This is a genomic window from Bacillus sp. 2CMS4F (assembly GCF_023161785.1).
GTDB lineage: Bacteria > Bacillota > Bacilli > Bacillales > Bacillaceae > Bacillus > Bacillus halotolerans.
This window is the reverse complement of sequence record NZ_JALNTO010000005.1, coordinates 171,971-221,772: the sequence shown is the minus strand read 5'-3', so window position 1 is coordinate 221,772 and position 49,802 is coordinate 171,971. Positions and strand designations below refer to the sequence as shown.

General features: G+C 43.7%; 46 protein-coding genes, 1 tRNA gene, 1 rRNA gene, 2 pseudogenes and 2 riboswitches (1 of these 52 cut by a window edge). Of the genes and pseudogenes, 12 read left to right on the top strand and 38 right to left on the bottom strand.

The window, feature by feature from the left end:
• Positions 1 to 347 (bottom strand): 16S ribosomal RNA (locus tag MTN95_RS10460); the annotation flags it as partial.
• A gap of 472 nt (positions 348 to 819) precedes the next feature.
• A riboswitch (TPP riboswitch) is annotated at positions 820 to 921 on the top strand.
• A 99-nt stretch (positions 922 to 1,020) separates the two neighbouring features.
• On the opposite strand from MTN95_RS10460, the gene thiT reads away from it, so the two are divergent.
• Entirely contained in the window at positions 1,021 to 1,599 is a 579-nt protein-coding gene (gene thiT / locus MTN95_RS10455; protein ID WP_202853316.1) for an energy-coupled thiamine transporter ThiT, read from the top strand.
• A gap of 40 nt (positions 1,600 to 1,639) precedes the next feature.
• Here thiT and MTN95_RS10450 read toward each other — a convergent pair.
• From MTN95_RS10450 to MTN95_RS10440, 3 genes and pseudogenes are all read right to left on the bottom strand, one after another.
• Positions 1,640 to 2,154 (bottom strand): annotated as a pseudogene (locus MTN95_RS10450) (N-acetyltransferase family protein).
• A gap of 26 nt (positions 2,155 to 2,180) precedes the next feature.
• Positions 2,181 to 3,710: a flotillin lipid rafts scaffold protein FloT gene (floT, locus tag MTN95_RS10445; protein WP_105955439.1), complete on the bottom strand. Its 1,530-nt coding sequence runs from the start codon at positions 3,708 to 3,710 to the stop codon at positions 2,181 to 2,183.
• Positions 3,711 to 3,728: 18 nt separating this feature from the next.
• Positions 3,729 to 4,253 carry an NfeD family membrane protein gene (locus MTN95_RS10440; protein ID WP_105955440.1) on the bottom strand — a complete coding sequence of 175 codons (525 nt, stop codon included), beginning with the start codon at positions 4,251 to 4,253 and terminating at the stop codon, positions 3,729 to 3,731.
• A gap of 167 nt (positions 4,254 to 4,420) precedes the next feature.
• Between MTN95_RS10440 and MTN95_RS10435 the strand changes: the two genes are divergently transcribed.
• On the top strand, positions 4,421 to 4,909 hold the full coding sequence (locus tag MTN95_RS10435; protein WP_227598645.1) for a DinB family protein: 489 nt from the start codon (positions 4,421 to 4,423) through the stop codon (positions 4,907 to 4,909).
• Between the two features lie 5 nt (positions 4,910 to 4,914).
• Here the strand turns inward: MTN95_RS10435 and MTN95_RS10430 are convergent, their stop codons facing one another.
• The 3 genes from MTN95_RS10430 to betB all read right to left on the bottom strand — a co-directional run bounded on the left by MTN95_RS10430 (position 4,915) and on the right by betB (position 8,280).
• Positions 4,915 to 5,493 carry an MOSC domain-containing protein gene (locus MTN95_RS10430; RefSeq protein WP_010331619.1) on the bottom strand — a complete coding sequence of 193 codons (579 nt, stop codon included), beginning with the start codon at positions 5,491 to 5,493 and terminating at the stop codon, positions 4,915 to 4,917.
• An 89-nt stretch (positions 5,494 to 5,582) separates the two neighbouring features.
• Positions 5,583 to 6,791, bottom strand: coding sequence for a choline dehydrogenase (gene gbsB, locus MTN95_RS10425; protein ID WP_248338068.1), 1,209 nt, complete (start codon positions 6,789 to 6,791; stop codon positions 5,583 to 5,585).
• Between the two features lie 16 nt (positions 6,792 to 6,807).
• Positions 6,808 to 8,280, bottom strand: a complete 1,473-nt coding sequence (gene betB, locus MTN95_RS10420; RefSeq protein WP_095713946.1) for a betaine-aldehyde dehydrogenase — start codon at positions 8,278 to 8,280, stop codon at positions 6,808 to 6,810.
• A gap of 200 nt (positions 8,281 to 8,480) precedes the next feature.
• Here betB and cudC point away from each other — a divergent pair, with 200 nt between their 5' ends.
• The 4 genes from cudC to ktrB all read left to right on the top strand — a co-directional run bounded on the left by cudC (position 8,481) and on the right by ktrB (position 12,169).
• Positions 8,481 to 9,023: a transcriptional regulator GbsR gene (gene cudC, locus MTN95_RS10415; RefSeq protein WP_101864220.1), complete on the top strand. Its 543-nt coding sequence runs from the start codon at positions 8,481 to 8,483 to the stop codon at positions 9,021 to 9,023.
• 208 nt (positions 9,024 to 9,231) lie between these two features.
• A complete protein-coding gene (gene bslA, locus MTN95_RS10410; RefSeq protein WP_101864219.1) occupies positions 9,232 to 9,777 on the top strand; it encodes a biofilm surface layer hydrophobin BslA in 546 nt (181 codons plus the stop codon).
• 158 nt (positions 9,778 to 9,935) lie between these two features.
• Positions 9,936 to 10,085, top strand: a riboswitch (cyclic di-AMP (ydaO/yuaA leader).
• A 71-nt stretch (positions 10,086 to 10,156) separates the two neighbouring features.
• A complete protein-coding gene (gene ktrA / locus MTN95_RS10405) occupies positions 10,157 to 10,825 on the top strand; it encodes a potassium uptake protein KtrA (RefSeq protein ID WP_105991676.1) in 669 nt (222 codons plus the stop codon).
• A gap of 6 nt (positions 10,826 to 10,831) precedes the next feature.
• Complete coding sequence (gene ktrB / locus MTN95_RS10400) at positions 10,832 to 12,169, top strand: Ktr system potassium transporter KtrB (protein ID WP_105955444.1); 1,338 nt, start codon at positions 10,832 to 10,834, stop codon at positions 12,167 to 12,169.
• A 35-nt stretch (positions 12,170 to 12,204) separates the two neighbouring features.
• On the opposite strand, the gene MTN95_RS10395 is transcribed toward ktrB, so the two are convergent.
• The 3 genes from MTN95_RS10395 to MTN95_RS10385 form a co-directional block, all read right to left on the bottom strand.
• Complete coding sequence (locus tag MTN95_RS10395) at positions 12,205 to 12,468, bottom strand: YiaA/YiaB family inner membrane protein (protein WP_010331626.1); 264 nt, start codon at positions 12,466 to 12,468, stop codon at positions 12,205 to 12,207.
• Positions 12,469 to 12,575: 107 nt separating this feature from the next.
• Positions 12,576 to 13,424, bottom strand: a complete 849-nt coding sequence (locus tag MTN95_RS10390) for a glucosaminidase domain-containing protein (protein ID WP_202853321.1) — start codon at positions 13,422 to 13,424, stop codon at positions 12,576 to 12,578.
• A gap of 149 nt (positions 13,425 to 13,573) precedes the next feature.
• Positions 13,574 to 15,136: an MFS transporter gene (locus MTN95_RS10385; RefSeq protein ID WP_202853322.1), complete on the bottom strand. Its 1,563-nt coding sequence runs from the start codon at positions 15,134 to 15,136 to the stop codon at positions 13,574 to 13,576.
• A 534-nt stretch (positions 15,137 to 15,670) separates the two neighbouring features.
• Here MTN95_RS10385 and MTN95_RS10380 point away from each other — a divergent pair.
• Positions 15,671 to 16,156 carry a cysteine dioxygenase gene (locus tag MTN95_RS10380; protein ID WP_202853323.1) on the top strand — a complete coding sequence of 162 codons (486 nt, stop codon included), beginning with the start codon at positions 15,671 to 15,673 and terminating at the stop codon, positions 16,154 to 16,156.
• Positions 16,157 to 16,359: 203 nt separating this feature from the next.
• Here MTN95_RS10380 and MTN95_RS10375 read toward each other — a convergent pair.
• From MTN95_RS10375 to MTN95_RS10365, 3 genes are all read right to left on the bottom strand, one after another.
• Positions 16,360 to 16,432, bottom strand: a tRNA-Ala gene (locus tag MTN95_RS10375).
• A 107-nt stretch (positions 16,433 to 16,539) separates the two neighbouring features.
• The gene (locus tag MTN95_RS10370; protein WP_010331630.1) at positions 16,540 to 17,370 is read right to left on the bottom strand and encodes an undecaprenyl-diphosphate phosphatase; all 831 of its coding nucleotides are present in this window, start codon (positions 17,368 to 17,370) and stop codon (positions 16,540 to 16,542) included.
• Between the two features lie 91 nt (positions 17,371 to 17,461).
• Complete coding sequence (locus MTN95_RS10365) at positions 17,462 to 18,628, bottom strand: AI-2E family transporter (protein WP_024122625.1); 1,167 nt, start codon at positions 18,626 to 18,628, stop codon at positions 17,462 to 17,464.
• A 180-nt stretch (positions 18,629 to 18,808) separates the two neighbouring features.
• Here MTN95_RS10365 and MTN95_RS10360 point away from each other — a divergent pair, with 180 nt between their 5' ends.
• Positions 18,809 to 19,795: a Gfo/Idh/MocA family protein gene (locus tag MTN95_RS10360; RefSeq protein ID WP_127696546.1), complete on the top strand. Its 987-nt coding sequence runs from the start codon at positions 18,809 to 18,811 to the stop codon at positions 19,793 to 19,795.
• Positions 19,796 to 19,835: 40 nt separating this feature from the next.
• Here the strand turns inward: MTN95_RS10360 and rhaA are convergent, their stop codons facing one another.
• From rhaA to MTN95_RS10315, 10 genes and pseudogenes are all read right to left on the bottom strand, one after another.
• Positions 19,836 to 21,110, bottom strand: a complete 1,275-nt coding sequence (gene rhaA / locus MTN95_RS10355) for an L-rhamnose isomerase (RefSeq protein WP_095713953.1) — start codon at positions 21,108 to 21,110, stop codon at positions 19,836 to 19,838.
• Positions 21,111 to 21,125: 15 nt separating this feature from the next.
• On the bottom strand, positions 21,126 to 21,440 hold the full coding sequence (gene rhaM, locus MTN95_RS10350) for an L-rhamnose mutarotase (RefSeq protein WP_059292671.1): 315 nt from the start codon (positions 21,438 to 21,440) through the stop codon (positions 21,126 to 21,128).
• A gap of 15 nt (positions 21,441 to 21,455) precedes the next feature.
• Positions 21,456 to 22,913, bottom strand: coding sequence for a rhamnulokinase (rhaB, locus tag MTN95_RS10345; RefSeq protein WP_248338066.1), 1,458 nt, complete (start codon positions 22,911 to 22,913; stop codon positions 21,456 to 21,458).
• Positions 22,910 to 23,695: a DeoR/GlpR family DNA-binding transcription regulator gene (locus tag MTN95_RS10340; RefSeq protein WP_248338064.1), complete on the bottom strand. Its 786-nt coding sequence runs from the start codon at positions 23,693 to 23,695 to the stop codon at positions 22,910 to 22,912. The genes rhaB and MTN95_RS10340 overlap by 4 nt, the downstream gene beginning before the upstream one ends.
• A gap of 57 nt (positions 23,696 to 23,752) precedes the next feature.
• On the bottom strand, positions 23,753 to 25,822 hold the full coding sequence (locus MTN95_RS10335; RefSeq protein WP_248338062.1) for a bifunctional aldolase/short-chain dehydrogenase: 2,070 nt from the start codon (positions 25,820 to 25,822) through the stop codon (positions 23,753 to 23,755).
• Positions 25,823 to 25,965: 143 nt separating this feature from the next.
• The gene (locus MTN95_RS10330; protein WP_105991667.1) at positions 25,966 to 27,954 is read right to left on the bottom strand and encodes a methyl-accepting chemotaxis protein; all 1,989 of its coding nucleotides are present in this window, start codon (positions 27,952 to 27,954) and stop codon (positions 25,966 to 25,968) included.
• 111 nt (positions 27,955 to 28,065) lie between these two features.
• The gene (locus tag MTN95_RS21655; protein WP_369810968.1) at positions 28,066 to 29,016 is read right to left on the bottom strand and encodes a methyl-accepting chemotaxis protein; all 951 of its coding nucleotides are present in this window, start codon (positions 29,014 to 29,016) and stop codon (positions 28,066 to 28,068) included.
• Positions 29,011 to 29,907 (bottom strand): annotated as a pseudogene (locus MTN95_RS21650) (cache domain-containing protein); the annotation flags it as partial. The pseudogene MTN95_RS21650 and the gene MTN95_RS21655, both read right to left, overlap by 6 nt.
• 270 nt (positions 29,908 to 30,177) lie before the next feature.
• Positions 30,178 to 32,166 carry a methyl-accepting chemotaxis protein gene (locus MTN95_RS10320; protein WP_248338060.1) on the bottom strand — a complete coding sequence of 663 codons (1,989 nt, stop codon included), beginning with the start codon at positions 32,164 to 32,166 and terminating at the stop codon, positions 30,178 to 30,180.
• Positions 32,167 to 32,339: 173 nt separating this feature from the next.
• A complete protein-coding gene (locus MTN95_RS10315; RefSeq protein WP_248338058.1) occupies positions 32,340 to 34,328 on the bottom strand; it encodes a HAMP domain-containing methyl-accepting chemotaxis protein in 1,989 nt (662 codons plus the stop codon).
• 154 nt (positions 34,329 to 34,482) lie between these two features.
• Here MTN95_RS10315 and MTN95_RS10310 point away from each other — a divergent pair, with 154 nt between their 5' ends.
• Positions 34,483 to 35,220, top strand: coding sequence for a protein-glutamine gamma-glutamyltransferase (locus tag MTN95_RS10310; RefSeq protein ID WP_044158904.1), 738 nt, complete (start codon positions 34,483 to 34,485; stop codon positions 35,218 to 35,220).
• Between the two features lie 12 nt (positions 35,221 to 35,232).
• Here MTN95_RS10310 and MTN95_RS10305 read toward each other — a convergent pair whose 3' ends face one another.
• From MTN95_RS10305 to MTN95_RS10275, 7 genes are all read right to left on the bottom strand, one after another.
• The gene (locus MTN95_RS10305) at positions 35,233 to 35,487 is read right to left on the bottom strand and encodes a hypothetical protein (RefSeq protein ID WP_248338056.1); all 255 of its coding nucleotides are present in this window, start codon (positions 35,485 to 35,487) and stop codon (positions 35,233 to 35,235) included.
• Between the two features lie 24 nt (positions 35,488 to 35,511).
• Positions 35,512 to 36,543: a nitronate monooxygenase gene (locus tag MTN95_RS10300; protein ID WP_248338054.1), complete on the bottom strand. Its 1,032-nt coding sequence runs from the start codon at positions 36,541 to 36,543 to the stop codon at positions 35,512 to 35,514.
• A gap of 14 nt (positions 36,544 to 36,557) precedes the next feature.
• Complete coding sequence (locus MTN95_RS10295; protein ID WP_095713960.1) at positions 36,558 to 36,956, bottom strand: secondary thiamine-phosphate synthase enzyme YjbQ; 399 nt, start codon at positions 36,954 to 36,956, stop codon at positions 36,558 to 36,560.
• Between the two features lie 116 nt (positions 36,957 to 37,072).
• On the bottom strand, positions 37,073 to 38,737 hold the full coding sequence (locus tag MTN95_RS10290) for a glycoside hydrolase family 13 protein (protein WP_248338052.1): 1,665 nt from the start codon (positions 38,735 to 38,737) through the stop codon (positions 37,073 to 37,075).
• Positions 38,738 to 38,923: 186 nt separating this feature from the next.
• Entirely contained in the window at positions 38,924 to 40,213 is a 1,290-nt protein-coding gene (locus MTN95_RS10285) for a hemolysin family protein (protein WP_024122642.1), read from the bottom strand.
• A 43-nt stretch (positions 40,214 to 40,256) separates the two neighbouring features.
• Positions 40,257 to 40,934, bottom strand: coding sequence for a zinc metallopeptidase (locus MTN95_RS10280; protein ID WP_024122643.1), 678 nt, complete (start codon positions 40,932 to 40,934; stop codon positions 40,257 to 40,259).
• 44 nt (positions 40,935 to 40,978) lie between these two features.
• Entirely contained in the window at positions 40,979 to 41,242 is a 264-nt protein-coding gene (locus MTN95_RS10275) for a YuzI family membrane protein (protein WP_059335356.1), read from the bottom strand.
• A gap of 132 nt (positions 41,243 to 41,374) precedes the next feature.
• Between MTN95_RS10275 and MTN95_RS10270 the strand changes: the two genes are divergently transcribed.
• Positions 41,375 to 41,629 (top strand): protein mistic, encoded by a 255-nt coding sequence (locus MTN95_RS10270; RefSeq protein ID WP_024122645.1) that lies wholly within the window; start codon positions 41,375 to 41,377, stop codon positions 41,627 to 41,629.
• Positions 41,626 to 42,612, top strand: coding sequence for a potassium channel family protein (locus MTN95_RS10265; protein ID WP_248338049.1), 987 nt, complete (start codon positions 41,626 to 41,628; stop codon positions 42,610 to 42,612). The genes MTN95_RS10270 and MTN95_RS10265 overlap by 4 nt, the downstream gene beginning before the upstream one ends.
• Here the strand turns inward: MTN95_RS10265 and MTN95_RS10260 are convergent.
• From MTN95_RS10260 to MTN95_RS10240, 5 genes are all read right to left on the bottom strand, one after another.
• Positions 42,609 to 43,013 (bottom strand): YugN-like family protein, encoded by a 405-nt coding sequence (locus MTN95_RS10260; protein ID WP_024122647.1) that lies wholly within the window; start codon positions 43,011 to 43,013, stop codon positions 42,609 to 42,611. The genes MTN95_RS10265 and MTN95_RS10260 overlap by 4 nt on opposite strands.
• A gap of 60 nt (positions 43,014 to 43,073) precedes the next feature.
• Positions 43,074 to 43,445 carry a hypothetical protein gene (locus MTN95_RS10255; RefSeq protein ID WP_248338070.1) on the bottom strand — a complete coding sequence of 124 codons (372 nt, stop codon included), beginning with the start codon at positions 43,443 to 43,445 and terminating at the stop codon, positions 43,074 to 43,076.
• Between the two features lie 58 nt (positions 43,446 to 43,503).
• Entirely contained in the window at positions 43,504 to 44,856 is a 1,353-nt protein-coding gene (locus MTN95_RS10250; RefSeq protein WP_024122649.1) for a glucose-6-phosphate isomerase, read from the bottom strand.
• 111 nt (positions 44,857 to 44,967) lie between these two features.
• Positions 44,968 to 46,140, bottom strand: coding sequence for an iron-containing alcohol dehydrogenase (locus MTN95_RS10245; RefSeq protein ID WP_248338047.1), 1,173 nt, complete (start codon positions 46,138 to 46,140; stop codon positions 44,968 to 44,970).
• Positions 46,141 to 46,242: 102 nt separating this feature from the next.
• Positions 46,243 to 47,406: an iron-containing alcohol dehydrogenase gene (locus MTN95_RS10240; protein WP_248338044.1), complete on the bottom strand. Its 1,164-nt coding sequence runs from the start codon at positions 47,404 to 47,406 to the stop codon at positions 46,243 to 46,245.
• A 241-nt stretch (positions 47,407 to 47,647) separates the two neighbouring features.
• Between MTN95_RS10240 and MTN95_RS10235 the strand changes: the two genes are divergently transcribed.
• Positions 47,648 to 47,884 (top strand): DUF378 domain-containing protein, encoded by a 237-nt coding sequence (locus MTN95_RS10235; RefSeq protein ID WP_003220771.1) that lies wholly within the window; start codon positions 47,648 to 47,650, stop codon positions 47,882 to 47,884.
• A gap of 45 nt (positions 47,885 to 47,929) precedes the next feature.
• Here the strand turns inward: MTN95_RS10235 and yugI are convergent, their stop codons facing one another.
• The 3 genes from yugI to MTN95_RS10220 all read right to left on the bottom strand — a co-directional run.
• The gene (gene yugI / locus MTN95_RS10230) at positions 47,930 to 48,322 is read right to left on the bottom strand and encodes a S1 domain-containing post-transcriptional regulator GSP13 (RefSeq protein WP_019259312.1); all 393 of its coding nucleotides are present in this window, start codon (positions 48,320 to 48,322) and stop codon (positions 47,930 to 47,932) included.
• A gap of 200 nt (positions 48,323 to 48,522) precedes the next feature.
• Positions 48,523 to 49,683 carry an aminotransferase gene (locus MTN95_RS10225; protein WP_248338042.1) on the bottom strand — a complete coding sequence of 387 codons (1,161 nt, stop codon included), beginning with the start codon at positions 49,681 to 49,683 and terminating at the stop codon, positions 48,523 to 48,525.
• Positions 49,684 to 49,802, bottom strand: partial view of an Lrp/AsnC family transcriptional regulator gene (locus MTN95_RS10220; protein WP_024122653.1) — the final stretch only. It continues 382 nt past the right edge of the window; the window shows 119 of its 501 coding nt (coding positions 383-501); its start codon lies beyond the right edge, outside the window; the stop codon is at positions 49,684 to 49,686. It abuts the gene before it with no gap.

Here is a 49,802-nt window from a genome sequence, read left to right as displayed (position 1 = left end):
GAGTCTGGGCCGTGTCTCAGTCCCAGTGTGGCCGATCACCCTCTCAGGTCGGCTACGCATCGTTGCCTTGGTGAGCCATTACCTCACCAACTAGCTAATGCGCCGCGGGTCCATCTGTAAGTGGTAGCCGAAGCCACCTTTTATGTTTGAACCATGCGGTTCAAACAAGCATCCGGTATTAGCCCCGGTTTCCCGGAGTTATCCCAGTCTTACAGGCAGGTTACCCACGTGTTACTCACCCGTCCGCCGCTAACATCAGGGAGCAAGCTCCCATCTGTCCGCTCGACTTGCATGTATTAGGCACGCCGCCAGCGTTCGTCCTGAGCCAGGATCAAACTCTCCGATAAATGGATCGCAGATTAAGTTCACCACATCCTGTGGTAACATCTGCGTGATCTGCATCGTGCAGACCTCAGTTTGACTGACTACGCACATCGCTGTGCGATTTATAATAAAACTTGAATTAACAGGTACGTTTTGTCTTGTTTAGTTTTCAAAGATCATCACCGCTCCTAATGAAGCAGCTTTACTAATATAACACTCAGCTTCTTGATTGTCAACAACTTTTTTAAAAGTTATTTGAAGCTTCTTGTTTTGTCTGCTGTTCATCAGCGACGTTTAATAATATAACACCTATAATTATTTATTGCAATAGTTTTTTAAAAAAATCTATAAAACAATAAAACTGTAATCTTTCTTTATTCTATTTAACTTGTAATGCTTTATAAAACATTTATCTATTAAAGAACATTTACTACAGGCAATGTCATCTTGTTGTTTTAACCTTTTTCTTGTATAGTAGAAACGAACTAAATATCCGATGACCACAAGGGGAGCATAAAAGCTGAGAGTGAGCGGTTTCGTTCTGACCCTTTGAACCTGTTAGTTAACGCTGGCGTAGGGATGTGGCAAAGTCAAATGAATTGCAGATTGTAAAGCAGTGCGTGGAACTTTCCTCATCCTTCCGCGTGCTGCTTTTTTGTGTCCTTTTGGATTGTCTATCGATGGAAGGGGATTTTTATGGCTCAATCAAGACAACTGGTACGTCTTATTGAAATTGCAATCATGACTGCTGCTGCTGTCATTTTAGACATCGTTTCCGGAATGTTCCTCCGTATGCCTCAAGGAGGGTCGGTATCCATCATGATGATTCCGATTTTTTTGATTTCTTTTCGCTGGGGAGTTAAAGCGGGGCTTACCACCGGTCTATTGACAGGTCTCGTTCAAATTGCGATCGGAAATCTATTTCTTCAGCACCCTGTTCAGCTGTTGCTTGATTACATTGCAGCGTTCGCCGTTGTTGGCATAAGCGGCTTTTTCGCTTCCGCTGTCCGCAAATCCGCCTTATCAAGAGCAAAAGGGAAATTGATCGTATCAATTATTTGCGCAGTTTTTATCGGCAGTTTTCTGCGTTATGCTGCACACGTGATTTCAGGGGCTGTATTTTTCGGCAGCTTTGCACCAAAAGGAACACCGGTATGGATTTACTCGTTAACTTATAATGCTACTTATATGGTTCCGTCATTCATCATCTGTGCGATTGTCCTTTGTTTATTGTTCATGACAGCTCCGCGCTTGCTGAAAACTGAAAAAGCTTAATCTAACAACCCCCAGCGGCCATTCCGCTGGGGGTTGTTTTTTATCTTCCGTTAAGCAGATTTTTTAATGAAGCAAGATCCGGCCAGCCGAATCCTATTTCTTTCATGCTTTCTCCTGCGATTTCAAAACTATCCTCGGCTGCTCTTTCAGGTGAAAACGACTGATAAAATTTAATCGAAGGATTCTCCTCTACGACCCAAACAAACATGCTCGTAAAGCCATGACCAAGCAAAAAATCTGTTCCCTTTGTCAAAAGCGCTCTGCCTGCACCTTGCCGCTGTTTTTCTTCTAAAAGGTAAATGGCATACAACTCTCCGTCATAGCCGCTCTGCTCTGAACAAAAGATGCAAAGCCGAATACTGAACCTTCTTCATCTTCTGCTACAAAGACCCCCTTTAATGAACGGCTTTTCCATTTGGCTTCAAAATCCTTGTAGTTCAAACCACTTAAGTATTCAGCGGAGATAATGCCGCTGTATGTTGTCACCCAGCTGTCAACATGCACTTTTGCGATGACCTTTATATCATCTAGTCGTGCTTCTCTTATAGTCACCATTCATTCTCTAATCCTTTCCGCAATGGTTATTCAGATTTTTGAACAGGTTTTGTTTCTTTTAATTCATGTGTCAGTTCGTTGATGCTCTGTTTGATGTTGCCTTTTCCTGAAAAGTTCTCAATCATTTCTTTTACGTCGATTCCCGAAGACGCTTTTAAGCTTTCTTGCAGACTGGACATTAAATTTGTCGCATAGCTTGTGACTTTGTTGGCGCCGCTTGAATCACCGTTTCCTCCTGTATCAACAACGGTGATCTTATCAATATTTGAAAGCGGTGCTGATACCTGTTTCGCGTATTCCGGAAGCATTTTGACAATCATATCGAAAATTGCAGCCTGACCGTACTGCTCAAAGGCAGCGGCAATTTTTTCTTTCGCTTCCGCTTCCGCAAGACCTTTTAAGCGAATAACCTCAGCCTCTGTCTCACCTTTTGCTTTTTCAGCTTCTGCTTTTGCAAGACCGTCAATTCTGACCCTTTCAGCTTCAGCCTTCGCCATCGCTTCTATGCTGTATTTCTTGGCATCGGCTTGGGCGAGCTGTTTGGCTTTTTCAGCAGCGGCAGATTGCTCAACTGAATAGCGGTCTGCATCGGCTTTTTTCTTCACTTCAGAATCATACTGGCGTTCACGGCGGAGAATTTCTTTTTCTTCTAATTCAATTTGTTTTTGGCGTTCTATAATCTTGACCTGCATTTCCTGCTCAGTCACCTGCTGGCGTGCTTTGGCTGTTTCCAAATCGTATGCCTGGTCAGCGTTGGCTTTTGCTGTATCTTGATCTCGCCGGTATTCAGCCATTTTAAGCTGATTGATTTTTTCAGCTTCGGCAATTTCCGTCGCTCGTTCAAGCTCCGATTTTTTCGCTTCTTTATCGGCTTCCGCCCTCTTAATTCTTGTTTCTTTATCGGCCTCTGCGGTTGCAATGTCAGCATCACGCTTTACCTGCGCAATTCTCGGTTTACCTAGTGATTCAAGATAGCCGTTTTTATCACGGACATCTTTAATGGTAAAGGAGACAATCACAAGACCCATCTTCGCGAGATCCTGTGAAGCGACACGCTGCACTTCTTGAGAGAATTTTTCGCGGTTTTTATAAATTTCTTCTACTGTCATAGACCCGAGAATGGAGCGGAGGTGGCCTTCCAGTACCTCACGGGCCTCCTGCTCACGGTCTTCTTTTGACTTTCCTAAAAATTGTTCGGCTGCTGTGGCGATTTCTCCAATAGAGCCGCCAATTTTAATAATTGCAGTTCCGTCTGCCATTACAGGCACACCTTGCTCGGTATACACTTCAGGTGTCGATACATCGAGTTTGCTTGATAACAGACTTAGCGGCTCAGCCTGCTGAAAAACCGGAAGAACAAAGGTTCCTCCTCCGCGAACAATCTTCAGGCGGTTGCCTCCCTCATCAACGTGAACATTTTTATTTCCAAGATAGCTTCCTGTAACAATTAACGCTTCATCAGGCCCTGCCGTACGATATTTTGTAATAAATACCGCTATAAGTGCGATGAGTAAAAAGAATACAACTGCGATGACGATGATAATCGGCATTGTCATATGACATTCCTCCTTGTTTTATAAAGATTCATGCGGAGTGACTGAAAGAACTCCGTTTTTGACATCCACAACTAAGACGACTGTTCCGTAACTGATCTGTTCATTTTCAAAGCTGATCGCTGATTTTGAAATCGTACCGCCCATCCCTTCAATCAGTACTTCTCCAAATCCATCAACCGGAACAGCGGTTATGACTTTTCCGAGTCTTCCTCTAAGATCATCTTCCCGATAAGTCAATGATTCTTCTGCCGATGATAAAGGGACAAGCACAAATAAATGGAGCAATATCACCAGCAGCACTGAAAGAAGACAGGATAATAGAGCAATAATCAGGCTGGAGAGGGGGAAAACTGTTTCACCTATATATCCAGATGCGGAGAAAAATGTGAAAAATGAGAGCACCAATGTCGGGTGTAAAAACGGAATAGCTTCGGACAGCCCTTCAAACACATCTCCGAAAAATAAAAATAGCAGCGTGAGGCTTCCGGCTATGATAAGGGTGTAAAGGTAAATCGTTTGGACAGGAATACCGTATAACTCCAATTTTCTCATCCTTTCTAAGCTGCTACTTTAACCGACGGCCGTCGTTACCTTTTATACGAGATACAGAGGAAAAGGTTTCAAAATTTTTCGATAAATACTCCCCACGAAGCACTTTATAAATGATAAATGCTCTTATATATGGTAATGTTTTTTCAGGAGGAGATATGATGAGTATCTTTAATGAAGCCAGATTAGAAACATGGAATGAAGTAAAGGGACTTTCCGATGAAAGGCTGAATCAGAAGCCTTCTTCTGATGAATGGAGTATACGGGAAGTTCTTGATCATTTGAAGAAAATTGATATGACCGCCCAAAACATGCTGAAAGAACGAGTAAAGGAAGCGCCTGTTAAGGAGATTGAGGAAAAACCGCTTACGGCCGCACAGGATAGAAGCAATAAACGGAAAGCGCCGGCCCATCTTGAACCGGATCATGATTTTATTTCAGGCAGCCAAATGAAACGGGAGCTTGATGTTGTAAGGGAGCAGCTGACAGCTGTTATTGCCTCTCTTAAAGAAGAAGATTTTGAGAGAGTATTGCCGCATCCCTTGTTTCAAGAGCTGACCATTAGACAATGGATCGAATTTATCGGCCATCATGAAAAACGCCACCTCAGCCAGATCAAAGAAATTAAAGAGAAAATAGAAAGAGTCTGATTTATTCAGACTCTTTCTGCTTTTTGTTTGATGTTCCGCTGGTATGAATGAACGATTATTTCGTCACCTGCATACACGGCACCGGGTCTCTCGACAATACATACAATGCCCCTTATCCCCAACGCATGGCGGACAAAAGCCGGTGCAAGCTTTGGCTTGTCCGGATAATAAGACTGGATGACTTCACCCGGCTGGATGCACGGATCATTTTCTCCCTCACACAGTAAAGCGGCGCCGCTCGGAAATATAAGCCGGCTTCCTTCTTTTAATGTTGTGAAATCAGGTATACCGCTAATTGCAACATTTGCACCGAGCCATTCGGGAAAAATACTCGGGACTCCCATTTTCAAAGCAATTTCGTCACATTCTTCTGTTGAAACAATTGAAATTTGTCTGCGGTTAAAAATTTCTGTTCCCCTTGAAAACATTGGCTCTCGGGCCCCAGCTTTTTTTGTCAGGCCGAAATGTAAGTCGCCGGGAATGCCGCCATAATCAAAATCGAGCTTGTCCATTTGTTTTGTTACAAAGCTTTCTGTATCTGCAACATATAAGCCTTCCGTTTTTGCGGTCATGCGTTTCCACATAAGCTTGCACCGTCCTTCATCTCTAGGATTGTCACTTATGTTCAATTATCCAAAAAAATCCCGCTCTGTAAAGGAGCGGGATCATCGCATTATACCGTTTTTGGCGTAAGATTAAAACAGCGCTTGTAGATCCAGTTATATGCTTTCTCATTTAAATCTCTAGGATTTCCGAAGGTTTGCGGATCTTTCATTGCTTCTTTTGACAAGCGCTCGATCATGTCCGGCGATACCCCTTGTTCTTCTAAAGTCGGTACTTCTAACTCTTTCACAAGATCGTACATCCAGTTGACAGATGCTTTTGCAGCTTCTTCTGTTGTCATATTGCTTGTATCAATGCCGAACGCTTTTGCGATACGGGCAAATTTCTCCGGATAGCCCTTCCAGTTGTATTCCATAACAGGGCCCATCATTGCCGCTACACATTGGCCGTGAGCGACAGGGATGATACCGCCGAGTGTTTGGCTCATGGCGTGAGCAGCACCCGCTGATTCACTGCCGTAAGAAAGACCGGCAAGCATAGCAGCCTGTGCCATTCCGTATCTGGCTTCGAGATCTTCTCCGTCAGCAAATGCTCTCTTAATGTAGTGAGCGGCATATTCAATCGCCATCAACGCCACTGCGTCTGTAATCGGCTGCGCAAATTTCATTGTGTAGCACTCAATGGCGTGAGCGAGAGCATCAATTCCCGTCATTGCTGTTACGTGCGGCGGCATTGAGACGTGAAGCTCTGGGTCAATCACAGTCAAATGCGCAGCAATCAACGGACCGCCTGTGTTAAATTTGAATTCTCTTTCTTCATCTGTAATAACCGCCCATTGCGTCACCTCTGAGCCTGTTCCAGCCGTTGTCGGAATTGTCGTAAGCGGAGGAATGCGGTTCTCCAGCGGTTTCTTTCCTTCGGCTGCTTCATAATCAAGTACGCTTCCCTCGTGAGTTGCTTCTACCCCGATGGCCTTCGCTGTATCCATGGAGCTTCCGCCTCCGACTGCCACCAAGCCGTTGCAGTTCTCTTTTTTGTAAAGCTCAGAACCTTCATTTACAAGCCGTACAGGAGGGTTTGGCTCAACTTTATTAAAGAGCACCACTTCAATGCCTGCCCCTTTTAATGACTCGATGACAGGATCTGCGACGCCGGCTTTATAAATTCCAGGGTCTGTAACAAGCAATGCTTTTGAAACACTCAGTCCAGCTACTTCTTTTCCTACATGGTTGATGGCGCCAATTCCGTGCTTAATCACAGTCGGAATTTCAAATGTGTGAAATTTGTGCATGCTTTCTACTTTCATATTTAATGTCATAATCAATCTCCCCCTCTTATGAATTGAACCAATTAACCGCTGCCGGTTTTGTGTTGCGATAGACATGTTTGACTTCTGTGTACTCTTCAAGCCCTATTTTTCCAAGTTCCCGTCCGAATCCGGATTGCTTATAGCCGCCCCATGGCGCCTGCGCAAAGTACGGATGGAAATCGTTAATCCAAACTGTTCCCATTCTCAAACGGGCTGCCACACGTTCGCACTTTTCAATATCTTTCGACCATACAGCTCCGGCCAATCCGTAAATCGTATCATTCGCCAGTGAGATTACTTCTTCTTCAGAACTGAATGTTTCGACTGTTAATACTGGCCCAAATACTTCTTCCTGAACAATTCTCATGTCAGATTTACAGTTTGAGAAAATGGTAGGTTCATAGAAAAAACCGTTTTGAAGTGCTGGATCTTCCGGACGTTTGCCGCCAGTCTCCAGTTTTGCGCCTTCTTCCAGTCCGATCTCTACATATTTTTCAACCTTTGCTCTATGCTCCGCGGAGATAAGCGGACCGCTTTCTGTCTCTTCGTGAAAACCGTTTCCGAGTTTAATGCGTTTCGCCCGCTTGACAAGCTCTGCTAAAAATCGGTCATGAATATCTTCTTCTACAAGCAGTCGGGACCCAGCGGAGCATACTTGGCCGGCGTGGAAAAATACGGCGTTTAGCGCCTGATCAACCGCGACTTCCAGGTCTGCGTCTTTGAAGACGATATTTGGATTTTTCCCTCCAAGCTCAAGCGCAATTTTTTTAACGTTGCCGCTTGCCGCCCGCATGATTTTTTTGCCTGTTTCAATTCCGCCTGTAAACGAAATCAAGTCAACGTCTTTGTTTACAGCAAGCTCGTCACCCACTGTGGCGCCCGGTCCCAACACAAGGTTTGCGACACCTTTTGGAACTCCGGCTTCCTCCATCAGCTTAAAGACTTTCATTGTCGTCAGCGGTGTGATCTCACTCGGCTTCATGACAATTGTATTGCCTGCCGCTAAAGCCGGGGCGATTTTCCAGCTCGCTTGCAGAAGCGGATAATTCCACGGCGTGATTTGTCCGCATACGCCTATTGGCTCTCTGATGATTTTGCTTTCTGAATCAGGGATTGGAGATGAGATGATCTCTCCTCCATCTTTATCTGCCAGACCAGCATAATACTGAAAAACATTGGCAATATCGTCCATATCGGCTTTGCTTTCCTCAAGCGTTTTTCCTGTATCAAGGGATTCGAGCTCAGCCAGCTCGTCTAGATCGCGTCTGATTAATTCCGCAATTTTCAGAACTATTTTTCCGCGTTCAAGCCCTGAAAGAGAAGGCCACTCTCCTGCGTCAAAAGCTCTTCGTGCAGCGGCGATTGCTTTAACGGCATCCTCACGCCCGCCCTCGCTAACTGTTGCAATTTCTTCTTGATTAAATGGATTAATAATACTGCGGACCTGCCCTTTTTCGGCACTGATCCATTCACCGTCAATGTATAATGTTTGACTCATCTAAGTCCTCCTTGACGAAAATAAAGTTTGTTAAATAAAAATTTAATGTTTTTAACAACCTTAATCTAACATAAGGTTTTTAAACTGTCAAAGCCCTAATTATGATTTTTCGTTTTGACTTTTCTCTAGGTTTCGTTAAGATAAAGAACATAAAGAAATGACTTAACAAATTTAATTTTCTAAAGGAAAAGAGGGTCAGTATGGATGAAAATCCAGAATTTGCAGCTATAGAACAGGCACGGGATCTTGTTATTGACTCCATTGCTGAAACAATGGATCTTTACGGAATTACCCGAAGTGTCGGGATATTATATGGAACGATGTACATGCGGGACGAGATGACGCTTGACGAAATGCGGGAGGAGCTGCAAATGAGCAAGCCCAGCATGAGCACAGGTGTCAAAAAGCTTCAGGATTTAAATGTCGTGAAAAAGACATTTCACCGAGGCATCCGTAAGCACACATTTGTAGCCGAAAAAGATTTCTTTAAATTTTTCACAAATTTCTTTCCGCCAAAATGGGAACGGGAAGTTCAGGTGAATGTATCAGCAATTGAGGAGGCTCAGGCTGATTTACAAGAGGTATTGCATAAGGAAGAACTCAATGAGGAAACGAAGAATGAAGCGCAGCGTTTATACGAGCAGCTGGAAAGTTCTAAAGCCTACTACGATTGGCTGAAACGTCTCGCTGAATCGGTGCAGAGCGGAGAGATTTTTAAATTTATACCAATTGAAACAAAATAATCGAAAAACGTCTGGAAAACCGGACGTTTTTTTGTTTTTCCGCTATATTTACTACAAATTTGAAAAATACGGGAAAAACACCCCATTTACTTCCATTTTATTTGATGGTAATTTTATGTAGGTAAAATTTGTATTTGGCCTTTTAAGAGGAGGTGGAAAGCAGAGGCAGGCCTTTAATCTTTATCACTTATTAGGGGGAATTTTTGTTATGAAACGCAAGTTATTATCTTCTTTGGCCATCAGTGTATTAAGTCTCGGTTTACTCGTTTCTGCACCTTCAGCTTCTTTTGCAGCTGAATCTAAGTCATCTTCTGCTCATACTGAGTCTACGATGAGAGCCCAATCAACAGCTTCATTGTTTGCAACAATTAAAGGAGCGAGCAAAACAGAATGGTCTTTCTCTGATATCGAATTGACATACCGTCCAAACACGCTTCTCAGCCTTGGCGTGATGGAATTTACATTGCCAAGCGGATTTACAGCAAATACAAAAGATACGATGAACGGAAATGCATTGCGCGAAACACAGATCCTCAATAACGGTAAAACAGTAAGGGTACCTCTGGCTCTTGATTTATTAGGCGCTGGTGAATTTAAGTTAAAACTGAATAACAAAACGCTTCCTGCCGCTGGTACATATACTTTCCGTGCAGAGAACAAATCACTGAGCATCGGAAATAAATTTTACGCGGAAGCCAGCATCGAAGTGGCTAAGCGCAGCACACCTCCGACTCAGCCATGCGGCTGTAAATAATCACAGAGGACCGGCTTAACGCCGGTCTTTTTTACGTTTTTTGACTCCTTTTCCTCTCCCTCTTCCCTCTATTTCCAGTTCCCTTTTCACTTGTATTAAATTTAAATTGACAAACACTAGAAACAGGAGTAAATTCTTGAGTGTTCAATTTCATAAAGTCTCTTTTACCGCTTAATCAAACACGAACGGGGAAACCAATGATTGGCTGTTTCACAAAACGGTCTTGGGGTGAATCTTACTTAGTAAGAAGGGGTACTCTGAATCCCTAATCCGACAGCTAACCTCGTAGGCGTATACAGAGAGGAGGTCTATTTTGACCATTCTTTGTAATGGTCTTTTTTACTTCAAAACGCTAATTTTATTAAGGGAGTCTTGAACATTGGGAAAAATAAAAAACAAGCAATTTGCAGTAATCGGGCTTGGACGGTTCGGCGGAAGCATTTGCAAAGAGCTGCACAGAATGGGCCATGAGGTCCTCGCTATTGATATTAACGAAGAAAAGGTCAATGCCTTCGCTTCCTATGCAACCCATACGGTCATTGCCAATGCCACTGAAGAAAACGAATTGCTTTCACTGGGAATTCGTAATTTTGAATATGTCGTCGTGGCTATAGGGGCGAATATTCAAGCGAGCACACTGACCACTTTGCTATTGAAAGAGCTTCACATTCCAAACATTTGGGTGAAAGCTCAAAATTATTATCACCATAAGGTTCTGGAAAAAATCGGCGCCGACCGCATTATTCATCCGGAAAAGGATATGGGCGTCAAAATCGCACAAAGTCTCTCTGATGAAAATGTCTTGAATTATATCGACTTATCTGATGATTACAGTATTGTTGAGCTGCTGGCAACGCGAAAACTGAATTCAAAATCCATTCATGATCTGAATGTTAGAGCGAAGTACGGCTGTACCATCCTGGCAATTAAACATAATGGAGATGTTCGCCTTTCTCCTGCACCGGAAGAGGTGATTTACGAACAAGACTGCCTGGTGATGATGGGTCACAAAAAGGATATTAAACGCTTCGAAAACGAAGGGATGTAGACAAAGGTGGGACTTCATAAGGAAACTGTAATCAAGTGGGTTCGTTTTTCTCCCCCGCAAGTGCTTGCGATTGGTTTTTTTCTTACTATTATTATTGGCTCTCTTTTGTTAAAGCTCCCGATTTCTACTGCGAAGCCGCTGTCATGGATAGATGCCCTTTTTACGGCGGCTTCTGCTACAACTGTTACCGGGCTTGCAGTTGTTGACACTGGGACAGAATTTACGGTGTTCGGGCAAACTGTCATCATGGGTCTGATTCAAGTCGGCGGGCTTGGCTTTATGACATTTGCTGTTCTGATCGTCATGATTTTAGGAAAAAAAATCGGATTGAAAGAACGAATGCTGGTCCGGGAAGCCTTAAACCAGCCGACAATCGGCGGCGTGATAGGCCTTGTCAAAGTCCTGTTTCTATTTTCAATCAGTATCGAATTGATCGCCGCCCTGATCTTATCCATCCGGCTTGTGCCCCAGTATGGCTGGGCATCCGGATTGTTTGCCAGTGTGTTTCATGCAATATCGGCTTTTAACAATGCCGGTTTTTCTTTATGGCCGGATAATTTAATGAGCTACGTCGGTGATCCTGCAGTCAACCTTGTCATTACTTTCTTGTTTATCACAGGGGGCATCGGGTTTACAGTGCTTTTTGACATCCTGAAAAATCGGCGTTTCAAAGCCTTTTCATTACATACGAAACTGATGCTTGCGGGAACGTTCATTTTAAATATTGCTGCCACGCTGATTATCTTTATTTTAGAGTACAGCAACCCCGGCACGCTTGGTTCCTTGCATTTGCCAGATAAACTGTGGGCTTCGTATTTTCAGGCAGTGACGCCGAGAACCGCGGGCTTCAACTCTGTGGATTTTGGCAGCATGAGAGAAGGCACCATTGTATTTGTCCTGCTGTTGATGTTTATCGGAGCGGGCAGCGCTTCAACGGCGAGCGGTATTAAGCTGACTACTTTTCTTGTGATTTTGATGTCTGTCATCGCTTATTTAAGAGGGCATAAAGAAACTGTTATTTTCCGCCGGACCATAAAATATCCGATCATTATTAAGGCCTTAGCAGTCAGTGTTATCAGTTTGTTCATCGTCTTTATAGGGATTTTCGCCTTAACCATTACAGAACAAGCGCCGTTTATACAGGTTGTTTTTGAAACTTTTTCCGCTTTCGGAACGGTCGGACTGACAATGGGGCTGACACCAGAACTGACAACAGCGGGAAAATGTATCATTATTGCGCTTATGTTCATCGGAAGAATCGGTCCGTTAACGTTTGTTTTTTCATTTGCAAAAACAGAAAAATCAAATATTCGTTACCCTGACGGCGAGGTGTTTACTGGGTGATGTAAAAAAATCCGGCATATTACATGCCGGATTTTTTATGATTCAATATGAGATTGATTTTGTCTTTTTTCCTGCTCCGCGATGATATCATTATCTTCTGCGTTATCACGCGTCACTTTTTGTGTAAGGATCGCGCCGACCGCTACAAGGATCATCACTGCAATGTAGTAGCCTTTTTCATTGAGTTCGAGATTATCAGCGTTATAGAGTCCGATACAAAACAAAAATACTCCCGCAAAAAAAGTGAAATAAGCTAATACAGTAAAGGCAACCGTGTTTCTCCGTCTATATTTCTGCACCTTTGTTCCCTCCTGAAGCATAGTTATTAAGTGATAACTTCCGTGGAATATTATACCTCAAATTCCCCTGAATGGAACAAAAAAATAAAAATACCAGGAAAAACGGCTCAGGTTGCTTCCTTTATTTCAACAGCTGAGTCATCAATCCAGCCGACCAGTTTATTATTGACTTGGAATTGGTACCATACGGACTGGCCTTTCTGTTTTTTAGATACAACCTTTATATCCTTGCCAACGTAAGATTGCGCAGAGGTCAGCTTAATGGATTGATCATCAGTAGAAGGCTTAGACCATACATCTTGAACGGCGCTGTCTTTGATGGAGCCTTTTAAATCCACAGATTTCAGAGATGGATTCACCTCATCGTATTCATCTAAATCGTACTTTTCCACAATGGCGCTGATTTTGTCAGCATATTCCGGGTCTGTGGCATAGCCTGATGTTTGAAGAGCGCCTGCTGCTTCTTTATAATCCTCAGCTTCAAGCACCGGCTTATACTTCTTTTTATTCCACGATGTGCCTTGGACAAATAATTTGGCATGATCATCCATTGATTCAAAAAACGTGCTGTATTTGCGGAATTTCGCGCGAATCGTTTTTCTTTCCCCTTTTTCAAATTCATCTGTATCCATGGTGACGTGATGTCCTTTATAATTTCCTTTTACGCCAAACAGGTTGTTGGCTTTAGAGGCAAGCTCGCTGTTTCCCCAGTCAGATTCGAGTATGGCCTGAGCTATCGTTATGCTGGGAAGGACATGATATTTTTCATATAAAATTTGAGCATGTCCGGAAAGGCTGTCAATAAATACTTGCTGTTCATCAATTTCTTCAGGTTCTTTGGATGTTTCAATTGGCTTTGAAAGAGTTGTCGCTAAAACAAACAAGGCTAGCGGAATCGATACAACGAAAAATAGAGAGGTGAAGAGTCTACGTTTTTTCAGTTTTTTACGGGCCATGAAAACCTTCCTTCGATTTAAAAGATTACGAGTGTAAAAGAATCTACCTTTAAGAATTTTACTTGTACTTCTAATATTTTTCAATTCTTTAGGGATAAAGTTTGAGAGAGAACACACAAAAGCCTTTCCCATCAAGGGAAAGGCAGTGATCATGTATCTATTTTTGTAAGACTGTGCTGTTTAAAATGTCTGAGCGCATCACGATATTCTTGATCATGTATGACTTTATGAGATTTTACGGCAGCCTTTGTCAGTCCATGTGCAGAAACAGCTGGTTTTTCAGGAGCGGATTTTCCTTTATCATGAGGCTTATGAGCCAGCTTGTGCCCCATTCCGGTGGCGTTCATACAAAACGATAAACAAACGAGCAGCACGCTCAGGATAAAAGAAATCAAAAACAGATCATGATAGGCAGTCATCATCGCATCCTGCATCGATCCGTTTTGTCTGGCAGCATCCTTTTTCGTGAAATAGCCGATCAGGATAGGCACACCCATATAGACAAACAATCTTAAAAACTGAACAGCTGTCATTCTTTTGATCAGATCAGGAAGCGGGCCGCCCATAGCGGCTCCCATTAGTCCTGCTGCGACCGTCAGGCCGGTTCCTGCTGCCAGCATGATGAACAGCGCCGCAAACACATAGAGAGACGATTGATACTGCATATGAAGCCATTGAAAATTCACAAAAACGAGAATGAGAGAACCTATAATCCCCAGCATCCCTGGTCCGACTTTATCATATAACAGAGCACTCGCAATAGCTGCGATGGCCACTCCGATCAATAGAGTCATGTTTAAAAGAATGAGATGATCTCGGGATATATCATACATTTGACGAAGCAAGCCTTGAAAAGCTGCCAAGCTGACAGCTACCGTAATCGTTCCTGCCGCTATGATAAATAAACCGAGCACAGGTTTAGGCAGCAGCATCTGTTTAATAGAGATGAAAGGGTTTTTTACCTTATATTCTACAAATAACAGAATGAGGAGCAAACATAAAGCAACCCCAAAACCAGCCCGTACATAACCTGATGAAAAGCCCCATTTTTGCAGAAAAATGAATGTAAACGCTGAGGCTGCGGCCACGCATACAGATAAAATGATCCCTGCTCTGTCGAGTGATGACTGTTCCTTTTCTGATCCCCCATGATGCTCATCATAGAGAAAGAAATAACTCACTGCGACGCCGATCAAAGACAATGTGCCAAAGGTAAAAAACAGCCATCTCCAGTGGCCGTAGCTCAACGCGATCGTTCCTAAAATCGAACCGATAATAACAGAGCCATAGAACCCGCCGATAAGCACCAGTAGTGCGTAATTCCGCCGATCAATCGGAAATGACAGAACAAGCATCGGAATCATAATCATCAGCATGACACCTGTAGCCGCTCCCTGTAAAAAGCGTCCTGCCGCCATCCAGGCAATATCGCTTGAAAATGCGAAGAGCAGTGAGCCAAGTATAAAAACGGGTAATGAAGCCAGATAGATCGGACGGGCACCGAATTTTTTCCTTAGCAGCGGTCCTGCCGGAACTAATAAAGCGAAGGCCATATTGCCGATCAATATTGGATTTACTGATGTGAAGTCACTTGTTCCAACCGTCTTCTGAACAAGGCCTTGAACTGACGACAATGCCGTGTTAGACATCAATCCCGGCCCGACCGCTAAAACAGCGAGCAAAGAAATCACCCAATAGTGTTTTGTCTTCATGTTGTCATTCCTTCCTATATGAATACATACGAAACACATCATTTTTTGAAAACAAAAGAAGCTAATAGATTTTGCATGCCATTAGCTTTCATTCGGATTCTCTCCCCATCATGGGAAATGATATTATTTTATGATAATATGTGAAAAAATGAGCATATACTCAAACATTATTCCAAACCGATTGTGTTTTGTCAATGGCGCAAATTTCAAGCACAAATCAAAAACCTGAACGGCTTTTGCCCGATACCGTGACTTATGAGTCCCTGCCTGCTCCCTCAAGCGATTTAAAGCAGGCCGTTTTAAAAGTAATCCTATCGGTCTTCGCTTGGGTAATGACGGCACCTTTCAATTCACTGTTTTCATCAAAATTCAAACTAATCAACCCGAATAAGTTGGTGATAAGAACAACATGTTGACCGCACATTTTTTTGTGTTCACTAGGCGTTTGCCGCCTCTAAATTGTCTATGGGTAAATATCATGAACTAATCTGCGCAATGCTAGGCAATTTTAAATGATCCGGGAGGTAAAAACGAATGGAACTGTATAAGTGTATCGAAGAAATTTTTGGCGGCTTGAAAAATCCATCGGTTAAAGATTTGGCAGCTTCTTTAAAACAAATTCCAAACGCGGCAGAATTGAGTCAACCATATATAAAGGAACCAGACCAGTACGCTTACGGCCGAAATGCCATCTATAGAAACAATGAATTAGAAATTATCGTGATTAACATTCCCCCAAACAAGGAGACAGCAGTCCACGATCATGGTCAATCCATTGGTTGTGCAATGGTGTTAGAAGGAAAACTTCTCAATTCTATTTATCGCTCAACCGGCGATCATGCAGAACTCTCCAATTCATATTTTGTCCACAAAGGAGAATGTCTTATTTCAACCAAAGGGTTAATTCACAAAATGTCCAATCCGACTTACGAACGAATGGTGTCTCTTCATGTTTACTCACCCCCTTTGGAAGACATGACGGTCTTTGAAGAACAAAGTGGTGTATTGGAAAATTCATGATTTACAGCCTGAACTACTTTACTTGATTAAATTGTAATATGTCATTTTTCAAACGCAGGAGCCTAACGAAGGAATATCTGACTTTATCATTAGTTTATGAAATGCTCCTGGGGACATATGATTTCGGATCAACAGAAGGGTTCAACAATGAACCCTTTCTATTAAAAACAAAAAAACCCTTATAGAATAAGGGTTTACAGGTATGGAGCCAAGGGGGCTCGAACCCCTGACCTCTACGCTGCCAGCGTAGCGCTCTCCCAGCTGAGCTATGGCCCCGTATGTAACGTCATGTTTATTATAGATGATTTTTTTTTGAAAAACAAGCTGTTCCTTTCTAATTGACAGAAAAAAATAAGGCCCTTTCCGGAGCCTTATTTTTCGATTTACATCATAAACAAAAGTAAAATCACGCCGAGAATGATTCGGTAGATTGCAAACGGAACAAGTTTGATTTTGTTAATCAGTCTTAGGAAGAAACGGACCACAAACAGTGCGACAACAAAGGCACAGATGAAACCGACGATGAAAAACGGCATCAGATCCGAGCTTAAGCTGTCCCAATGCTTCACTAGGCTTAAGGTGCTGGCTCCCATCATAATCGGCATTGCCATAATGAATGTGAAATCGGCTGCCGCACGGTGATTCAATCCGAGAATAACGCCCCCGGAAATCGTTGAGCCAGAGCGTGAAAAACCCGGCCAAAGGGCAAGACATTGGAATAAACCGACGCCGATCGCCTGCTTATATGAAATACGGTCTAGGGTGTCTGTCGTTTCTTTCCGTTTATTAATCCAATCGGCTGCAAGCATTAAAACTGCCCCGGCAATTAAGCCAATGGCCACGGTGCGGACTGAAAATAAATATTCATCAATATAATCCTCAAACAAAAACCCGAGAACCGCGGCAGGCACAAGCCCTACTGCGATTTGGGCAATGCTTAATTTGTGACCATGCTCTTGGTCACTCGTGATATTTTTTTTCAAGCCCAGCAAGTTCAAAATCCTGTCTTTAAACACGATCGCAACCGCTAAAATAGAGCCAAGCTGAATGACAACTTTAAATGAGTTGGCTGCTTCTTCAGACATGAGACTGCCTGATTTAAGCCAGATATCGTCTACTATAATCATATGTCCTGTCGAAGAAACCGGTGCGTACTCTGTTAATCCTTCTACGATTCCTAAAATAGCAGCTACAAACAATTCCCATAGAGTCATGATTTTAATTCTCCCCATTAGACATTTATTTTTTACATAACGGGAGCCTTCCATAAATGGAAAGCCCGTCTTATATAACTATAAATGAAATTTATGCTTTATGACTCTTTGCATTTTCATTTTTTTCTTCATCGTATAGATGCGATTGCATTTTAAACCAGTCAAATAAATGTGTCGTAATGACTTTGGCAACCGCATAGCCCGGAATCGCAAGAATAATTCCGATAACACCAAACAGCTTGCCGGCGGTTAACAGCAGAAAAATAATGGTGATTGGGTGGATATGAAGGTTTTTTCCCATAATTTGCGGGGAGATCAGTTTCCCTTCAATAAGCTGAACAATTGTCCAGACGATCACAAGCTTGAGCAGCATCAGAGGCGATGTCACAATAGCGATAATGATCGCAGGCGTAATGGCGATTGTCGGACCTAAATACGGCACGATGCTTGTACAAGCCGCAATAACGGCAAGTAGCGAAGCGTAATCCAGTCCGATGATCAAATAGCCGATAAACAGCAAAAATCCAATGCAGAAGCTGACAATGATCTGTCCTCTGATATAAGAACTTAGCCGATGATTCATTTCGCTTAAAACTGTGTATGTTTGCTCTTTTAATTGTGTCGGCACAAACTTCAGTATGTAGATCGGCAATTTCTTTCCGTCCTTTAACAGATAGAAAAGAATAAATGGAACTGTCACGATCGAAATGATAATCTCGGTTAAAGCGCCGATAAAATTCCCAACGCCGGTAAAGGTGCTGTTTACAATCGTCGCTGCCTGATCTGACACCTTTGTCGCGAGATCAGATATATTAATGTTCATCGTTTGCTGCGCCTGATTGACAAAGTTACTGCCGATCAGTTCTTTTGTCTGATTCTCAACAACATCCACATATCTCGGGATGTTGTCAATCAAACTCATAATTTGCTCTTTTAAAAAGGGGATAATCGACACGATTGTGATCGTGATCAGCCCGATAATCAACAGATATAACAGCAAAATGGAATAGATTCTTCTGATTCTTCTTCTCTCAAGGAAATCAACGACAGGGTTTAACAGATAAAAAACAATGCCTGTTAAAATAATCGGAAGCGATATCGTTTTGAGCAGAACAATGATCGGGGTGAAAATAAATGATGTTTTTGTAAATACGAGAATATTTAAACCAATCAGCAGCAGAACAAGCAGAAATAAAACAAACTTATTGTCCAAGAAGAATCGCTTGAATCTGCCGCTCCATGTTTGCAACGTCTCCACTATCGTTCCTCCGTCATACATAGTTTAAGTAAATTGTACACTATCGTACCTATAATGAAAAATAAAAACCGCTAATTGCTGGAAAAACTTCCTTATCTAAAAAATGTGATTTGATCTATCATGTGCTTTTCTTCTTTTTAAGCTATAATTTAGCTATATCATACAAAAGGAGCGATATGCGTGATACGATTTGCAATAGTAGGAACCAACTGGATTACAGACCGCTTTCTAGAAGCAGCTTCAGAAATTGAAGATTTCCGGCTCACAGCCGTTTATTCAAGAACACCTGAACGCGCCGCTGAGTTTGCCGCTCGGCATGGGGCTGCACATACCTTCTCCGACCTTCAGGAAATGGCGGCAAGCGATGGCTTTGATGCTGTATATCTCGCCAGCCCGAATGCTCTTCACAAGGAGCAGGCGATCCTCTTTATGAAACATGGCAAACATGTGCTATGCGAGAAACCGCTTGCTTCAAATACCAGAGAAACAGAAGAGATGATTTCAGCCGCCAGAGCGAATGGTGTTGTCCTCATGGAAGCAATGAAGACCACATTCCTGCCTAATTTTAAAGAGCTGAAAAAACACTTCCACAAAATCGGCACAATCCGCAGATTTACCGCAAGCTACTGTCAGTACTCTTCAAGGTATGATGCGTTTAGAAACGGAACTGTTTTGAACGCGTTTCAGCCTGAGCTGTCTAACGGCTCATTGATGGATATCGGCATCTATTGTATTTACCCTGCCGTTGTGCTGTTTGGAGAGCCGAAAGCCGTGAAAGCGAACGGATACACTTTATCTTCCGGCGTTGATGGAGAAGGTACCGTCATTCTCTCATATGACGGGTTTGAAGCCGTACTGATGCATTCTAAAATCTCAACTTCCTACGCGCCTGCTGAAATCCAAGGAGAAGACGGGACAATTGTATTGGATACGATCCATCGCCCTGAACGAGTGGAAATCCGCTATCGCGACGGCCGCCTGGAAAACATTTCGCTCTCTGATCCTAAACCGGCAATGTTTTACGAAGCAGCTGAATTTGTTTCACTCGTGAAAGAGAAGAAACAGGAATCTGAAGAAAATACATATGAACGCTCCTTGATCACTGCTAACATCATGGAGGAAGCAAGAAAACAGATGGGTATTGTGTACCCTGCTGATCAAGCCTAAAAAAATCCGCCCGCGGCATGTTGCACGCGGGCGGATTTTTTTAAACGATCGGTGAGGATGCCTGCCTTTTGAAAAGCACGTTTTGTTCATATTCTTTGATATCATCAAGCCAAGCCTCTTTTACCGGCACTCCCATTTGCTCACAGTAATAATCCCAGATGGCACCGAAAGGATAGGTTTTAAATTCTTCCATCAGCGCCAGCCTTTCTGTAAAGCGCCCCTCATCCTGCAATTGTTTTAAATGGTCATTCGGAAGAAGCAAAGCGTACATTAAAGCTTTCATCATATTTCTCGTTCCGATAGTCCAGGCGGCGACACGGTTAATGCTGGCATCAAAAAAATCCAGACCGATGGCGACTTTTTCTAATGCCTGATTACGGACGATCTCAAGGGCGATTTCTCTCAATTCATCGTCTAACATCACGACATGGTCACTGTCCCAGCGAACGGGCCGGGATACGTGCAAGGCGAGTTTGTCTGTGTAAAGCAGCATCGCCGAGATCTTGTTTGATACCGTTTCTGTCGGGTGGAAATGTCCCGTATCGAGCAAGCATAACTTATGGTTCGTTAAAGCATAGGCTAAATAAAACTCATGAGACCCGACGACATATGATTCTGATCCAAGTCCGAACAGCTTGCTCTCGACCGAATCAACATTGTAATCTTCACTGATTTCCTCTCGGAATATCCGATCCAATGATTCTTTTAATCTTTTGCGCGGCGTCAGCCTGTCACTCGGAATATCCTTATAGCCGTCCGGAATCCAAATATTCGTCAAGCAAGGCGTGCCTAATTCTTTGCCGAAATACGCTCCGATGCGGCGGCACGCGATGCAGTGATGAATCCAAAACTCCCGGATGGATGGATCAGGGTGTGCGAGTGTAAGCCCGTCATCTGCTTTCTCATGTGAAAACAGTGTCGGATTGAAATCTAATCCGATACCAAGACCCTTCGCCCACTTCACCCAATTTTCAAAGTGATGCGGCTTCAGCTGATCACGTTCTACAACTTCTCCATTTGTTTCTGCGTATATAGCGTGCAGGTTGACCCGATGCTTTCCCGGGATGAGAGACAGAGCTTTCTCCAGATCTCTTCTTAATTCTTCCGGGGTTTGCGCTTTTCCGGGATAATTGCCTGTGACGTCAATGCCGCCGGAAAGCTCGCCCTTATTCACTTCAAACCCTTCAATGTCATCGCCCTGCCAGCAGTGGATTGAGATCGGAACTTGCTGCAATTGCCGGAACACAGCTTCAACATCAATTCCCCATTTTTCATATTCTTGTTTTGCGCTGTCATAATTCGCTTTTATCGTCATACGGCTCTCTCCCTTTTATTCGAAATAAAAGACTTCCTTCAGATCGATTGAAACGGGACTGTCATCGGCGTTTGTTTTCATTAATGGCGCCATTGATTTCCACCATCTGCGGCAAACCTCTGTGTCTGCCATCTTCTTCCACTTTTCCTCATCCTCTATCTCTAAATAAGCAAATAACCGGCCTGTCTCTTCGTCTAAAAAAATAGAATAGTGATGCGCGCCATGGGCTTTAAGCGCTTCTGCCATTTCTGGCCAAATGTCATCATGCCGCTGTTTGTATTCCTTGAATTTATCTTTATGAACGAACATGATACTCGCTTTTCTTTTCAAGCTGATCACCTCTTTTCATTTAGATAGCGCTTTCAAAACAGTTTGATGATAGGACTGAATGATGGCGCTTCGGTCAGTATCTTTAGGCATAAACACTTTTATGGGAAAGGAGTTTCTGACGGTCTTGCGGGCCTGGTTTACGTCCTTTATTTCTTTGGCAGCAATCATTTGCATCAGCAGATTTCCGATGGCTGTCGCCTCAGCAGGTCCGGCGTATACTGTTTTTCCGCTCATATCAGCGGTTAATTGATTTAAGAAGTCGTTTTGGGCGCCTCCTCCGATAATATGAAGCTGTTGAATGTTTTTCCCTGTAATGGTTTCTAGTTCTGAGATGGCTATCGCATAGATGATGGCTAAATTGCTGTAGATACAGCAGGCAAGTTCGCCTGCGGTGTGAGGAATCTGTTGGAAGGTTTCTCTGCAATAATGTTGTATTTCCTTTATCATGTCGTGCGGATACAGAAAACGATCATCATTTAAGTTGATAAACTGCTGAAACGGTTTTATTTTTCCAGCTTCTTCTGCCAGTTGCTGAAAATTGTAATCTTCTCGTAATTGTTTCCGGACTTCTTGTATCATCCACATGCCAATGATGTTTTTCAGGAAACGAATGGTGTTGTTTGCGCCGCGTTCATTTGTATAATTGTTTTTCAATGCGAGTTTATTTATAATCGGCGTTTCGTTCTCAATTCCGATTAACGACCATGTTCCGCTGCTGATATACGCCCAATCATTGTTTATGCCTGGTGCGGCGAGGACAGCTGAAGCAGTATCATGCGTTGCGACGGTAATCACCCTGCAAGCCGGCAGATCATAGCCTGGAAACCAATCATTTCTTAGCTTGCCGAGTTCCTGTCCCGGTTCAGTCAGCGGCGGAAATTGCTGTTCCTTAACAGACACGGCTTCGAGCAATTCGGGATCAAACTTTCCTGTTAAGGCGTTTAAGAGCTGTGTCGTGGACGCATTTGTGATTTCCGCTGCTGCTTTGCCGGTTAAGCAATAGCCTAAATAATCCGGCACCATTAAAATCTGCTCTGTTTTTCTCAGCAGCTCCTGGTCTTCTTCATATAATTGATAGATTGTGTTAAAAGGCAGAAACTGAATGCCTGTTTTTTGATAGATTGTTTCTTTTGATATCGTTTGCGCAAGCTTCTCCATTGTGTTCTCTGTTCTTTTATCCCGGTATGATATGACTTCTCGTAAGCGGCTGCCTTTCTCATCCAGCAAGACGTAATCAACGGCCCATGTATCAATGCCGACGGTGCAGCAGTCATACCCAAGGGCTTTCACCTTTTGCAGCCCTTGCAGGATTTGCTCTAGCAAATGATCAATATCCCAATAGCCATGTCCGTCTCTTTGCATGAAGCCGTTTGCGAATCGGTGAATCTCTTGTACTGCAAGCTTTCCTTCCTGGAGTTCGCCTATGATGACTCTCCCGCTTGATGCCCCTATATCAACAGCAGCATATATCATCCTTTCACCCTTTCTTTAGGAAGGGGGACGGCTGTTACTTTCACATTCTTTTCTTCAAGGGCTTTTACTGATACCGGATCAAGTCTGGAATCGGTAATGATGCAGCTGACATCCTGCAAAGAGGCGATATGTGAAAACTCGCGGTTCCCCCATTTGCTTGAATCGGCCATCAAAATGGTCTGATCAGATCTTTCAATCATCCGTATTTTAAGCAGTGCCTGCCACTCATTTGAGTCGCTCATTCCATGTTCCATATCAAACCCTTGGCAGGACAGAAAGGTTTTATTTACATGATAGGTTTCAAGTGAACGCTCAGCTAACGGTCCCGCAAATGATAATGATTTTGTCAGCAAGATACCGCCGGTTGAAATAACTGATATTTTTTGTTTTTTGCTCAGTTCAATGGCTGCCTTCATTGAGTTTGTAATGACGGTGAGCTCAATATCAGGGATTATTTTCGCCATGTACCATGCGGTGGTGCTTGCATCGAGAATGATTCGGTCACCGCTTTTTACATATTTCGCCGCTTCGTGAGCAATGGCTTTTTTCTCTATTACATTTGTAATTTCACGTTCAGAAAAATGAATTTCTGACTCCTGCTGCTGAATGCTGACCGCACCTCCGTGGCTGCGGCTCAGCTTATGCTCTTTCTCAAGCTTCTCCAGGTCCCGCCGAATCGTTTCTTCTGTGACAGAAAATATGTCACTCAATTCGGATACGCGGATGCTTAAACGCTTATTCACTAGTTCGACTATTTTTTTCTGCCGCTCTGCTACTAACATCGGTAACGTCCTTCCTCATTAATATCCGTCTTGCTTTTCCCATATCATAGCATACTTCTAACGCGTAAAAGCTGCCGGGACGCCGCCGTCTACTGTAATCATACACCCTGTCGTCTTTTCAGCTTTAGAAGAAGCCAAAAACGCGATTGATTCGGCAATATCCTGCGGGTAAATATTAACCAAAAGCGTTGTGCGTTTCCGATAATGTTCCTCTAGCTGATCCGGCTCTATTCCATATGCCGCAGCCCGTTCCTCCCGCCAGCTTGACCCCCAAATCGCTGAGCCTTGGAGAACCGCGTCAGGCAAAACTGAGTTTACACGAATGCCGTATTCTCCTCCTTCTGACGCAATACATCGAGCCAAATGGGTTTCAAGTGCTTTTACCGAACTGTAGGCTGAAGCGTTTTTTCCCGCATAGACAGCGTTTTTTGATCCCACAAACACCATGCTTCCGCCTATGTTTTGCTGTTTCAGTTGCTTAAACGCTTCGCGGGCCACGAGAAAATAGCCGGTTCCCAATACATTGATATTGAGATTCCATTCTTTTAGACTTGTTTCGTCAAAAGGGCTTGATGTTGCCAGCCCGGCATTATTAACGACAATGTCAATGCCGCCGTAGGTAAGCGCTGCTTGTTCAAAGGCAGACTGTACCTCATCTTCATTTGTCACATCCATTTTGACAGCCATTGCGCGTCCTTCTCCGTACGTTTCGATTATTTCCTCGGCAATTTTTTGTGCGCCTTCTACATTCAGGTCAGCCGCGATCACGTGTCCGCCTTCTGCTGCAAAGTGCCGGCAGGCTGCACTTCCGATTCCGCCGGCGCCACCTGTTATCAATGCTACTTTTCGAGAAAATTCTGCTTCCGGCGGGGCCAGCGTGAGTTTATATAATTCCAGCGGCCAGTATTCAACATGATAGGATTCATTTTCGTTTAATGAAACAAATCGTCCGAGTGAGGCAGATCCTTTCATTACAGCAATAGCTCTCTGGTATAAAGCACCGCTAACTTTTGACATGGCAAGGCTTTTTCCCGTATTGACCATTCCAATGCCAGGAATCAATATGACACGCGGCGCTGATTCAAAGATTTGATCCCCTTCCTGCTGATTGCGTGCAAAGTAAGCTTGATACTCTGCTTTGAAGCGCTCGATCCCTGACTTCAGAAGATCCTCCAGCTCCTGTGCATCTTGCGTTTCCGGATTCCATTCAATGTACAGCGGGACACGCTTTGTATGAACGAGGTGATCCGGACACGCAGCACCAATTTGAGAAAGCTCCGGCGCTTGCACGCTGTTTACAAATTCCAATACCTCTTCATGATCGTCATAGGAGAGGATCATTTTCTTTTCATCGCTTACAGCTCCTCGGATAACAGGCATGATACCCGCCAGAATTTGTTTCCGCTTATCTGCTGGCAGTGACTCGTATCGCCTGCCGCCGAATCGCTGCTTTTGGTTGATGCGTTCATGAATGTACTGCTCAGCTTCTTGAATAATGGAGATCGTTTTCTCATAACACTTCTCTGACGTATCTCCCCAAGTGACTAAGCCGTGTTTTTCCATTAAGACAAGCTCGGCATTTGGATTGTTTGCCACGCCGTCTGCGATCATTTTAGACAGAGTAAATCCCGGGCGAACGTATGGCACCCATACAAACCGGCTGCCGTAAATATCTTCGGCAATTTGTTTTCCATTATCAGCGCAGCAAATGCTGATAATCGCATCCGGATGGGTATGGTCAACATGATTGTATGGCAGAAATGCGTGTAAGAGTGTTTCAATGGAAGGGCGGGGATGTTTGCTGTCTATCATACAATGAGACAAGTAATCTACCATTTCTTCATCTGACATCTGGTCTCTTTCAATCAGCGGACGGATGTCATCTAATCTCAGGCCGGTAAAGTTATGCGCTTTCATTGTTGCCAAGTCTGAGCCGCTTCCTTTTACCCACATCACTTCTGTTTCGCGGCCTCTGAAATCCTTCTCCGTTGTTTTCATCGACGTATTGCCGCCGCCCCAGTTGCATACAGTGCGGTCTGCTCCGATTAAATTGGACCGATACACCAATTCTTCAACACCCTTAGGCAGCTGGGCGGCATGTTCTGATTCCCATACATGTTTCACCATTTTCATCTTCCCCCGTCCCTTTTATTTGTATCCGCTTTCATTATATATGATGTTTGTTTGTTTTTGAATACCTTTTGTTTATTTTTGTTTTTATCAAGAAACAAAAAAAGAAAGCAGCAAAGATATGCCGCTTTCTTTTTCTATTAAGATTCAATTTTAAATTTTTTCGTAATGTCTTGAAGTTCTTCCGCCATGTTCGCCAATGTTTCAGCTGAAGAGCTGATTTCCTCCATAGACGCAAGCTGCTCTTCCGCCGAAGCTGCGATATCTTGAATGCCTGCTGAGCCTTCTTTCGCTACTGCGGAAATCTCCTCAACCGCACTTGATACTTCCTGTGATCCGACTGACAGCTGTTCAACCGTCGCATTCAGATTTTGCAATTCACCGGATATTTGCGATGTCATCTCATAGATTTGCTTAAAGCTTTCAGCTGTTTGATCTGTAATTTGCAAACCTTCTTTTACTTCATGATTCACGGATTGGAACATAGAGAGCGACGTGCTGATTTCTCTGACAATCTCTTGAATTAATCCTTCAATTTCCTTCGCAGAACTTGCAGATTGCACAGCAAGTTTTCTGACCTCTTCCGCTACAACAGAGAAGCCTCTGCCGTATTCTCCGGCTCTGGCTGCCTCAATTGCTGCATTTAAAGCCAACAAGTTCGTTTGATCGGCAATGCCATTGATTACATTTAAGATGCTGGTAATGTCCTGAGATTTTGTTTCAAGGCCTTTGACGACGGCTTCAGCTTTTTGAACGGATTCATCGATTGTCTTCATTTGGCCGACTGTGTGCTCTACCAGTTTTTCTCCGCTTCCGGCTGCTTCAGAGGACTGGATTGAAGACTTCGTAATGGTTGATGAAGCCTGAGCCACTTTTGATATGCCGTGGTTCATTTGAGAAAGATGATCTGAGCTTGTTTCCAATTTCTCGCTTTGCGCCTCGTTGCCATTTGAAAACTGTTCGATTGCCAGCGTAATGTGTTCAGTCGCCTTACTCGTTTGGGCTGCACTTGCCGTCAGTTCTTCAGAAGATGATGCCACATTTTCTACAGACGTTTGAATAACACCGATGACAGAACGCAATGATTCAGACATCTCGTTAAAGCTTTCTCCTAGCTGGCCAAACTCATTTTTCGACTGAATATCAATGACTTCCGTTAAATCTCCGCTGCTGATTTTCGCAGATGTTGACACCAGTTTTCTTAACGGTTTGGTGATGGCGCGTATAATAAAGAGAATGAGTATGCCGCCGATCACAATTGACACGCATAGAATGATAACGGCAGTGTTCAGTACCGGACTTGAAGCATCTTGCAATTCACTGACAAAGTACGTACCCGCGATTTTCCACCCTGTCAGTTTATTTGTCGCAAATGCCATTTTCTTTTCTTTGCCTTCGAAGGTATATTCAAATGAGCCGTCTGCTTTTGAATATACCTCTTTTATCCAGTCGCCGGATCCAGTTGTTCCTGGCTTAATCGTCGGATGGGCGATATATTTTTTGTTGCCTGTTGTAATAAATGCAAAGCCGTTTTTACCGATTTTTATTCTCTGTGAAGCTGTCAGCACTTCATCCAGATTTAAATCAAGCGCTATGACCCCTGAGCCATCTTTTAATTGTTTGGAAATCGTAACAACGATATCTCCTGTCGCTTCGTCAGTATACGGCTCTGAGAATACAGCCTGTCCTTTTTTCGCAACGGCTTGTTTGTACCAGTCACGTTCTGTCGGATCGAAACCTTTAGGAACGCCGCTTTCCGGATATTTGTAAAGCTTTTTATTTTCTGAAGCCGCATAGATTGCTCCTACATCGGCATTTAGTGTTGTGTACTGCTTAAATTTTTCATTCAGTAAGGTTTTGTTTTTGCCTTGTAATATGTCCTTATCAATCGTCTCGCTGTAATAATCAATTGCTTTTGCTTTATTTTTCAATTTGTTTTCAAGTGTGCTGTTGAGTTCTTCAACGTTTCCTATTGCACTATTCGTAAGTTCCCTGTCCAGTGCGTTCCAAGCTGATTGATAACTGAAATATGCTAATACCCCAATCGGCAAAATGAGCACTGTCAGAAACGCAGCGATAAGCGGTTTGCTGATTGATGGCTGTTTGATCCAATGTATGAATTTTCCCATTCTCGATAATTCCTCCTTTAAGCTAAAAATAATATCGTCAAGCTAGGATAAAAGCTTTAATAAAAAAACTAAAAAAACACCCAAGCACAGAAACTTGGGTGTTTTGACTCATTATTCGATTTTGAATCGTTTTGTCATATCGCGAAGCTCTTCAGCCATGCTTGAAAGTGTTTCTGCTGATGAGCTGATTTCTTCCATAGAAGCAAGCTGTTCTTCGGCTGATGCCGCGATATCTTGAATGTGGGCTGAGCTTTCTTTTGAAATCGATGCAATATGCTCAGACGCTCCCGATACCTCTTCAGAGCTGGCAGAAAGCTGCTGAACCGTCGCACTCATGTTTTGCAGTTCTCCGGCTATCTGGTTTGTCATTTCAGAGATTCGTTTAAAGCTTGTCTCTGTTTGATCTGTGATGTCAAGGCCTGTTTGCACCTCTTGGTTCACAGACTGGAACATACCGAGAGATGTGTTGATTTCTTTCACGATTTCAATGATGAGCGCTTCAATCTCTTTAGCTGAATCAGCGGACTGTACAGCCAGTTTTCTGACCTCTTCCGCTACGACGGAGAAGCCGCGCCCGTATTCACCTGCGCGCGCCGCTTCAATGGCAGCGTTTAGTGCAAGCAGGTTCGTCTGGTCAGCAATACCGTTAATCACGCGCAGAATGTTTGTGATGTCTTTTGATTTGGTTTCCAATCCGCGAACAACTTGTTCCGCTTCTTTCACGGACTTGTCTATCACGTTCATTTGGCCGACAGTCTGATGAACAAGCTGTCCGCCCGCACTCGCGATTTCTGTCGATTGAACAGATGAATCTGTAATGACTTCAGAAGCTTGAGCCATATTCGTCAATCCGTCATTCATCTGATAAATATGCTCTGCCGCTGTTTCGATGTTTTCATTTTGTTTTTCATTGCCGTTTGAAAATTGTTCAATCGCCAATGTGATATGCTCGGTCGCCTTGCTTGTTTGCGCGGCAGATGCCGTCAATTCCTCGGAGGAAGCGGCAACATTGTCTACCGAATCCTGAATGGCGTGTATGAGAGAGCGAAGTGAAGACGCCATATTGTTAAAGCTTTTGCCCAGTTCGCCCAGTTCATCTTTTGAACGGATATCAATCGTTTCCGTTAAATCTCCCTCACTGATCCGCTTAGATGAACCGACAAGCTGTTTCAGCGGCGTCGTGATTGATCGAATAACCAATGTCATCACGATGATACCGACGAGAATGGCTGCAATCAGGACAATTAATGCGAGGTGAAGCACAGGCTTAGCCGCATCATGAATCTCGTCCAGATACATCGTTCCGCCTATCTTCCATCCCGTTAGCTTGTTCGTATCAAAGGCCATTTTTTTCTTATCGCCGTTCATGCTGTATTGAAAATCGCCTTTATCGGCAGACAGCATCTGTTCAAGCCAGTCGCCTTTCAATTCGGTACCTGAAGTCTCGTCAGGATGCGCAACGACCTTTTTGTCTTTCGTCATAATAAAAGCATAGCCTTCTGTGCCGATGTTCACTTGTTTCGTCGTTTTCAGCAGGTTATCGATCGTCATGTTGATTGCGATAACGCCTGATCCGTCTTTTGTCTGCTGGGCAATTGTCACAACCATTGTGTTCGTAGATGCTGTTTTGTATGGATCTGTTATGACGGCTTTGCCGTTATTGGCAACCGCTTTTTTGTACCAGTCCCGTTCAACGGGATTATAATCGCTTGGCATCGGCAAATCCGGATAACGGGTAAAGCGCCCGTCTTTGTCACTCGTATAAATGGATTCCACGTCTTTATTGATTTTAATATATTGTGAGAATTTCTCTTCAATGCTGGCATTGCTCTTTGCTTTATATTTCTTTTGTGTCAGCCATTCACTGAAGTATTCGGCGCTGTTTTCTTTTTCTCCGATGCTGGTGTTAATGATTTCGTTTAGCTGCTGTACGTTTTCTAGGGCGCTTCCCATCATCTGTCTGTCGAGCGAGCTGCTGGCAGACCCATAAGCAATCGCCGCTACTATGGCAACCGGTATGATGAGAATCGATAGAAAGGAAACAAGAAGCTTCCGTGTAATTGATCTCTGTTTGATAAGTTGGAGTATTTTTTTCATCTGTTCATTTCTCCTTTTTTATGCTACCCTTCATATCGGCTGAAAATGGGTAAATATATACATTAAAAAAGAAGAAATTCAAGAAAAATAACTAAATCCCTATTAAAAATTAGTGATTTAGACCTATTAATCATCCAATTTAAATCGTTTTGTCAAATCCCGCAGCTCTTCAGACATTTTTTCAAGCGTCTGCGCCGATGAGCTGATTTCGCCCATGGAGGCAAGCTGCTCCTCGGCTGAAGCGGCGATATCTTGAATGCCGTCTGAACTTTCTTTAGAAATAGCGGCGATATCTATAGAAGCAGCGGAAATTTCCTGAGACCCTGCCGACAGCTGTTCAACCGTCGCATTCATGTTTTGCAGTTCTGCGGCAATTTGATTTGTCATTTTTGATATATGTTTAAAGCTTTGTTTTGTTTCGTCTGTCATGACCAGACCTGTTTCCACTTCTTTATTCACGGATTGAAGAACGTTTAATGATGTATGGATTTCTTTTACGATTTCACTGATCAGCGATTCAATTTCCTTTGCTGAATCTGCCGACTGTACCGCAAGTTTTCTCACTTCTTCAGCGACTACAGAAAAGCCTCGTCCGTACTCTCCTGCTCTGGCCGCTTCAATGGCGGCATTTAATGCTAAAAGATTGGTTTGATCCGCGATGCCGTTGATAACACGTAAAATATTTGTGATATCCTTTGATTTGATTTCCAGGCCTTTGACCACTTTCTCCGCTTCTTTCACAGAATGATCAATCGTATTCATTTGGCCGGCTGTTCTCTGAACGAGTGTTTCCCCTGCGCTTGACACTTCGGTGGAGTCTGCAGAGGTTTCTGTAATGACTGCCGCTGTCTGGGCCAGCTCTGCCAGTCCGTCGTTCATTTCGTTAATTTGTTCTGTTGTCGTCTCGATTCTGTCGCTCTGGTTTTCGCTTCCGTTTGAAAATTGTTCGATCGCCATTGTAATGTGTTCAGTGGCCTTGCTTGTCTGATCTGCGGAAGCTGTCAGCTCTTCTGACGATGAGGCGACATGTTCTACAGATTCTTTGATTCCGCAGATCAGCGAGCGGAGAGAGTGCGCCATATTGTTGAAGCTTTGGCTCAGAACCCCGAGTTCGTCTTTTGATTTGATTTCTATCGTTTCTGTTAAATCGCCTTTGCTGATTTTTTCAGCTGACGCAACGATGCTTTTTAAAGGCCTTGTAATCGACCGGATGACAAAATAAATCGCCGTTATTCCGGCTGCAATGGCAATGGCCAGAACAACTGATGCCATAACAAGAACCCTGCTTGCGGCATCATGAATCTCGTTGGCATACATCGTGCCGCTGATTTTCCAGCCTGTTGTTTCGCTTGTGGCGAACGCCATTTTCTTCTTCTTTCCTTTGTACGTATATTCAAAGTCGCCGCTTTTGTCTTTGTAAAGTTTGTCTATCCACTCCCCTTCTAACTGCGTTCCCGCTTTTTCACCGGAGTAGGCGATGATTTTTTTATTTTGGCTGAGGATAAAGGCATGGCCTTCTTTACCAATACTGATTTCTTTTGCTGTTGCCACAAGGTCATCGATTTTCATATCCATGGCGACAACGCCTGATCCGTCCTTTGTCTGGCGCGCAATGGTGACAACCATTTTTCCTGATGAAATGGATTCGTAAGGTTCGGTGACAATTGTCTTTCCTTTATTAGCCATGGCTTCTGTGTACCAGTCACGTTCTAAAGCATTAAAGTCACTCGGCATGTCTGCGTGCGGATAGCGTGTGAATGTCCCGTCTTTGCTGCTTGAAAACACCGCAGCGACATTGTCATTCATTTGAATAAATTGTTTAAATTCTTGTTTGAGCTCCGTTTTTTTCTTGTCTTTCAACTTGTCTGCTGTCGCCCAATCGCTGAAAAACGCGAGGCTTTTTTCAGTCGTTTTGATTTTGCCATCAATAATGTTATCTAATATTTGAACGTTTTCCTTTGCGCTTTGCGTCATCTGTATGTCAAGAGATGCAACGGCTGATTGATAAGCGCTTACCGATAGTGACGTAATCGGGACAATTAAGATCAGCAGGAAAGAAATAATGAGTCTCCTGGCAATTGATGATCTGCGAATGGTGGTGAGTGTTTTTTTCATTCCTCTTGAACCTTCTTTCAATAATTTACAAATGATATCGGCATATATTCCTTTATCTTACATTGAAAATGAAGGAAAAAATGAAAAATAGTTCAAAACTCACCGTTTTAGACAGGTCTTTTATATTATTTCTCATACAAAAAACAGCGCTTCATAAGCGCTGTTTTTTGCTCTTATTCAATTTTAAATTTCTTTGTCAGATCACGGAGCTCTTCTGCCATCTGCGCCAGGGTCGTGGCTGATGAACTGATTTCTTCCATAGAAGCAAGCTGCTCCTCGGCCGATGCAGCAATGTCTTGAATGCTTGCCGAGCTTTCTCTTGAAACATCGGCAATTCCGCTCACTGCTGCCGATACATGCTCTGAACGGCCTGACAGCTGTTCTACGGTTGTATTCATCGTCTGCAATTTGTCTGCAATCTCATTTGTCATGCTGAAAATACTTTGGAAGCTTTCCTTTGTATTGTCTGTGACAACTAGCCCTGATTGCACTTCTTGATTAACGGCTTTAAACATGTGAAGAGAAGTTTCGATTTCTGCAACGATTTCCTGGATCAGATTCTCGATTTCTTTAGATGAATCTGCAGATTGAACGGCCAGCTTACGCACTTCCTCCGCTACAACAGAGAAGCCTCGTCCAGATTCCCCGGCCCGCGCCGCTTCAATGGCTGCATTTAATGCCAGCAGGTTTGTTTGATCAGCAATCCCATTGATGACTCGTAAAATACTCGTGATATCTTTTGATTTTTCTTCTAACCCTTTCACCACTGCTTCAGCCTGCTGAACCGACTCATTAATTGAATTCATCTGCCCGACTGTCTGCTGGACATACTTCTCGCCTGTACCCGCGATTTCCGTTGATTGGATAGACGCTTTCGTAATGTCTGATGATGTTTGTGAGACTTGCTGGAGCCCTTCATTCATCATGTTCAGCTGATGAGAGCTGGACTCCACTTTTTCGCTTTGCTCTTCGTTTCCGTTTGAGAACTGCTCAATTGCCATTGTAATATGCTCCGTCGCCTTGCTCGTTTGCCCGGCGGATGCAGTCAGCTGTTCGGATGATGCGGCAACATTATTAACCGAGTCTTGAATGGCGCTGATAAGCGAACGCAAGGATTGTCCCATTTCGTTGAAGCTTTCGCCAAGCTCGCCCAGTTCATCTTTCGAACGGATCTCGATGGTTTCTGTCAGATCCCCGCTGCTGATCATTTTTGATGATTGAACCAGACGTTTTAACGGTTTTGTGATTGAACCAACGATAAACAGGATTAACATTCCGCCTGCCAGTATTGAAGCAATCAGCACGATCATGCCTGTTGTCAGGACAGATTTTGAGGAATCCTTGATTTCACTCATATACATGGTGCCGGCAATTTTCCAGCCAGTCAGTTGATTTGTCGTATATGTCATCTTTTTATCTTCATGATTCAGGGTATACTGCAGCTCGCCGCTGTCCTTCTCATACATTTTGGCAACCCAGTCGCCAGACAGCTTTTCACCAGCCTTATGGTTTTGATAGGCGACATATGTTTTGTTTTTCGTCGCGATGAAAACATAGCCTTCTTTTCCGACTTTAATTTGTTTCATCTGTTCTAACAGTTTATCAATTGTGATATCCATGGCGACGACGCCTGAACCATCCTTCAATTCCTGAGCAATGGTAATGACCATGCTTCCGTCGCTGGCTGCCACATAAGGATCGGTCACTACGATTTCACCGCCGGCTTTCATTGCATCCTGGTACCAAGAGCGTTTTCTCGGATCGTAGCCATCCGGCAATTTTTCTTTCGGTGCCTGTACATATGTGCCGTTTTCTGCCCCTCCGTAAATTCTGGCTACATCTTGGTTAATGGAAACATATTGCGAAAACTTGGCCTTAAGCTCTTCTTGTTTGGATTTTCCTTTAAATGCGGAGCTTTTCAGTGATTCGCTGAAAAAGCTGACGCCTTTCGCTTTTGCTCCTAAATCATTTGTAACTGTTGTATTAAATGAATCGACACTATTTTTTGCATTTCCCATGATTTCCTGATCCAGTTTTCCGCTTGCTGAGCGATAAGAACTGAATTCCAATATAAGAATCGGAATGATTAAAATCACAACAAATGAAATCATTAGTTTTCTAGAAATAGACGGTTTTGTCAGCCAATTGATAAAAGTCTTCATATCCAGCTTCTCCTTCAGGTTTGATACAGTATATATCGGCTGCTTTAAAAAGTTTTTAAAATAGAAGAAATTTCCTCCCTGACATTTCTCTGGCTTTTTAGCTTTCATTGCCCAAGCCTTGTGCATAGTTTATAAAAAACAAGGGGGGCTTAAGATGATTATTGTATCCGGACAATGGCTCCGTCCCCAAGACATTGAAAACTGGCAAATTGACAAAAACCTGAATCCGCTGCTAAAAGAAATGATTGATACACCCGTTCAGTTTGATTATCATTCGATCGCTGAACTGATGTTTGAGCTTCATTTGCGCATGAATATCGTTGAATCGGCAAAAGCGCTGCATAAAAGCGGGGCGAAGTTCGCCACCTTTGTAAAAACATACGGGAATACAGCGTATTGGCGGGTTTCACCGGAAGGGGCTCTGGAGCTTAAGTATAAAATGCCGCCTTCAAAGGCGATTCGGGATATTGCAGAAAACGGCCCGTTTTACGCATTTGAATGCGCGACGGCAATCGTTGTGATTTATTACTTAGCATTGCTTAAAACCATCGGAGAAGAAAAATTCGACGCAGCCTTTGACAGAATTATTTTATATGACTGGCATTATGAGAAATTGCCGATATATACGGAAACGGGACATCACTTTTTCCTTGGAGACTGTTTGTATTTTAAAAATCCTGAATTTGATCCGCAGAAAGCGCAGTGGAGAGGCGAAAATGTGATTTTATTAGAAAAGGACAAATATTTTGCTCACGGCCTGGGAATTTTAAACGCTCAGCAAATTATTGATAAGCTGAATTCTTTCAGACGAAAAGGAGCCGTACAGTCAGCTTATCTCCTTTCACAAGCAACCAGGCTTGATATTCCGTCTCTCTATCCCATCACCCGCTAAAAACCCCACCGTCTATTTTGGGGACGATGGGGTTTCAAATGCTTTTCGTTTTCGATAGAAAGGGGCTGTGCCGACATACTGGTTCGCAGCCCATTCCATTTTTTCAAGGTCATTTCTCGTCACGATGGGATCTTGGCTGCTCCACTTGATAAACCGGACAAAATAATACCCTTTGATGGGAGCCATTGTAACTTTTGAATGAGGCCAGTCTTCAAATACAAACTCAATTTCCCCTTTCTTTTTATAAGAATATTGAAGAATGTTCATCGTCTGTCACCTCTGTTAGTTACGTTACGATTGGCAAAGCTCAGCTATCAGCGTTTTCACGTCAGAGGGCCCATTGAGCAATCCGACTGATTGCCCTGCCCACAGAGACATGTGACCGGAATCTTTGGCTGCGGCGGCATGTTTTCTCATCGGTTTTGTTAACGTGTTTTGCAATGGATAAGGAAGTGTATTTGCCTCTTCAGCTTGTTGCTCTTTCATCCATTGGTTGACTATACCCCTTGCAGGCTTTCCCGAAAACAATGCGGTAAGACGCGTGTCTGTTCCATGCGCTTCTTTTAATTCCTGTCTGTACGTTTCAGAGGCTTCGCTTTCCTCACACATAAGAAATGGAGTCCCGACCTGTACACCTTGCGCTCCGAGACAGTGAGCCGCTTGGACGCCGCGGCGGTCTGCAATTCCGCCCGCCGCAATCACGGGTACTGAAACAGCGTCTGCGGCTTGGGGAACCAGTGACATTAAGCCAATAGAAGACTCTCCGCTGACCGGCAGAAAAGAACCGCGGTGGCCGCCTGCTTCACTGCCTTGCAGCACGATGATATCCATTCCGCGCTCTTCCAGCAGGACGGCTTCTTGCGGCGAAGTAGCCGTTCCGATAAGACAGCAGCCATTTTTCTTTAATAAATGAATGCTTTCATCAGGCGGAATGCCGAACGTAAATGAACAGGCTCTTACATTGTATGTAAGAATCAGATTTATTTTTTGATGAAAATCCTCCCACTCTTCCTCCTCTAAAGGAAAAGCAGCCGCCTGTTCCGCAAACGGAATGTTCTGTTTCCATGTGTGAACCGTTTTATCGTCCGGTGTCTTCCTTTTTTCCGGCACAAACACATTTACCTGAAAAGCGCTGCTGGTCAATTCCTGCATCTCGATGATTTGTTCTTCAAGCGTACCTGGACTGAGATATCCGGAAGCGAGACTTCCGAGCGCGCCTTCATTCGACACAGCGGCTGCCAGTCGGGGTGTGACCAGGCCGCCTGCCATCGGCGCCTGAATGACAGGCTTTGATAATGATAGTGCTTTCATCCATTGAGTCATAGAAGCACCTCCTGTTATTCCATGATTTTGATATGGCAAGTTCGATGACGCGGGCCGTCAAATTCGCAGAAATAAATACCTTGCCACGTCCCGAGAATGAGACGCCCGTTTTCAATGATGACATGCTGTGAAGCGCCTACCGTACTGGACTTCATATGTGCAGCTGTATTGCCTTCCATATGGCGGTCCAGCTCATGGTCCCATGGATACATCTCATCAAATCTTCGGAGCATATCTCTTTTTACATCGGGATCGGCATTTTCATTAATTGTAATGCCCGCCGTCGTATGCGGACAGTAAATCAGCGCTGCCCCGCTTGCCACTCCTGTTTCTTGAAGAAACGCTTCCACCTCGTGAGTGATTTCAACCATTTCATCTCTTTTGTTTGTTTTGATTTGCAGAGTTTTCAGCATTTGTTTCTCCTTTCAATTCCCCTTCTCTTTGCATATTCGTTCTGTGTTCTTTTTTTCCTGTTAAACCAGGCTCATAAACCTGAAGAAAACAAAAACTCCAGCTTTTTTCTGGAGTTTTATTGCCATAGGTATACTCTGGCTTCATAAGGTTTTAACAGCAATGATGTCGTATGCTTGTGCGGTTCTGTTTCCATATTCGACAATAGGAGTTTGTCAGAAGATAACGGCAATGCGGGATATCTGCAGAACGCCGGCGCACCCGTCAGATTTGCCACAATGAGCGCAGTTTGGCTCTCATTTTTGCGAAGGTATGCAAAGATTTGCTGATCTTCCGGCAAAATCAGCTCGTATTGGCCATAAATAAATACATCATATGTTTGGCGGAGTTTGATCAAGCTTTTATAAAAGTGATAGACAGATGTGTTATCGTTTATTTGCGCCTCGGCGTTCAGCCATGTGTAATTGTCATTTACCCCAATCCATGGCTTGGCATCAGAAAACCCAGCGTGACAAGAAGCATTCCATTGCATTGGTGTTCGTGAATTGTCTCTACCCTTTTTCCAGACAATCTTCATTACTTCCTCGTGAGAAGCGCCTTTTGCGGTCTCTATGTCATACAGCCGCTTCATCGCGACATCATCATAATCCTCAATGGAAGGAAACGCCACATTGGTCATGCCGATTTCCTGTCCCTGGTAAATAAACGGCGTGCCTTTCATCAGAAAATAAACAGCGGCGAGCGCTTTTGCACTTTCCTTTAAGGAATTCCCGTCGTTTCCCCATACAGAAACAGAACGGGGCTGATCATGGTTTTCCATAAACAAAGCGTTCCAGCCGATTCCCTCCAAACGGTTCTGCCACTCTGTTAAAATCCGTTTGAAAGCAGCGATATCGATGCTTTCATTGATCTCTATATCCCACAGACCGAGATGTTCAAATTGAAAAATCATGCTGAAAATGCCGGATTCCTCCCCCGCCCACTCAGCCGCCTCCTTTGCCGCGACACCGTTTGCCTCTCCGACCGTCATGATCGGATAGCGGGAAAATGTGTTTTCCTTCAGCTCTGTTAAAAAATCCAATATGCCCTCAGCATTCATATGATAAGGAAAAGAAGGAACATAGGACAGCCCTTTCGGATTCGGCAGATCAGGCAGCCCTTCTTTTTTCTTAATATGAGAAATGGCATCCACCCGAAATCCGTCTATGCCTTTATTGAGCCACCAATTGACCATGTCATAAACGGCGTTTCTTACCTCTTGATTTTCCCAGTTCAGGTCTGGCTGCTTTTTATCAAAAAGGTGGAGATAATACTGGCTTGTCTGCTGATCATACTGCCAAGCCGATCCTCCGAAAATGCTTTCCCAATTGTTTGGCTCTTTTCCGTCTTTCCCGTCCTTCCAAATATACCAGTCGCGTTTTTGGGATTGTAAAGATGCACGTGATTCAATGAACCATGGATGTTCATCACTTGTATGATTCACGACAAGATCCATAATGAGCTTCATGCCAAGCTCATGAATATCATGAAGCAGCTGATCGAAATCTGCCATTGTGCCGAAATCGCTCAATATGTTTTTGTAATCTCTTATATCATAGCCGTTATCCGCATTGGGTGAGTCGTACAAAGGACAAATCCAAATCACATCGGCACCAAGTTCTTTTATGTACGGAAGCTTGGACCTGATTCCTTGAATATCCCCGATTCCATCGCTGTTTGAATCCTTGAAGCTGCGGGGATAAATTTGGTAGACCACCGCTTCCTTCCACCAAGCCTTTTTCATATAGCCACTCCTTCCTGCGTGTGCGGTTTTTATATCTTATGTAGAAAAAGGCCTTTGAAGCATTCATTTTTTCAGAAAAAAAGCCTCTTGCCGATGACAGGAGACTGATCAATTTTTCAGAAGCCTTTGCTCCTGATTTTCTTTGAGCTCAAAAAAACAGCCGCGATCCAGCCCGGCTGTTTTTGATTAAAACTCTGTTTTTTTGATTTCGACAAATCGAATGTGATGGTCTTCAGCGTCGAGGATTTTAAACTCGCAGCCCTCCGCCTGTATCACATCTCCTGCTTCCAGCTCCATTTTTTGCGTCAGAAGCCAGCCTGCAATCGTATCAATTTCTTCATTCTCAATGGCAATATCGAGCAGGTCGTTCACTTCATCTATTAGCGCTTTGCCATCCATCACATAATGGTGCTCGCCTTTTTTCAAAATATGGGGCGTTTCATCCTGATCATATTCATCACGGATTTCTCCGACAATTTCTTCGATAATATCCTCGACAGTTACAAGCCCCGCCGTTCCCCCGTATTCATCTACGAGAATGGCCATATGAATCCGTTCCTTCTGCATGCGGATTAAAAGCTGCTGGACCGGAATGCTTTCAATGACCCTGATGACAGGTCTCATAATTTGCTTCAGCTTAATCGGCTGGCCGAGAAAATACGCTTTAAACATATCTTTGCTGTTGATAATCCCTAAAATATGATCCTTATCTTCTTTGATGACAGGATACCGTGTATACCGTTCGTTAATGATGAGATGAATCGCTTCTTCAAGCGACTGCTCCAGAGAGATGACAGCGATTTCTGTTCGCGGAATCATAATTTCTCTCGCCACGCGGTTGTCGAATTCAAAAATCTTATTCACATAGCGAAATTCGGACTGGTTGATTTCTCCCTTTTCATAGCTTTCTGAAAGGATCAGCCTCAGTTCCTCCTCGCTGATGACAACCTCATGCTCCTTGACTGAATGAAAGCCAAACAATTTCACAAGAAAACTTGCAGAGCCGTTCAATGCTTTAATAAACGGATATGTGATTTTATAAAACCAGATCAGCGGCTTTGCAATCCATAAACTGACAGCTTCAGCCTTTTGAATGGAAACCGTTTTCGGAGCAAGCTCACCCATTACCACATGCAAAAAAGTGACGATGATAAATGCAATTACAAATGTGACAATGTGGTTAAACGGTTCCGGTATTCCTGCTGCTGTAAATAAGGGATGAAGAATGCGTTCAAATGTCGGTTCACCAAGCCATCCAAGGCCGAGGGCTGTAATTGTAATCCCGAGCTGGCAGGCTGATAAATACTCGTCAAGATTGGAGATGATTTTATGTGCGGCAAGCGCCCGGCTGTCTCCGCTTTCGATGAGCTGATTGATTTTTGAACCTCTGATTTTGACGATTGCAAATTCGGCTGCAACGAAAACAGCCGTAATGCCAATCAAAACAAAAATGGCGATCAATTGTAATATAAGCAAAAAAAGCCCTTACCATAAATGGTAAGGGGCCACCTCCTTAACGTTAATTCTCATTACGACCGTTTAAGAAGATCATCACAAAGCGAAGAAGTTCAAACAGGGAAACCAGGGCGGCGGCCACATACGTTAAGGCGGCGGCGCTCAGCACTTTATTTACCCCATTCTCTTCATTGTTTCGGATGAATCCTTCTGACACAATAATTTGCTTCGCACGTGAACTTGCATTGAATTCGACAGGCAGTGTGATCAGCTGGAAAAAGACAGCGGCTGAAAACAGAATGATGCCAAGCCCGATCAAATTCAGGCTGCCGAGAAGCATGCCTCCTAAGAAAAGCAAAGGAGCTACACCGGATGCAAAATTCACGACTGGGAAGATTTTATGTCTCAGCACAAGCGCACCATATGACTCCTGATGCTGCAAGGCATGTCCGACTTCATGGGAAGCTACGGAGATGGCGGAAATTGAGCGGCCATAATAGACCGGCTCAGATAACCGCACCACCCGTCTTGTCGGGTCGTAATGGTCTGTTAAAGCGCCTCTTACCGGTTCGACCGGCACGTCGTAAAGACCGTTTATATCTAGAATCCGTCTTGCCGTTTCTGCCCCTGTTCGACCGCTTGAGGCTTCCACTTTTGAATATTTTTCAAAGTTGCTCTTTACTTTAAATTGTGCCCAAAACGACAATCCCAATGCGGCTATTGTTAAAAATATAAACAGCATGTTTCATCATCCTTTTTTAAAGATCGTATGTTTCTTTATTACGATTATTTTAATGAGTTTTCTTTCTCGTGTACAGAAAAGCGCTTCTTCTTCCGTCTAGGCGCACACATTCCGATAAGCAAAAGGAACAAGCCGGCCGAAAACAAATAAAAAGAAAAGCCTCCAATCAGCTCTTTTAAAAAATGATGCCATGAGAAGCTATCGGAGAAGTGATTATACGAATTCAAGTCGAAAATAAACAAAATCACTGCGGATGCCGCAAGCTGCGTACCGATCAAAACCACGACGGTTCTTTGAATGATCGTCATCTGTTCCATCCTTTTTTCGCCTATTTGTTTTAGTTTATGGAGAAATCCGGTTTTATATGTTTTGTTCATTTTTTGAAAAACAATGCCGGAAGTGGGACATACTGTTATAAAAAGAGCACGGGTGTGATGAACATGAAAGTGACGAGCGAGGAAAAGGAACAGCTGAGTACAGCGATTGACCGGATGAATGAAGGGCTGGACGTATTTATCCAGTTTTATAATGAATCCGAAATCGACGAACCGCTCATTCAGCTGGAAGACGATACAGCTGATCTCATGAAGCAGGCCCGCGACCTGTACGGTCAGGAAAAGTTAAATGAGAAGCTGAATACGATTATTAAACAGATTTTATCTATTTCATTATCTGAAGAAGGGGAAAAAGAATGAAGTCAAACCGGATCTTTATTTCTTGGCTGAGATGGCCGTTATTTATCCGAATCGGGCTGATCATTCTTTTTCTGATTCTTTTGTTCGGGCAAATCATTTATTTACTTGAGCCCGAGCAGTTTACTTCCGTCTTCGAAGGTATTTGGTGGGCCGTGGTTACCATCTCAACAGTGGGCTACGGAGACTATGTGCCGCACACGCCGCTTGGTCAAGCAGCCGGAATGCTGCTGATATTCATCGGCGCAAGCTTTGTCACTGCTTACTTTGCCACCTTATCCGCTGCCGCTTTCAGCAAACAGCACCGCTACATAGAGGGAAAGGTCGCTTACAAAGGACGGGGCCATGTGATTATTATCGGCTGGAATGAAAAATCAAATCGCCTTTTGAGAGAGCTTCAGCTGGCGGCGCCCTCCAAGACAGTCGTTCTGATTGATGAATCGTTAAAAGAAGGGCCGCTCATTGAAAATGTCCATTTCATACGCGGACACGCCGCTGATGATGAAACGCTGAAACGAGCCAATATTACTGAGGCGGACACAGTTATGGTCACTGCCGACCAATATAAAAGTGAAGCGGAAGCGGATATGCTGTCGGTGCTGATTCTGTTATCAGTCAAAGGATTGAATCCGCTGGCATACTGTATTGTCGAAATTCTGACAGACCGCTTTGTCACCAATGCAGAACGGGCGGGCGCTAATAAAATTATCGGGACGTCTCAGCTCTTAAGCCGCGTGATGCTGGAACATTACCGGGTCAAATTGCAGCTGTCTAAACCGCAAAGCTTAATCGAACTGACATTAGATAAAAAAGTGCGGCTGATTTCGGTTCCTTCTGAACTGCATGGTGCCGCTTATAAAACATGCGTCCTCTATTTTCTTGATCACAACACCACTATTATCGGCATACAAAAAGAGGAAGGGCCTATGATTACCCCTCCTCTTTCATATCAAGTGCTTGAAACGGATCAGTTCCTTGCGCTTTAACCCAACAAAACATCCTCCAGCTCTTTGACAAGGGAGGCGCCGATATCCAAATACGCCGGATCAATCTCTGCGTCCCGTCTCTCGGGCTCAGAAAATTGATTAAACAGCGATTGAAACGGCCCTCCTTCAGCATGATCATCAAGGCCTGCCTGGAACACCTGCCTCAGCATAAACGGAGTTCCGATACGGACAGCTGCCCCGCGTTCATCCAGACTGCCTTGTATGGCATTGACGGGAATTCTTAAAAATAAATATCCGTCTCTATCATCAATTTTATAATCAAAATAGCCGTGGTCGTACTCCCAGCCGCCGTTTATCACATAACCGAGCGGCTTCATGACTTGTTCCAGCTCTTGAAGCAAGAAAGGCTGTCCATCTATCGCGGAAGGTATCGTAATCATCAAACTGCCCCTTTTTTCGTTTATCCTGTCCCGCAGAACAAGACTTCATTCAGAGGCTTATTACATGGAAACCGTTTTTTCCTTTGCACGGCCAACCGAAAAGAAAGCGCATTCAATTAAGAAGTAAACAGTCATCGCTGCAGCAATCCCCGCCGCAGATTCCCATGAAACATAGACAACAGCTGTATAGAGTCCTAACTTTGTTAAAAGGGTGTGAGATCGCTTCAATTTCAGAAAATGGTGCACCGCATCGGTAAAAATGGCAAGCGGCAGCCCGATCAGAAGAAAGGTGTGGATAAAAAAGTGTGAGAGTGTGCCGCCAAGGTTGGAAGAAAACTCTGTATTCACGGCATCAAAGGATATGAGAATAACTAAAACAGCTGCAGAAAAACCCGCAATGATGAGATGTTTGACCATTTGTTTCATGAACATCAGCACCTTTCTGATTTTATAAAAAGCCGACCGGCAAATGCCAGTCAGCTTTCTTACATTAATCTTCGAGACGTTTTTCAAGCTCAGCTTTTTTCTCTTCAAAGCCAGGTTTGCCAAGCAATGCAAACATATTGACTTTATATGCTTCTACTCCAGGCTGGTCAAAAGGATTGACGCCGAGGAGATAACCGCTCATCGCGCAGGCTTTTTCGAAGAAATAAACAAGGTATCCAAAAGTATATGCATTCAGCTCAGGAATGTTGACGATTAAGTTCGGAACATTTCCGTCTGTATGAGCCAGCATTGTACCTTGGAATGCTTTTTTATTAACGAAGTCTACAGTTTTTCCGGCTAAATAGTTTAAGCCGTCAAGATCGTTATCCGCTTCTTCGATTGTCAGCTCGTGTTTAGGTTTTTCGACATTCAGCACCGTTTCGAACAAGTCTCTGCGGCCTTCCTGTACGTACTGTCCTAATGAGTGAAGGTCTGTTGAATAGTTGGCAGAAGAAGGATAAATGCCCTTCTCGTCTTTGCCTTCACTTTCGCCGAACAGCTGCTTCCACCACTCTGCAAAATATTGAAGCGCCGGCTCATAGTTGATAAGCATTTCAATCGTTTTGCCTTTATTGTAAAGCACATTGCGAACGACCGCATACTGGTATGCAGGGTTATCTTCCAATTCTGATGTGGCAAAATCCTTGCTCGCATCAAATGCGCCTTTCATCATGTCGTCAATGTTGACGCCGCTGACAGCAATCGGCAGGAGACCAACAGCTGTTAAGACAGAATAACGGCCGCCGACATCATCAGGAATGACAAATGATTCGAAGCCTTCTTCGTTAGAAAGTGTTTTTAACGCGCCGCGCTCTTTATCAGTTGTCGCGTAAATCCGCGCTTTCGCTTCTTCCTTGCCGTATTTCTCTTCAAGAAGCTTGCGGAAAATACGGAAAGCGATTGCAGGTTCAGTTGTTGTACCTGATTTAGAGATGACGTTAATGGAGAAGTCAACATCTTCGAGAAGATCCATGACATCTCTCATATAAGATGAACTGATGTTGTTTCCGATGAAAATGACTTGCGGATTGCCTCGTTTTGCTTTTGGCAGTGTATTGTAAAACGCGTGATTAAGCGCTTCAATCGCTGCCCGCGCACCGAGGTAAGAACCGCCGATACCGACAACAAGCAATACATCAGAGTCAGATTTGATTTTTTCCGCGCTTTTTTTAATGCGCGCAAATTCTTCTTTATCATAATGTTCAGGGAGGTCCACCCAGCCTAGAAAATCGCTGCCCGCTCCTGTTTTTTCATGAATATTATGGTGTGCTGTTTTTACAAAGTCGCGCAAATATGTAAGTTCATGTTCGTTGAAGAAAGTCAACGCTTTTGAGTAGTCAAAGCGTACATGCGTCATTGCTTGTCCCTCCATAACGGTATAATGTTTTCATCTTTCACTTTATATGAACTTATCTGTGAAATCAAGTCAAGAAGAAAGGACGGAATGACTGCATTCCGTCCTTAAAAATCAGAGTGACGCACGAAGGATGGCAAGTACGTCATCTTTGTTCAGTTTTTGGAAGTTGCCGAAGCCGCCATGCTCCATTTCTTTGGCTGCGATATCAGCAATCAGTTCCAGTTTTTCCTCTCCGATATCATAGTCGGATAAACGGGAAGGCGCACCCAGACTTGTCCAGAACGCAGACAGCTTGTCGATTCCTTCAAGCACGATTTCTTTATCCGTTTTGCCTTCTGTATCAATGTCAAACATATTGAGCATAAGGTTTTTAAAGCGGCCGACATTTGTATCAAGCGTGTATCTCATCCAGTTCGGGAACAGGATCGCGAGTCCGCCGGCATGCGGAATATCGTAAACAGCTGATACGGCATGCTCCATAGTGTGAGAAGCCCAGTCGCCGAAGTAGCCCATTTGAAGCGTGCCATTCAGAGCGATTGTGCCAGCATATAAAATCGTTTCACGATGTTTGTAATTTTCCAGATCCTCCAATAGTTTTGGAGCTGTTTCGATTACCGTCTGCAGAACGGCAAAGCACATTCTGTCTTGCAGCGGTGTGTTTTCGACATTATGGAAGTATTGTTCAAACACGTGGCTCATCATGTCAACCATACCGTAAACCGTTTGATTTTCAGGCACTGTAAACGTATTTTCAGGGTCTAAAATCGAGAACCGCGGATGAGTTACATTGCTTCCCCATACAAATTTCTCGTTTGTTTCCCAGTTTGTAATCACAGAGTCAGGGTTCATTTCAGAACCTGTAGCAGCAAGGGTTAGAACGGTACCGAACGGCAGTGCATCTTCGGCTGTTACTTTCTTGCTGAAAATATCCCAAGCGTCCCCGTCGTATTTTACTCCCGCAGCGATCGCTTTTGTGCAGTCAATTACACTTCCGCCGCCCACAGCAAGCAGAAAATCAATATTATGCTGTCTGCATAGGTCAATGCCTTTTTCCACAGTTGCAAGACGCGGGTTCGGCTCTACCCCTGGCAGTTCATAGACAGCGGCGCTTTCTTCTTTTAATATGCCTGTTACCTGGTCATAAAGGCCATTACGTTTAATGCTTCCGCCTCCGTAGACAAGCAGAACATTTTTACCGTATTGCTTTAATTCTTTTCTTAATTGTTCAAGCTGGCCTTTTCCGAAGATCAGCTTCGTCGGGTTATAATAAGTGAAATTTTCCATTGTAAAACCTCCAAATATTGCTGTATCAAAAAACAGATTAACAATTGTAACATAAGTCCAAAGAAAAAGGGAAGCAGCCGGATCGGCTATTTCCCCTTTTTGTTATAGAGATGCTTTTAAAATAGCGAGTACATCTTCTTTGTTAAGTGATTTAAACTGGCCGAACGTACCGTTGGCCATTGCCTTGTCGGCAATTGTGTCGAGCTGTTCGTCATTTATATCGTAGTCAGCCAGACGGTTTGGAGCGCCTAGGCTTGTCCAGAAAGCAGACAGCTTGTCGATGCCTTCCAGCGCAATTTCCTCATCTGATTTTCCAGCTTCTTCAACATCAAACACACGCACCGCAAGCTGCTTCATGCGGGCCGGGTTTTCTGATAATGTATGTCTCATCCAGTTCGGGAAGAGAATCGCAAGTCCGCCGGCATGCGGAATATCGTAAACGGCTGAAACGGCATGTTCGATATTATGAGTTGCCCAATCCCCTCTTGCACCCATTGACAGCATACCGTTTAAAGCGATTGTCCCTGTGTAAAGAATCGTTTCACGCAGTTCGTAATTTTCAAGATCATTGATCAGCTTAGGCGCTGTTTCGATGACTGTGCGTAAAAGAGATTCGCACATGCGATCCTGGTAAGGTGTGTTTGATACATGGTGGAAGTATTGTTCAAACACGTGGCTCATCATATCAACCATTCCGTAGATCGTGTGGTTTTTAGGAACAGTAAATGTGTTCACTGGGTCCAAAATGGAGAATTTAGGGAACACGAGCGGGCTGCCCCAGCCATATTTCTCTTTTGTTTCCCAGTTGGTAATAACTGAACCTGCGTTCATTTCAGAACCAGTTGCGGCGAGAGTCAATACAGTTCCGAACGGCAAAGCTTCCTTCGGCTGGTGTTTTTTCGTTACGATATCCCACGGATCACCATCATACTTTGCCCCCGCAGCAATCGCCTTTGTACAGTCGATGACACTTCCGCCGCCGACAGCCAATAAGAAATCAATGTTGTTTTCTTTGCAGATCGCAACACCTTTATTAACAGTCGACACACGCGGATTCGGCTCTACGCCTGCTAATTCATGCACCGTGACACCGGCTTTATTCAGCTGTTCAATTACTTGATCATAAAGGCCGCTGCGTTTAATGCTTCCGCCTCCGTAGACTAACAATACATTTTTTCCGTAAGGTTTCAGTTCCTCCGGGAGTTTTTCAACTTCTCCGCGGCCGAAAATTAATTTCGTCGGATTCCAATATGTAAAGTTTTGCATGACATCTCCTCCTTAGATTTTCATTATGCAGAATGCCTGCGCTCCATGTAAAGCAATCAGCTCTTTCCGTTTTCAGCGTATCGGGCAGTTTTCATTTGCAAGATGCTGGGAAAGGAACAGATACAAGCTGAGTTTGGGCCGTTTCGTCCGGCTACTCTCAATATGGAGAATGCATGTATAGATTCTCCAATTTGTCACAATCTATAACTGTTTTAATAATTCATGGAGGAGGTTGCAAAACATGAGTACAATTCAGAGAATTTGCCTTGTATTAACGATCATTGGCGCTATTAACTGGGGACTGATCGGATTTTTCCAATTTGATTTAGTAGCGGCCATCTTCGGCGGCCAAGGGTCAGCTCTTTCCCGTATTATTTACGGTCTTGTCGGAATCGCCGGTTTAATCAACCTCGGTCTGCTGTTTAAACCAAACGAGGAAAGATCACGTGAAGAGGCAGCAAATCCTGAAATGCGATAGGATAAAAAAAGCACCGAACATTCCTGTCCGGTGCTTTTTTGATGCTTATTTTTTGATAAGGTCTTTACGGTTGGACATTTCGATCCACTCTTCAAGCTTATCTTTTAATGTGTTGAAACCTTGTGGTGCAGAAGCTTCTTCGCTTACTTGCGCAGCTTTAGGTTTTCTTGGTTTGCTTTCTTTTTTCTCAGGCGCAGCTTGTGTCGCACGAATAGAAAGGCTGATTTTTCCTTTTTCTTCGTCAACAGCTAGTACTTTTACTTGTACTTCGTCGCCAACTGAAAGGTGCTCGTTGATGTCTTTTACGAAACCGTGAGTCACTTCAGAAATGTGTACTAAACCTTGAGTTTCTTCATCTAATGCAACAAACGCACCATACGCTTGTAATCCTGTAACTTTACCAGTGTAAACACTGCCCACTTCAAATTTTGCTGCCATTCATAACAACTCCTAAGTTAAATTAAATATCTGTTTATACGCAATTTAAAATTATATCATACATGTTTCATTTCCGCAAAGAAAACTTTTTTATATGATATCACGTTTAAGCATATCAAAAAGAGGGTATACTGCAAATACCAAAGGCTTTCTAGTATTCCCCCTTTTATTGGATGCGAACAAAAGGTTCGTATCTTTTTTTATGTTGTTTTGTGTAAGAAGCGCTTCATTCTGACCAATGCTTCTTGCAGCTGTTCAATTGATGTCGCATATGAACAGCGGATATATCCTTCCCCGCTCGGCCCAAACACATTACCGGGAACAACGGCTACTTTTTCCTGCATCAGGAGCTCCTCGGCAAACTGTTCTGAGCTCATCCCAGTGCTTTTGATGGATGGGAAAGCATAGAAAGCACCGCTCGGATGGTGGCAGCTGAGACCGATTTCATTTAGCGTTTCGACAAACAAATTACGTCTTCTCCGGTAGCTCTTTTTCATCTTTTCTACGTCTTCTATTCCGTTTTTTAATCCTTCAAGCGCTGCATATTGCGCCATTGCAGGCGCGCACATCATCGCATACTGGTGGATTTTAAGCATCGCGTTGCGGATTTCTGAAGGCGCCGCGGCGAAGCCGAGTCTCCAGCCTGTCATGGCAAACGCCTTTGAAAATCCCGAAATGACAACCGTCCGCTCTTTCATCCCCGGGAATGCTGCTATGCTTGTAAATTCCTCATCGTATGTCAGTTCCGCGTAAATCTCGTCGCTCAGTACGATCAAATTATGTGTTTTGGCAAACTCAGCAATTTCATGTAACTCTTTCTTTGAGTAAACCGAGCCGGTCGGATTCGAAGGCGAACAAATGAGAATGGCCTTTGTTTTTTCGGTCACTGCCGCTTCAAAATCCTCAGCAGTTGCTTTAAAACCTTTATCAGCCGTCGTATGGACATGAACAGGGACACCGCCTGTCAAAGACACAAGCGATTCATACGCCACAAAACACGGCTCAGGAATAATCACTTCCTCACCGGGATTTACAATGGCGCGGATCGCAATATCCAAAGCCTGACTCGCCCCTACCGTCACAATCAGTTCTTCGTCAGGAGAGTATGCAAGCCCAAACCGGCTGCTGACATAACGGCTAATTTCCTCCCGCAATGAGTATAAACCTGCATTAGCGGTATATGACGTATACCCTTGTTCAAGGGAAAGAATGCTTGCTTCACGGACATTCCAAGCCGTTACAAAGTCAGGTTCTCCAACCCCTAAAGAAATAACACCTTCCATCGTTGCCGCCAAATCAAAGAATCTGCGGATACCGGATGGTTTTATTTGTTGTACATAATCGGATAAATAAGAAGTCATTTACGGTGACACCACGATTCTTTTGTCGTCGTCTCCCGTTTCAAATACTTTGCCGTCATGCTTGTATTTTTTCAGGATAAAATGTGTTGTCGTAGACACAACTGAATCAAGAGTTGACA

What these genes read in the sequence shown, in the direction of transcription:
- MTN95_RS10380 (WP_202853323.1), top strand. Translation starts at nt 15,671, where the DNA reads ATGGAACTGTATAAGTGTATCGAAGAAATTTTTGGCGGCTTGAAAAAT.
- MTN95_RS10305 (WP_248338056.1), bottom strand. Translation starts at nt 35,487, where the DNA reads ATGAACATTCTTCAATATTCTTATAAAAAGAAAGGGGAAATTGAGTTT.
- MTN95_RS10295 (WP_095713960.1), bottom strand. Translation starts at nt 36,956, where the DNA reads ATGCTGAAAACTCTGCAAATCAAAACAAACAAAAGAGATGAAATGGTT.
- MTN95_RS10300 (WP_248338054.1), bottom strand. Translation starts at nt 36,543, where the DNA reads ATGACTCAATGGATGAAAGCACTATCATTATCAAAGCCTGTCATTCAG.
- MTN95_RS10240 (WP_248338044.1), bottom strand. Translation starts at nt 47,406, where the DNA reads ATGCAAAACTTTACATATTGGAATCCGACGAAATTAATTTTCGGCCGC.
- yugI (WP_019259312.1), bottom strand. Translation starts at nt 48,322, where the DNA reads ATGGCAGCAAAATTTGAAGTGGGCAGTGTTTACACTGGTAAAGTTACA.
- bslA (WP_101864219.1), top strand. Translation starts at nt 9,232, where the DNA reads ATGAAACGCAAGTTATTATCTTCTTTGGCCATCAGTGTATTAAGTCTC.
- MTN95_RS10430 (WP_010331619.1), bottom strand. Translation starts at nt 5,493, where the DNA reads ATGTGGAAACGCATGACCGCAAAAACGGAAGGCTTATATGTTGCAGAT.
- MTN95_RS10275 (WP_059335356.1), bottom strand. Translation starts at nt 41,242, where the DNA reads ATGACGATCATTCAAAGAACCGTCGTGGTTTTGATCGGTACGCAGCTT.
- MTN95_RS10330 (WP_105991667.1), bottom strand. Translation starts at nt 27,954, where the DNA reads ATGGGAAAATTCATACATTGGATCAAACAGCCATCAATCAGCAAACCG.
- MTN95_RS10335 (WP_248338062.1), bottom strand. Translation starts at nt 25,822, where the DNA reads ATGGTGAAACATGTATGGGAATCAGAACATGCCGCCCAGCTGCCTAAG.
- thiT (WP_202853316.1), top strand. Translation starts at nt 1,021, where the DNA reads ATGGCTCAATCAAGACAACTGGTACGTCTTATTGAAATTGCAATCATG.
- MTN95_RS21655 (WP_369810968.1), bottom strand. Translation starts at nt 29,016, where the DNA reads ATGGCGTCTTCACTTCGCTCTCTCATACACGCCATTCAGGATTCGGTA.
- MTN95_RS10385 (WP_202853322.1), bottom strand. Translation starts at nt 15,136, where the DNA reads ATGAAGACAAAACACTATTGGGTGATTTCTTTGCTCGCTGTTTTAGCG.
- MTN95_RS10310 (WP_044158904.1), top strand. Translation starts at nt 34,483, where the DNA reads ATGATTATTGTATCCGGACAATGGCTCCGTCCCCAAGACATTGAAAAC.
- MTN95_RS10250 (WP_024122649.1), bottom strand. Translation starts at nt 44,856, where the DNA reads ATGACGCATGTACGCTTTGACTACTCAAAAGCGTTGACTTTCTTCAAC.
- betB (WP_095713946.1), bottom strand. Translation starts at nt 8,280, where the DNA reads ATGAGTCAAACATTATACATTGACGGTGAATGGATCAGTGCCGAAAAA.
- gbsB (WP_248338068.1), bottom strand. Translation starts at nt 6,791, where the DNA reads ATGACATTAAATATGAAAGTAGAAAGCATGCACAAATTTCACACATTT.
- MTN95_RS10235 (WP_003220771.1), top strand. Translation starts at nt 47,648, where the DNA reads ATGAGTACAATTCAGAGAATTTGCCTTGTATTAACGATCATTGGCGCT.
- MTN95_RS10270 (WP_024122645.1), top strand. Translation starts at nt 41,375, where the DNA reads ATGAAAGTGACGAGCGAGGAAAAGGAACAGCTGAGTACAGCGATTGAC.
- MTN95_RS10390 (WP_202853321.1), bottom strand. Translation starts at nt 13,424, where the DNA reads ATGGCCCGTAAAAAACTGAAAAAACGTAGACTCTTCACCTCTCTATTT.
- MTN95_RS10260 (WP_024122647.1), bottom strand. Translation starts at nt 43,013, where the DNA reads ATGATTACGATACCTTCCGCGATAGATGGACAGCCTTTCTTGCTTCAA.
- MTN95_RS10315 (WP_248338058.1), bottom strand. Translation starts at nt 34,328, where the DNA reads ATGAAGACTTTTATCAATTGGCTGACAAAACCGTCTATTTCTAGAAAA.
- floT (WP_105955439.1), bottom strand. Translation starts at nt 3,710, where the DNA reads ATGACAATGCCGATTATCATCGTCATCGCAGTTGTATTCTTTTTACTC.
- MTN95_RS10265 (WP_248338049.1), top strand. Translation starts at nt 41,626, where the DNA reads ATGAAGTCAAACCGGATCTTTATTTCTTGGCTGAGATGGCCGTTATTT.
- rhaA (WP_095713953.1), bottom strand. Translation starts at nt 21,110, where the DNA reads ATGACGATAAAAGCGAATTATGACAGCGCAAAACAAGAATATGAAAAA.
- MTN95_RS10340 (WP_248338064.1), bottom strand. Translation starts at nt 23,695, where the DNA reads ATGTTAGTAGCAGAGCGGCAGAAAAAAATAGTCGAACTAGTGAATAAG.
- cudC (WP_101864220.1), top strand. Translation starts at nt 8,481, where the DNA reads ATGGATGAAAATCCAGAATTTGCAGCTATAGAACAGGCACGGGATCTT.
- MTN95_RS10435 (WP_227598645.1), top strand. Translation starts at nt 4,421, where the DNA reads ATGAGTATCTTTAATGAAGCCAGATTAGAAACATGGAATGAAGTAAAG.
- MTN95_RS10290 (WP_248338052.1), bottom strand. Translation starts at nt 38,737, where the DNA reads ATGAAAAAGGCTTGGTGGAAGGAAGCGGTGGTCTACCAAATTTATCCC.
- MTN95_RS10225 (WP_248338042.1), bottom strand. Translation starts at nt 49,683, where the DNA reads ATGACTTCTTATTTATCCGATTATGTACAACAAATAAAACCATCCGGT.
- MTN95_RS10255 (WP_248338070.1), bottom strand. Translation starts at nt 43,445, where the DNA reads ATGTTCATGAAACAAATGGTCAAACATCTCATCATTGCGGGTTTTTCT.
- MTN95_RS10245 (WP_248338047.1), bottom strand. Translation starts at nt 46,140, where the DNA reads ATGGAAAATTTCACTTATTATAACCCGACGAAGCTGATCTTCGGAAAA.
- rhaB (WP_248338066.1), bottom strand. Translation starts at nt 22,913, where the DNA reads ATGATATATGCTGCTGTTGATATAGGGGCATCAAGCGGGAGAGTCATC.
- MTN95_RS10320 (WP_248338060.1), bottom strand. Translation starts at nt 32,166, where the DNA reads ATGAAAAAAACACTCACCACCATTCGCAGATCATCAATTGCCAGGAGA.
- MTN95_RS10280 (WP_024122643.1), bottom strand. Translation starts at nt 40,934, where the DNA reads ATGCTGTTTATATTTTTAACAATAGCCGCATTGGGATTGTCGTTTTGG.
- MTN95_RS10370 (WP_010331630.1), bottom strand. Translation starts at nt 17,370, where the DNA reads ATGACTCTATGGGAATTGTTTGTAGCTGCTATTTTAGGAATCGTAGAA.